The organism is Parasphingorhabdus sp., assembly GCF_039968395.1.
In the GTDB taxonomy this organism is placed as follows: domain Bacteria; phylum Pseudomonadota; class Alphaproteobacteria; order Sphingomonadales; family Sphingomonadaceae; genus Parasphingorhabdus.
Genome location: NZ_JBDVPV010000001.1, coordinates 685663 through 741316 on the forward strand (window position 1 = coordinate 685663; position 55654 = coordinate 741316).

Consider the following 55654-nt stretch of genomic DNA (forward strand, 5'->3'; position numbering starts at 1 on the left):
CCGGTGATACAGCAGCAACCAGTGGCACCACCGCCACCACCGCCTGTTGTCGTGGCACCTCCACCGCCACCACCTCCTCCGCCGCCACAGCGTGCGAATCCGGAGCCGCGCGGTAACCCGGGAAGATGGGCCAATGCCAATGACTATCCGTCACGGGCGTTGCGTGAGGAACGCGAAGGAACAACTCGGTTCCGTCTTACGGTGAATGCCAAAGGACGGGTTGATAACTGCCAGATTACAGGTTCAAGCGGACATGCTGATCTTGATCAGGCTGCGTGCAAAAACCTTACGAGAAGGGCCCGGTTCAGGCCGTCGCTGGATGCGGCAGGCAATCCGACAACCGGTACCTATTCCAATGCGGTTCGCTGGCAGATACCGAAATAACGTTAATCATGGCGGATCGGCCCGGTGGTCGATCCGCTGCCAAACCTAATTATTGAAATAAACTTATCCTGAGGGGAATGTTAAAATGTTGATTGAAATTCTTGCAGCGGTGGAACCACCACAGAACGCATTTGGTTTGATGGAAGCTCTCGAGCAGGGCGGTGCCATTGCTTGGGCTACCTTCCTGATCCTGGTCGCCATGTCTATCTCGTCTTTCTACATCCTGTTTTCGAAACTGTTCGAGCAGAACAAGGTGATGAAACAGGGCAAAGCGATGCGTGCGACTTTCTGGCGTGCCGGCAGCCTTCGTGAAGGTGCCTCGAAGCTCGAAAAGAACAGTGCATATCGTCAGATTGTTGATGACGGCATTCGTGCAGATGATGATCACGCGAAACTGACCGACCCTGTTGAGGCCCATGACTGGCTCCACGGATCGCTCGCTCGTTCGGAAGATCTGATTAACTCGAAGCTGGCAACCGGCCTTCCATGGTTGGCGACCGTTGGTGCGACATCACCGTTTATCGGTCTGTTCGGTACAGTTATCGGTATTTATCGCGCACTGATCAAAATCGGTATCGCTGGACAGGCATCGATTGATGCTGTTGCTGGCCCGGTTGGTGAAGCATTGATCATGACCGCTCTCGGTCTCGCTGTGGCCGTTCCTGCTGTTTTGGCTTATAACTGGCTGCAGGGCCGCAACAAGAAGATCGCAGAAGACCTGAGCTCATTTTCAAATGATGTTCTTGGTTACATGGCTTCGGACGGCGGCGTTAAGCCAGCTGCTCCTGCCGCTGCTGCGAAACCAGCTGCTGCCAAGCCGGCTGCGCCTGCGAAGAAATAAGTCGCTGGCCGGATCTGGTTTCACAGTCTCAGGCTTTGAGCCCGTGATCCGGCCAACCGACTCTCCGAAGATGGCCCAGGCCTCTTCCGGAATAGCTAGTTTTTGAGAGGATAATATTCCATGGCAATGAATGTTGGAGCAGGAGGCGGCACAGATACTCCGCCGCTATCGGACATCAATACTACGCCTTTGGTGGATGTGATGCTTGTTTTGCTGATCATCTTTCTGATTGCTGTCCCGGTTGTGATCCAGACGGTTGAGATGACATTGCCGGTATTGCCGTTTGAAGTGACGACAACAAAACGCGAGAATGTTTTGCTGGCTGTGACGACGACGGACTCTGCAGGCCGTGATCCCGGTGATCCGGAATATGCAGGTGCGAATCCCGGCGGGAATTGCCGCGTTTACTGGAACACAACACCAGTGGATTCGACGGAATTGGTCACCAGGGCTGTCAAACAGCTTGAAGATCAGATCGAAGCTTTTGGCGGTGTTGAGAATATGACTGCCGACGATATGCCCGAAGTGCATATCCGCGGCGACATCAACACACCGTATAAATGCATCGGTGGTGCAATCTATACAATGCAGCGCGCCGGGTTCGCCAAAGTTGGCTTCCTGTCGACACCAATCGCAATCGAATAGACGCGTCAGCGCGATAGTATTTAAAGTTTAAGGAGACGCACTAATGGCAATGAGCGGCGGCAAAGATGATGGCAGCCCGATGATGGAAATGAACACGACGCCTTTGATTGACGTCCTGCTCGTTCTCCTCATCATGTTCATCATTACAATCCCGGTCCAGACTCACGCAGTCAAACTGGACCTTCCCGTGGATGATCCAAATCCACCACCACCACCTGACGTTGATCCGATCAAGAATCGCCTCGGTATCACTGCGACCAATCAGATTGTCTGGAATGACACGGAAGTGTCGCTGAACCAGGTCAAACAGTATCTGGCACAGACCAAATCGATGGTTCCGGAACCGGAATTGCAATTCCAGCCTGACCCGATTGCTGCATATCTGTACGTCGATCGTACACTCGCGGTCATCAAGGATAGCGGTGTGACGAAATTCGGTTTCGTCGGCAACGAACAATATGGCAGTTTCAACAAAGCGGCTCGGATGCCTAACTAGGTGCGATCTGCTTTGCGGAACATAAATTCAAAGGGCGGTGGAAACACCGCCCTTTTTTTGTCTGCTGCTTCGACATGCGCCCCGCGCTGATCAGATAGCCAGCAACCAGACAAACATATTCTAACGGAGCCGCGCCGCGCGCCAGTCACCGTTGAGTCCAAACTCCAACATGTGGAGTACGCTCTTGAATCGTGTTGTTACGCGGTGACGCTGCTCTTTGACAGTTCACCGCTGTTGAACTGGAGCTCCGCCAGACGCGCGTAGAGGCCGTTTTTGGCGATCAGACTGTCATGGTCGCCCTGTTCGACTATTTGCCCTTCATCCATCACTATAATGCGATCCGCAGAGCGGATCGTGGCCAGGCGATGGGCAATCACGATGGTGGTCCGATCCGCCATAAGTTTATCCAGCGCATCCTGCACCAGCTTCTCGCTTTCCGCATCGAGCGCGGAGGTGGCTTCATCCAGCAGCAGGATAGGCGTGTTGCGGAGCAATGCCCGGGCGATCGCAACACGTTGCCGCTGGCCACCTGAAAGCCGCGTTCCCGCTTCTCCCATAAAGCTGTCCAGACCATCCGGCAGCTCGCGCAAGAATTTTTCCGCATTGGCCGCGCGCGCTGCTTCCCAGACTTGTTCGTCGGTTGCGTCCCATTCGCCATAACGCAGATTGTCTCGTGCGCTGGCTGCAAATAATACGGTATCTTGCGGAACCAGAGCCATGCGTTCGCGGATGTCTGCCGGGTCGGCAGAGGGAAGAGCAACGCCGTCAATGCGAACACTGCCATTTTGAGGATCGTAGAAACGCTGTGCCAGTTGGAACAAAGTTGATTTGCCGGCACCGGAAGGGCCGACGACCGCTACTGTTTCGCCAGGCAGAACCTTGAGTGAGAAATTCTGCAATGCGGCCGTCTCGGTCCGGGTTGGATAGGCAAATGTGACATTGTCGAATGATATCTGGCCACGTGGAGGCTCTGGCAAAGCAATCGGCGATGCAGGTGCAGCGATACCGGGTTCTTCGACCAGCAACTCCGCGAGACGCCCGGCTGCACCGGCTCCGCGCAACAAGTCGCCATAAACTTCGGTCAATGCTCCAAACGCACCGGCCACCAGTCCGCCCGTAAGAACGAAGGCGGCGATCGTTCCGCCAGATATACTGCCATCGGCCACACCCATGGCGCCGCGCCACATCAACATTGTAATCCCTGAGAAAATCAGTGCAATGACAACAGCGGTCAGGGCGGCACGCAAGCGGATACGGCGTTTCGCTGTTTCAAATGTGGCTTCAACCGCACCTTCAAAGCGCTGATGCTCGCGAGCTTCCTGTCCAAATGCCTGCACGATCTTCATCGCCCCAAGAGTCTCCGCGACCATTGCACCGACATCTGCAACTCGGTCCTGACTGAAACGTGACACATTGGTCAGTTTTCGTCCGATGAACACAATGGGCAAAATGATGACCGGGATGGCAACCAGCAGACCGGCTGTCAAAGCAGGGGCAAGAGTGAACAGATAAACAATCCCGCCAATGCCGATAACAAGGTTTCTTAGCGCAACCGAAACCGTCGTTCCAACCACCTGTTCGATCACAGCTGTGTCGGACGTCATCCGGGATGCAATTTCCGAAGGCCGGTTTTCTTCAAAAAAGCCTGGCGCGAGGCGCAGCAGATTGCGCTGCACCGCGAGGCGAATGTCGGCAACGACACGTTCCCCAAGCCAGCTGACGAAATAGAATCGGAAGGCCGTCGCTATTGCCAAAACACCGACGATAACGAGCAGCAACTCGAAATAGGGCGCAATATCGCCGCCTCCGGATGCAAACCCCTTGTCAATGATGGTTTTGAATCCTGCCGGAATTGCCAGTGTTGCCATGGCGGCTACAAACAGTGATGTGGCCGCAAGTACAATTTGCTTCGGATATGCAATTGCGCGGCTCCAGACCATCCGCAGGTTACTTATCTTGTTACTGGATGACTGTTCGGGCGGTGTTGATTCCGGGACGGGTTCAGTCACATTTCGCTCTTCGTTCATGGCAATGGCCTCTAGCAGTCAGACATGGGTGTCACAATCCTGTTGACTGAACTTCTGTCCGACAAGCTGAAACATATGATAACAAGATGGTTACTGATCGGAATATGCCAAGGCGTCATTGCCGGATTTCGCCAGATTATTCTCCTTTTTTTGCTCTGCATGCGTCATGGTGAACCCGCTGGTAAATGCGGAGATGATTGCCTACATACGTTGCGAAACAGGGCAAAACAGGCGGAGCGATTCGCAATGGAACCCGAAAAACAGGAAAGCATGAAGTGAATCAGATTGCATCAAAAGGGCAATTGCGCATGTCATTGCTGCGGTGGGTATTGTTCATCGTTCCCGTAATTGTGATCCTGGGTTTTTTGTCCGGTCAGCTTGCGGGTTCTGGTGAGGAAAATCGTTGGTTCAGCGCCTTGATCAAACCTGACGCGCAGCCACCTGGCTGGGTATTTGGAGCTGCCTGGACAATTCTTTATATCATGATCGGCTCGGCTTTTGCGATGATATTGCATGCCAGAGGGGCTCCACTGCGCGGTCTGGCGATCATTTTATTCCTGGCACAATTCGCTCTGAATCTCTTTTGGTCACCCCTGTTTTTCGGTATGCACCAGGTATCTGCTGCTTTCTGGCTGCTTGTGGCGATCTTTGTGCTGTCGGTGATGACGACAGTCGTTTTCGGGCGGATTCGCAAGGCAGCGGCATGGCTGATGGTACCCTATCTTGCCTGGTTGTGTTTCGCCGGCATATTGAACAAGCAGATTGATATTTTGAATCCCGGTGCCGAAACCCTTGTCGTCCCGGCCGCGAGAACCCAGATATAGTCTGGCACCAGATTTCGGATCGGCCAACGGTCTCACTGAACATCAACGGAGTGATATATTATGCAAAGCCAGAACAGATTTTTTGATGATCTTTCCAAGGTCCTAAACGGACTGGCTGGAACCGTTGCAGGCGTAGGACGCGAAGCGGAAGCCGGTGCGCGCGAACGCGCAAAAGAATGGTTCGGCGGAATGGATTTCGTATCACGCGACGAGTTTGAAGCGGTCAAGGAAATGGCGGCCAAGGCCCGGGCTGAAGCCGACGCCTTGAAGAAACGACTGGATGCACTGGAAAAAACATCTCCTGCAGCGAAGCGGCCAGAAACCCGTAAAACGGCAGCCCGCAAAACCGCGACCCGCAAGCCAGCAGCGCGGAAAACTGCGGCAGCCAAGACCGCTGCAAAGCCGGCCACGAAAAAACCCGGCAGTACGAAATAGGCTGATCTACCAGACTATTGGTATGGTTTCGCACCGATGCTATTATCCACAGTCTTCCCACAAACAATATCGGCGCGTACATGCCATTGCCTTGCCCTGCCTGACAGGCTGGGCCACTAAGCCTCCTATGCAATTGATTTGGAATCACCATGCTTGAAGACCAATGGTCCGAACTGGACCAGGAAGAAGCGCCGCCGGTTGATATGCTCGCCGCTTTTTTTGAAGCGCGCGGGTGGTCGGTGGATCATGTCAGCGAAGAAGAGATTTCGGTCGAGATCAAGGGCAACTGGACAAGCTACCAATTGCGCGCTATCTGGCGGAACGAGGACCATGTCCTGCAGTTACTGCTGCTTCCCGATATCCGGGTACCGGAAGACAAGACGCCTGCGGTCTACGAAGCTCTGGGATTGATCAACGAGCAGTTATGGCTGGGTCATTTCGATCTCTGGTCCAACAATAATATCTTGCTGTTCCGCCATGCGATCATGCTGGGTGGCAGCGGTTTGCTCGGCCTGGATCAGGCGCAGTCCATTGTGGATCTTGCGATTGATGAATGGGAGCGCTTTTATCCCGTATTCCAGTTTGTGATGTGGAGTGACAAAAGTCCGAAAGATGCGATTGAGCACGCCATGGTAGACACTCAGGGCGAAGCATGACTGCGACGCCGGAATGGCCGGATAACATCTGGGTCATTGGTTGCGGCAATATGGGCGGCGCGATTCTGCAGGCCTGGCTCGACCTCGGCCTGCCACAAGGAAATCTTTCTGTTGTGACTGCCAGCGGACGGCGTCTCGACAATGGTATCCAGACCCGCGATCATTTGCCCGAGACCGGTTCGCCGGATCTGGTCCTGTTCGCAGTCAAACCTCACATGGTTGATGACGTGGCGCCAGAGCTTGCGCCGCGCCTTGGGCCAGCCAGTTGCCTTGTTTCAATCCTTGCGGGAACCGAACTGGAAATTCTGCGCGATCGTTTTCCTGCTGCGGATACGATTGTGCGTGTCATGCCAAACATGGCGGTAACGCTTGGCAAGTCACCCATGGTCATGATCGCCGAGAATGATGATGCGGCACTGAAGGATCGCATGAACGTGCTTTTCGCGCCACTGGGTCCGCCGGAATGGCTGGAAAATGAAGATCAGATGCATCTGGCAACAGCCTTGTCGGGATCGGGCCCGGCGTTTCTGTTCCGCTTCATCGATGCTCTTGCCAGCGGAGCAAAGCAATTGGGGATGCCGCAGGATCAGGCGGCGCGCCTGGCTATAGCCATGGTTGAGGGCGCTGCCGAACTGGCTGCACGTTCAGATCATGATCCCGGCACTCTCGCCAATCAGGTAGCCAGCCCCAATGGCGTAACCCGCAAAGGTCTGGATGTCATGGACGCGGATGGGCGGGCCAATATCCTCATGCAGGATGTTCTGAAAGCCGCCATGGAACGCAACATTGAAATGGCCGAAGAAGCCCGAAAATAGAAATCTTCAGGCGCTGTCCTTGCGTAGATCGAATACCATCTGCCGATCTGATTCCGGGACCAGCCCTTCCAGAACATGCCAAAAGCCGGTGACAGATTCCTGTCCCGCACTGACATAGGCGTCAGACAATTTCTCTTTTAGCTGCGCGAACAGGTCAGCTTCGAGAGCAGCGCCGCTGTCGGTGAGACGCAACAATTTTTGTCGGCGGTCAATCTGGCCTGGTTTGGTGACAACCATATCGCGCTCGTGAAGTTCCTTGAGCACGCGGCCCAGAGATTGCTTGGTTATGGCGAGCAAGCGCAACAGTTCTCCGACGGTCAGATCGGGTTGCCGGGCGATAAAATAGAGTGCGCGATGATGCGCGCGACCCAGGCCCTGCTTGGCCAATACCTGATCGATGGAATTGGTGAGGCGGGTATAGCCGAAATACAAAAGTTCGACACCGCGCCGGATTTCATCTTCTCGCAGGAAGAGGGGGGACGCACCCGGAGAAACGGAAGGACGAGATATGTCAGCCATGTTGACGTATCTTGACAGGCTGATTAGGGGATTGCAAGATAAACTGTCGATATTGCTCAGGCCTGTTTGATATCGCACACCGGATGGAGCTGTTCATGGCAAATGATGAATATCTGGAATTTCTGATCGAAAAAAGCGACAGTCCGGCAACCGTAACCGACCGGCAGGCAGCGCTTGAAAATCCCGGATTTGGTAGTTTGTTTACCGATCATATGGCGATGATCCGATATACGGAAGGGCGCGGCTGGCATGACGCGCGTATACAAAAGCGCGAAACCATCGCAATGGATCCTGCCTCTTCCGTATTGCATTATGCGCAGGAAATTTTTGAAGGCATGAAAGCCTATCGATTGGCTGATGGTGCAACAGCATTGTTCCGGCCCGACGAAAATGCCCGGCGATTTCAAGCCTCTGCGCGCCGCATGGCGATGCCGGAGCTGCCTGAATCGCTGTTTCTGGAATCGGTTGAAAAGCTGGTGGATATTGATCGCGATTGGTTTCCACCCGTCGAAGGTGGCTCATTATATTTACGGCCCTTCATGTTTGCGAGCGAAGTTTTTCTGGGTGTCCGCCCGGCAAAAGAATATCTCTATTTGGCCATCGCATCTCCCGCTGGCGCCTATTTCAAGAGCGGTGCTTCGGCGGTGACGATCTGGGTATCTTCAGACTATAGCCGCGCTGCACAAGGCGGCACCGGCGCGGCAAAATGCGGCGGAAATTATGCCGCCAGCCTGGTTGCCCAGGCCGAAGCCATAGAGCGCAACTGCGATCAGGTCGTCTTTCTGGATGCAGCAGAACATCGCTGGGTTGAAGAACTGGGCGGGATGAATGTTTTCTTTGTCATGGAGGATGGTCGATTGATTACACCTCCGCTGGGAGGGACGATTTTGCCCGGGATCACGCGGGAATCAATCATGACACTCGCTCGCGAAGAAGGTCTGACCGTCGAAGAAAAGCCCTATGCGATTGATCAGTGGGAGGCAGATGCCAAAAGTGGCAAGCTGCTCGAAACATTTGCTTGCGGGACCGCTGCAGTGGTCACGTCAATTGGAACCGTACGCTCGGAAAACGGCGATTTCACGATCGGTAGCGGCGGGCCGGGACAGCTGACGGAAAAATTGCGCATGCGTTTGGTCGACATCCAGCGCGGGCAGGCGGAAGACACGCATGGCTGGGTTAAACGGCTGTTCTGAAAACAGGGTGAAACTGGACTTGCCCCCCGGGGTCAAGTCGGATAACAGGCCCTCTCGCTCACGAACGGAGCGGTCAACTGGTGGGGTGTCGCCAAGTGGTAAGGCAGCGGCTTTTGATGCCGCCATGCGCAGGTTCGAATCCTGCCACCCCAACCAAACTCCCAAATGACGTCAGGCACAAAAAAGCCGGCAGGTTTCCCTGCCGGCCTGTGCATCGTTGAGGAGATGCGTGACGATTTCGAGCATCTGGATAGCAGAATTTCCCTGACATCGATGTAAAGGGTTGTAACGCAATGTTCATGGGACTCGCCAAATGTAAATAAACAGCGCTAAAACACTGTTTAGCAAACAAGAAGGATTGAGGGCGGGTGTGAACAGGCTCAAAATGAGTCGGTCACAAAGCGCCACGGGGATGAGATATGCGTTTAGCGATTGCAGATGACGATCAGGAGATTGTCGAATTTTTGACCAAGATTGTTGAAGGCCAGGGCCATGTTGTCGTTGGCTTTGCAGATGGTACCGCGCTGACAAGTGCATTGCTTCGCGATACATTTGATCTGGTCATATTGGATTGGAACATGCCCGGCAAAACGGGGATGCAAATTCTGGAATGGATGGAAGAAGCGATCGATGATCGCCCGCCGGTTATCATGATGACGAGTCGAACCGCCAAGCAGGATATCAGCGATGCCCTCAATGCCGGAGCGGATGACTATATCACCAAGCCTGAAGATCCCGGCGTTATCGCAGCCAGAGTAAACGCCATTTTGCGGCGCAACAGCGGCGGCTCGGCGATGGAGACTTCCGTTCAATATGGCGATTATACGCTCGACCGGATCGAGCAGAAGGTCAATCACAATGGCAAGGAGATTGCTCTGACTGCCAAGGAATTTGAATTGACCGATCTGATGTTCCGCAATCGGGACCGAACCTTGTCGCGGCGCTACATAATGGAAACTGTCTGGCGGACCAATGCGCATCTTACCACCAGAACCCTGGACATGCATGTTTCCCGGGTCAGATCGAAACTATCGCTTTCTCCCGAAAACGGATTTCGGATTTTCACGGTTTTCGGTTATGGATATCGACTGGAGACACTTGGCAACGGAGGATAGCTATGGTTGCTGCCGGAAATCACAGGATCACGGCCCCACGCACACGCTATGCTGTATTCCTTCCCCTGGCGCTGTTTGCCAGCGGAGCGATGGCTCAACCCGCAAGCAATGGTGACCGGGTCGAATATGTCTTCAAAAGCGGTGACACGCTTTACGAGCTGGCGGAAAAATATTTTCGCAAGCAAGGAGACTATCTGATCGTGCAGCGGCAAAACCGCATTGCCAATCCGCGCAAGATATCCATTGGCAAGAAAGTCACGATCCCGTTCCGCTTGCTGAAATATCGGGCCACAGAGGCCAGCCTGAGCGCTTTTCGGGGGAAGGTTTCGATCGCGTCTGATGGCCGGCAGCTTACGCCCGCAAAAGGCCTGGATATCGCGGAGGGCAGCCAGATTACCACCGCGGCGGGCAGTTTCGTGACACTCAGCCTCGAAGACGGTTCCCGGATTTCCATGCCATCGAACAGCCGGGTCAGGATCACACGACTTCGGCATATCTTGCTGACTGACAGCGTTGACTATGAATTTTCTGTCAATAACGGACGCGTGCGGTCAAAAGTGGTTCCCTTTGACCGGAAACAGGATCGTTATCGTGTCCGAACACCGGTTGCGGTATCCGCCGTTCGCGGGACCGATTACCGCATCAGGGTGGATGAAAACAGCGGGACGGCATATTCTGAAACCGTGGAAGGAAGCGTTGATGTCGCCGCAGGGCAGGAAGTGGGCGCAGCCAATTCTGTTTCCGTTCCCGCCGGCCAGGGAGCAGCAGCGACTGTGACCGGCGAATTGCTGACTGCAAATTTGCTCGACGAACCGCAACTTGTCGAACCTGCAAAGGTTCAATCCGACCCGGAATTGCGTTTTGAATTCCAGAATGCGGCCAGCCAGACCGGCGAGATCAAGGGCTATCGGATGTTGATTTCATCAGATGCCGGATTTGTCGATATACTTGACGAGAAGAACAGTACTGCGGCTGTAATGCAATTGCCTGCCATTCCCGATGGCCGATATTTCGGCAAGGCCACTTCAGTGGCTGCGAACGGATTTGAAGGCCTGCCGACGACTTTTTCGTTCAAACGGGTCTTGAGTACAATCGGCGGAACAGCCGGGCAGGGCGATTTTGGCTATCGTTTTAAATGGGCCGGCGAGGGCAAGGGCAAGCGTCTCTACCGTTTCCAGCTTGTTCCCGGTGAAAAGACAGCGTTGCCGATGATCGACGAGGCTGGCTTGACGGAAGATGTGCTGACATTGTCAGACCTGCCGGATGGCGACTATTTCTGGCGCATTGGTGTCACGCAATTCTCTGGCGATCCGGAAGACCCGGAGCCGGTAGAGAAATGGACCGAGTTTGAAAAATTGACAGTCGCTGGCTAAGTCAGTGTTCTTGCTGATTTCGGCATTCTGATCCGGAGAATTTGAATTCTGTGAAACTGCGCCGGCGTCTTGGGATAGAATGGGCGGCCGTGGCCGTGATTTCGTCGCTGTTGATGGCCCTTCTGATCTTCTGGAGCAGCCTGTCACGATTTGACAATCTGCTCTATGATCAACTGTCAGGATGGGATCGCCCGACTGCATCCGAAGATATATTGATTATCGGGGTCGACGAAGACAGCCTGGCGAGCTTTGGCAAATGGCCCTGGTCGAGAGATCGTCATGCTGCGCTTTTTGACCGATTGGCAGAGACACGCCCCAAGGCAATCGCATTCGATATCTTGCTGAGCGAACGAGGATTGTCTGAAAATGATCAGATGCTCGCCGACTCCATGGCGCGTAACGAGGCGATTTTTCTGCCGCTTCATTTTGTTTTTCCGGGCAGGGATGGAGCCGAATTTGATGTCAAAGAACCGCTGACCGGATTTTCTCAAACAGCCAAAGCGCTTGGCCATGTCAATCTGGTTTTCGATTCCGATGGAGTGGTTCGTCGAACGGGGCTGTGTTTTGCGGGAACCGGGGAAGGCGCCAAGGGCTGGCCGCATCTGATGGAGCAGGTTTACCGCCATATTCACGGCAATGCATCTCCCGCTTTTCGGCGACTTGATCCCTGCGACACACCGTTGTTGCTGCCCTATTCGGAACGCAGCGCGTTCGCCGCCATTTCCTATGCATCGATCGTGAACGGCGAGGTTCCCGCAGCTTTTCTGGAAGGCAAGACCTTGCTTATCGGCTCCACCGCCAGCGGTCTGGGCGATCGGCACGCCGTTCCGCTGGGCGATGGCGGATCGATGGACGGTGTTGAAATCATGGCAAATCTGCTGGGTGCTCTGGAACGGGACGACTTCATTGTGCCGCTGCCGTTCTGGCAGCAGTTGGCACTTTCGCTTGTCCCCGTCTGGATTTTGCTGATTGGCTTCTGGCGCTGGCGCCCGCGCACGACGATCTTCGTATCGTTGGGCCTGATTGCGCTGATTCTGGGATCGACCGCATTGTTGTTGACATTGCATATCTGGTTTGCGCCAGGAGCGGCACTGGTTGGTCTGGTTCTGGTCTATCCGATCTGGGGTTGGCGACGCTTGCAGGCGACCAGTGATTTTATGGATGAGGAACTGCAGAACTTCCGGGATAGCCGGGTCGATATTCCGGTGGTGCCGTCGCCGCTTGGCCCTGTGGATCTGGTGACCGGCCAGGCCGAAGAACTTACGCATGCCATCGGTCATTTGCGCGATTTGCGCCGGTTTATCTGGGACGCTCTATCGAACTTGCCGGATCCGATGTTTATCACTGATCTTCAGGGGCAGGTAAAATTTGTGAACAAGCTCGCACAGATCGGCCTGGAAGCGGCCCCTGGTAGCGGGGACCAAGATCTGGCTCTGGATGACATGCTGGACCGATTTGTCACGCTTGAAGATCTTGCCGATGTCAGAGCGTATCTGTCGCTGAAAACGGAAGCACAGGAGCAGGATTATGTGGAATTTACATCCCTGAATGATGAGGTGTTTGCGATGCGCCGGGCAAATATCCTTTCCGACGATGGCGAGCTGCGCGGACATATTCATTATCTGGCCGATATCACGCAGGTCGCGCAGGCGGCAGAGGAACGGGAGGAAGTTCTGGAGCTTCTTTCGCATGACATGCGGGCACCCCAGGCCGCAATTCTCGCCTTGCTGGATGGGAAGGCTGATGGCGAAACCGAGCTTCGCATCGAAGGCCATGCACGCCGAACACTGGCTCTGGCCGACAATTTTGTCGGTCTGGCACGGATCAAATCAAGTGAATTCATGGGCGAGGATGTACTGCTGTCGGAAGTGGTGGTCGAAGCAAATGACAGTCTTTGGCCGCTGGCCAATGCGCGCGGGATTAAATGTACGGTCGATAATCAGCTGGACGGTGCATTTGTATTTGGCGAGCCATCCAGCTTGCATCGTTCTTTTGTCAATCTCATCGACAATGCGATAAAATACAGCCCCGACAAGGGCGTGGTGAACATTGTCCTTCGCGCGATTGACATCGATCAGCAACCCCACATTTCCATCGAAATTTCCGATCAGGGCAACGGTATCTCGCAAGATATGCTCGGGCAATTATTCCAGCGATTTACCAGCGATGACCGGATGGCACATGGTCATGTCAAGGGAACGGGACTTGGCCTCAATTTCGTTGAGACGGTCATCAAGCGGCATGGCGGAACGGTGCGAGCAGAGAATGCGAGAGATGGCGGTGCGCGGTTTACGGTGCTGCTCCCGGCTGCTCCTGAAATTGCTGATTAGCTGGTTATTCTACACCGGCTCTGGTGCGTATAAAATTTTCCACATCTGAATTGGGGGCATTCCCGAAATCTGACATCGCCCCCCGGACAAGGTGAGGAAGAGAATCGCTGATCGTCCCCTTGCAATGATATTCTGCCGCCGTACCGGAATAGACCATCTGACCTGTCGCGCGATCCACGATAGAGACGGTCAGTCGATGTTCTTTATCATCGCATGATTGGAGGGGTTTCTTTTCCTTCTGCGCTGCCACAATCGCCGTATCACTGTCTTCTCCCACCGAAACGGAAATCGAAGCCGGACGTTCAGCCAGTCCGATATCGACCAGCATCGGAGCATCGTCAGCCATCTGAAGCCCTTTGCGTTTCAGGGCCGCGCCAACGAGGTTTCGAGCCGTTTCATAATGTTCATTGCTCTGATCGGAAACGTCGCCAAAACCATATTTTTCAGGCTGAGGCAGAGGGGCCACGCTATGCGTCGTTACCCGTGTTTCTATAGGCCCGCTGCAGCCAGAAAGAACGGCCACCGAAATGGCAATCAGAAATGCTGAACGGATCATGGCGCTCCCGGAATCGTTACCGACGATAATCAAAGACTAATATGGCGGCCTGAAAATAGCCAGCGACAATGCGAGCGGGCCGGATATCCGGCGTGCAGCTTACTGCAAATAGATGCGAAACTACCGCGTAAGTGCGTAATAAATCACGTAGAGCCAGGACAAAAATCCATGGATGATTGCCCAGACGATCGATTTATGGGTCGTAAAGCTGATGACAATGGCCAGTGCACTGCCAAACCCGACTCCGTTGCGGACGATTTCCTTGCGTACATAAGTTGCGCCTCTGCTCATCGGTGATTCTCCCGGTGCATAGTCTTCTGGCCGCATGCGTTCAGTTTTGATCTTGTCAGCCATGGTCAGGCAGCCTCCCTTGCGCGGTCTGAAAGTTCTTGATTGAGCATTTCTGCCAGCAAAAAGGCCAGCTCCAGAGATTGTGCTGCATTCAGCCTTGGATCGCAATGGGTGTGATATCGATCGCCCAGCGCCGCGTCCGTTATCGCGACGGCACCACCAGTACATTCAGTAACATTCTGGCCTGTCATTTCGCAGTGGATTCCGCCAGCGAATGTCCCTTCGGCGCGATGAACAGCGAAAAATCCGCGTACTTCTGCCAAAATGCGTTCGAATGGCCGGGTTTTATATCCGCTGTCCGCCTTGATCACATTGCCGTGCATAGGATCGCACGACCAGATGACCGGATGGCCTTCTTTCTTGACTGCACGCACCAGCGGAGCCAGTCCGCTTTCTACCTTGTCATGGCCGAAGCGGGAAATCAGGGTGATTCGGCCTGGTTCCCTTGCAGGGTTGAGCGTATCGAGCATTTTAAGCAGATCATCTGGTTCAAGCGACGGTCCGCATTTCATGCCAATCGGATTCCCGATCCCGCGCAGAAATTCGACATGGGCCGATCCTTCAAAACGCGTGCGATCACCAATCCAGAGGAAATGTGCACTGGTATCAAACCAGTCGCCGGTCAGCGAATCCTGCCGGGTCAGCGCTTCTTCATAGGGAAGCAACAATGCTTCGTGGCTGGTGTAAAAGGACGTCGCCTTGAGCTGGGGAACGGTATCGGGATTGATACCGCAAGCTTCCATGAAGGACAGAGCTTCGCCAATGCGATCCGCCATTTCTTCGAACTTCTTGGCCCATGGGCTGCGCGACATAAAATCGTGAGTCCAGCCATGAACTTGCTGGAGATTCGCATAACCGCCGGTTGAAAAGGCGCGGAGCAGGTTAAGCGTCGCCGCCGCCTGATTATAGGCGCGTACCATCCGGTCCGGATCCGGATCACGCCGGGCGGCGTCAAACTCGATTCCGTTGATAATGTCACCACGATAACTTGGCATTTCCACGCCATCCTGCACTTCGGTCGGTGCGGAACGCGGCTTGGCAAATTGGCCTGCCATACGTCCCAGCTTTACGATGGGCAGTTTGGACGCATAGGTCAGAACCACCGCCATCTGCAAAATGACCCGAAAGGTATCGCGAATATTATTGGGATGAAACTCCGCGAAGCTTTCGGCGCAATCTCCGCCTTGCAGCAGAAAGGCCTTGCCTTCAGCGACTTCGGCCAGATCCTGTTTCAGGCTGCGGGCTTCGCCTGCAAAAACCAGAGGTGGGTATGTGCCCAATAACTGTTCGGTCTCCGCGAGCTTTGCAGCATCGGGATAGTCAGGCATTTGCAGCCCTTCAAAATTTCTCCAGCCGTTTGGCGTCCAGTTCGTCGCCATAGAAGTGCTCCAATAAATCTCTTACAAAATCGGGAGCCTTTAGGCTCGTTTCAAGTCCCATGGCAAGCAAAAGCGCGGTTTGGTTGCGTCTGTAACCAGCCCGTCCGAGCCCGAAAGCGAATCCGGCACTAGCTGCCGGGTTGGGTTTTCCACGTTCCCGACTTGCGATATTCGGGTTTGATCTGGCTGACGTCCGGGAGTTTTTGGCCCGCATATGCCTTGTCTCCGCCTTTCTTCAGCGCTTCTTTGCTGTAATCCGGTGCCCGGTAGGTTCGCGGTCTGCCAACTGGCGTCTGGGGTGGAGATTGTCTGAGCCGTCGGGCGGTATCCGCAGCGACGGCGAAGGCTTGTGCGTCGCGGGCGGCTTCGCGTTCGGCTTTCCGTCGAGCATCCTCATAGGCTTTTTCGAGTGCGATCGGATCAAGCGAGGGGGCGGAGTTCACATTTTGCGCGCGTGGTTTTGGTCCGGGAAGTGGCTCGCGGCCGCGATAATTCTGGCTGAACGCACTGGCTTTGCCGGCGCTGCCTTTCCAGCTGTAAAAGCGATGCGCACCAATGGTGCCCAGAAACCGCAAACTGGGTGCCCAATAGGGATAGATTTCCGTGGTGTGATAATGGGTTGCCGTGCCGACCGGTGAGGCGATTTTGCCTGACAGTGCAGCAGCAGAGACTTTCCCGGCCCTGTTCCAGTGAAAGCGCGAAGGTTTGCGGCTGAGCGATCCGTCGCAAGTATAGGAAAACTGGCAACCTGTCTGCCGTTCGCTTCCTTGAAAGATCACGCCGCAAACGGTCCCCGGATAGCTGGGATGGCGAACCCGGTTAAGAATGACTTGCGCAACCGCTCGCTGTCCGGCGTCCGGTTCCAGACCGGCTTCATAATAAATTGCGGATGTCAGACATTGCTGAGCGCGGTTCGTGTCGATGGCAGACCCTTTGAAAGCAATTGCGCGGATGAAATGGGCAGAAGCGGTTTGATCACGAGCGCTATCGGTCGTTGATCCCGACAGATCATTTTCCCAACCGCCCAGATCATTGGCCAGAGGGTCCACGGCCAGTTCGGCATAGTTTTGCGGAATGGCAAAGCCCGGGTCGATAAAATAGAAAGCTGATCCGGCGAAATTCTCTTCGGGTCGCTCAACCGGCTGGAGGCCAGGATCACTGGGGTGGAATTTATGGGCATCAACGCTGCCCTGCGGCATGGTGACGGGAACGAGTATGATGCCAAGCAGGAGCAATGCCAGCAATATGCGTTCGCGGACGCTTAACTTTAACCCAGAGGGAGCTTTTCGGGAATTTCGGTCTTGCGGGAGTTTTTCGGGCTCTCCCCGTCCTTCATTCATGCAGGCATCAATCGCCGTAGCCGTCTGAGAAGGTTCAGCCATAGCGGGCGCAAAACCAGATGGTCCGGCTGATGCCAGATCATTTTCGCTGAGGCGCGGAACATAAGGCGGAGGAACTTTCATTCGCTGCGAAGCGGCCTTCCCGAGGTTTGCCAGTGAGAGGGAGGCTTATAGCGCTGAACAAGTTAGGATTTTGCCCTGCATTTGAGTTGTTCCAACATGGGACGCAGGACCCAAACGGATTAAATGGTTAACGCAGCAGTTCTGCGGAAAAATTGGGCAAGTGGAAAACACATGGCAAAAAACGTCTTGTGACAGGTTTGGTTTTTGCCCCGAAGGTTCCAGTTATGCGTCCTTCAGGAGTGATTCTGCCGAACGGTATTTTTCTCGTGCATGTTGATCAGATGCCGGATCACACCGTAGCCAATCACACCAAAAATGACTCCGCCAATAGCGGGCGCGATCAATATGCCATGCAACCCGTAGAGTGCATCACCAATCCAAAGAAACGGGATCAATCCGATAGTGTTACGCAGCCAGTTCATGATCATCGACCATGCTGGCCGTTCGAGATTGTTGCAGGCGGCGTTGGAAATAAACAGCACACCATTGAAGAAGAACAGTGGGGTCAATACCAGCGCAAAGACGCGGAATAGCTCGCGGCCCTGGGCTTCAAGATTGAATATGTCGCTGATCGGATTGTTGAAGAGCACCAGGAGCGGCCAGACCAGCAGGGTATACCCCAAAGCAAACAGCATGGACTGCTGAACGGTCAATCGGATCCGGTCGAACTTCAATGCACCAAAATTTTGCCCGATAATCGGACCAACCGCGCCGGAAAGCGAGAATAGCAGGCAGAATACCACCGGAGCGATCCGGCCCATCACGGCGAACCCTGCGACGACATCGTCTGAATATCCAGCGATGAATCGATAGGAAATAAACCCGCCGAGCGGCGTTGCAACGTTGGTCATGATCGCGGGGATCAGAATCGCCATGACCGGCTTCAGATCCAGTTTGAAAAATTCAAATGAAAACCGTTCAAAACCGCCGTAATATTTGATGATCGGGATGATCGCCACAAATGATGAAGCGATTGCAGCACAGGCGGATGCCATTGCAGCACCATTGATTCCCAGACCAAGTCCGAAAATGAAGATCGGGTCGAGTATTGCATTGACGATCCCCATGCTGAGAGTCACGTTCATCGCTCGTCTGGCTGCGCCATGTGCACGCAGAAACCCGGAACTGACCATGGCCGCGACGCCGAACGGCATGAACGGGGCAACTATGCGGATATATCCGGTTGCGGCGTCGCGAGTTGACCCTTTGGCGCCGGCCAAGGACAGTATTTCCGGTGCAAAGACAAAGAAGATGATTGCCAGCGGAATGACGATCATCATGCTGAGAACCAAGATATTGGTCAGATAGCGTCGTGCATATTGGGGGTCACCCCGACCAATGCTGCGCGCCGCCAGCGCGCTGGTCGCGATCATCAAGCCTATGTTGAACGCCGTTCCAAAAAAAAGGATCGTTGCGGCAAATCCCATGGCCGCGGTCAGGGAACTGTCGCCGAGCTGCGCTATGTAGAGCAAATCCACAAAATCAACGATGAACATTGTCAGCAGACCGAAACTGGCTGTCATCGTCATCACTGTAATATGCCGAAGAGGCGGGCCGGTCAGGAAAATGGCTTTTTCTGAAGAAATGACATTGATCCTGACGTTGACGGTTTTGGCTAGGATGAAACCGGACCAAAAAGTTTTGGCCGGAACTGGCAATTTGCGTTTCTGTTTTTTGCCCTATACCGTTTTGCCAACCGGTCAAACCATCTCTAATGTACAGACTCTAATTTCGGGGAGCGTTCCATGCGCCAGCTAGTTGTATTTTTATCTGTTCCGCTCATTCTGTTGGGGGGCTGTGACCAGATTTCAGAGCAGGGCGATGAAAAAGCGAATGACCAGGGCCTTTTTGAGCGCAAAAATATTGCTCCTGATCCTGCGGACAACAGCCAATCTCCGCGTAAACCCGAACATGCATTTGCCCGAATCGCGCTGAATTGCATCAACAAGCAATATCCCAACAAGATCAGCCACGTTATGAACAGTGCGGACGATGTTGCCGAGCCCGCCAAATTGACACCGGTGTTTTTTGGCTGTTTCGACTGGCACAGTTCCGTGCATGGCCACTGGTTGCTCACTCGCTTGTGGGGTCAGGACCTGGTCCCGGAAATGGACGACGAGATTGCCGCTGCACTGAGCGCGAATTTTACGGCGTCAAAAATCGCAGGTGAACTTGCCTATTTCAGTTCCGAATCGCGAGGAGCGTTTGAGCGGCCATATGGACTGGCGTGGTTTCTGCAATTGACGGCCGAACTGCGCGAGACGTCTGCTGGGCAGGGCCCCAAGGCGGAACAGGCGCAGGTGTGGCTGGACGAGCTGTTGCCGCTTGAAGCTGTAATTGTCGGGCAGATCAAGCAATGGGTACCCAAGCTTGCCTACCCGATCCGGCTGGGAACCCACAACCAGTCGGCCTTCGCGTTCGGGCTGTTTCTCGATTGGGCCCAGATCGCCGAAGACGCGGAAATGGAACAGTTGATACGGGATAAATCACTGCTGTTTCATCGCGCTGACCAGAATTGTCCAATCGGCTACGAGCCCTCCGGTGAAGATTTCCTCTCACCTTGTCTGATGGAAGCCGATCTGATGCGGAGGATCATGAGCGAGGGCGAGTTTTCGACGTGGCTGACAAAATTTCTGCCGGATATTCCGACAGATGGCCGGGCGGACTGGCTCGCGATCGGCATTGTGAATGATCCCACTGACGGCAAACTCGTGCATCTTGATGGGGTGAACCTGTCTCGCGCCTGGGCGCTGCGCGGCATTGCTTCTGCTCTGGCGGACGATGATCCGCGCATCGCGGCGCTGCTTGCTGCGGCGCAGGCCCATGGTGAAGCAGGAGAAGCATCTGTCAGCACGCCGCATTATTCCGGCAGTCACTGGCTCGCGAGTTTTGCAACCTATCTGCGTACCGGACGCGGGATATCCCTGCCGGAATCGGCAGTGCAGGCGAATGCAGATTCGCAAGATGCTCCAGAGGATGCAACAGGTGACTGACATATCATGATCTCGGGCCCGTACGATCGTTCGCAGCAACATGCGCAATCTGCCACATCCGGTTTCTGGCAGCGGCTGTTTCCGGTAAATCGGGATATCGCGATGACAAGCATGGTTGTGATCTGGGCAGGTTATTTGCTGTTTGCGGTCATGTTTCTGTTTCTGACGCGATCGGCAATCTCAGCCATGATCTTGTTTGATTACCTGATGTTCATCGGGTTGGCGCTGGTTGCAACTTGGGTCTTGTACCGCGCGATTCTGACTGTAGGTGCGGGCGGCGTTTCGGCCGGAATTGCACTTTTGACCCTGCCTGCAATGGCTCTGGCTCTGCTGATTTCGATTCTGGGTTTTCGAATTGTCGATGACACCGGGATATTTGCCGGAAATTTTCAGTTTTTCGCAAACCTCGCTCCGGCCAGCACTCGTTGGCCGGACTTTCTGGTCGCAACTTTTGTTCACTATCTCGTGCTGGCGGGTTGGGGCGGCATTTATCTGGCCTTTTCGCACGCGCGCGCAACGCAGGCAGAGATGGTTCGCAGCAGGCAACTGGACCAGTCCACCCGGGAAAGCGAATTGCGTGCCTTGCGCTACCAACTCAACCCGCATTTTGTGTTCAACGCGCTTAACTCGGTCAGCAGCCTGATAATCGACCGCAAAAACTCGCAAGCCGAACAGCTGGTCGAAGATCTCGCAGACTTTATGCGCGTTGTTCTGAAGGAAGGCAGCGAACACATGATCGGCCTGGAACAGGAGATTGACCAGCAAGTCCGCTATTTGCAGATTGAACAGGTGCGCTTCCCCGATCGCCTTACATATGATGTTCAGATTGACGAGAATGTCAGAGGCTGGAAAATTCCGGCACTGATTATCCAGCCGCTGATCGAAAACGCGATCAAGCATGGAGTGGCCAGTTCATCCGATCCGGTGCGGATATCCATCAGTGCCCAGCGAGACGGGCCACGGCTCAGGCTGACAGTCATGAATGATGGTCAGATAAAGCGGGATCTGACCATGGATCGCGAGACCGGAACCGGCCTTACCAATATTCGCGAACGGCTGAGCGCGGTTTACGGGCATGAAGCAGCGCTGACGACCGGGAACAGCATTGACGGGATGGCTGTGGCAAGTGTGATTGTGCCAGACGATTCTCGTGCATTACAGCTGTCATGATGTCGAACGCAGTCCCTTCGGATCGCTCCCGGTCAATTCATGTATTGATCGTCGACGATGAACCGCTGGCCAGAAAGCGCCTGAGCGCTCTTTGTGAACGCACCCCGGAAATCGGTCAGATAGATACGGCAGATGGTGGTCAGGATGCCTGGGATCAGATCACCGGCAATTGTCCGGACCTGCTGTTGCTCGATGTTGACATGCCGGGCTTGTCGGGACTGGAACTGGCGGACCGTTGCCGGTCGGAAGCACATAAGCTCACCGCCGTTCCCGAGATAGTTTTTACAACCGCCCACAGCACATATGCGGCACAATCCTATCGTCTCGATGCTGCGGACTATTTGCTGAAGCCGGTGAAGCAAAGTCTGCTGGTCGAAGCGGTGCAAAAGGTTGAGATCCGGCGCAATGCGGTCGGTGCCGGGATCAATGTGCAATCGCAAACCGAGTCACCGGATTCCTATTTGTGGGTGCAAGATAGTGAAGGGACCATCCGCATTCGATGCTGCGACATTCAGTATGTTCGGGCTGAACGGGACTATATGCGGCTATGCTTGCAAGATCATAGCTATCTGGTTCACGAGCCAATGCATGTCATGCAATCGCGGTTGCCGTCCGACATTTTCTTGCGGATACACCGGTCCGCCGTCGTCCGGAAAGACTTTGTGAAAGATATCCGGCGGGACAAAAGGCGCATCTATGCCCTATTGCAGGATGGCACCGAATTGCCCGTGGGTCCCAGCTATATATCAGTGCTGGGCAAAAATATCCGAACCTGCCGGCATGATGTTCAAGCAGGCGGTACGGGCTTGTCCGACACGGTTCGCGAATAGCGGGGAGCCGGCGCAGGCTGCATAAATCCGCCGACATCGACAAAGGTTTCCCGTTCGACATTATGCGGATGCTGTTTGGCTTCCGTTAGTGACAGGACAGGGGCAAAGCAAATGTCCGTACCTTCCATCAGCGCGCACCATTCGTCTCTGGTCTTGGTAAGAAAAAGCGCCGTCAGCTTTTCCTTGAGCGGGCCCCAGGCGGCCGGATTCATCTGCGCATCAAAATCGCTGTCCTGGGACAGGCCTGCCACTGCGCGCAGTTCGGCGTAAAATTGCGGTTCGATCGATCCTATCGAGATATATTTGCCGTCAGATGTCTCGTAACTGTCGTAGAAATGGGCGCCGGTATCCAGCAGATTGACTCCCCGTTCATCGCGCCATTGGCCGATATTCTGAAAATCGAATATCATGGCCATCAGCGCCGCTGAGCCATCGGTCATGGCGCAGTCAACAACCTGACCTTCACCACCGGTTTTCGCGTGGAGCAGGGCGGATACCATGCCCAGCGCCAACATCATCCCGCCACCACCGAAGTCGCCAACCATGTTGATCGGCGGTGTCGGTTTTTCGTTGGCCCGGCCAAATGCATGCAAGGCACCCGAAACAGAGATATAGTTGATATCATGACCGGCGGCATGTGCGAGCGGGCCATATTGACCCCATCCGGTCATGCGCCCGAAAACCAGCTTGGGATTGTCTTTCAGCAAAACTTCTGGGCCCAGACCCAAGCGTTCCATGACGCCCGGACGAAAACCTTCGATCAGACCATCGGCTTCTTTGACGATATCACGCGCTTGCTGGATGCCGGCTTCCGACTTCAGGTCGACTTTCACCAGATTCCGCGACCGGGAAAGGGCCAGTCTTGCATCAGGCGGCCGGCCGGGGCGGTGCAGCACGGTGACAGTTGCGCCCTGATCCGCGAGCATCATCCCGCAAAAAGGTCCGGGGCCAATACCCGCAAATTCAACGATATGGATTCCTGAGAGTGGTCCGGCCATGAGATGCTCCGCTTAATCAAGTGATTAAACGACCTAAGCGGGCGGCGGACTTTAAATCAAGTGTCTAAATAGACGAAGTGCCGGAGAGTTTAGCGTGGACGCTGCCCATGGGCGAGCGGCACGCGTTTGCTGGCCTGTTGTTTCAAATAGCGGGGCAATTCCAGTTTGGACTGACCAACTGGCTTGCGGGCCAGCTTGGGATCAATCGCATAGTCAAATGCCACGCCGAAACGGCCTTGGGCGACCCATGCGACATAGCCGGTGACGCGGCCAATATTTCGCAATTCCAGTTCAACTTTATCACCGCGTTTTGCGCGGACGGCAGCTTCCGCCATCAGTCCGCCTGCAGATAGATTCCGAATACGGACATCGCCGCAATTGTCGCCATCGACAAATCGCAAATTGGCCTGAAGGAAAAGACTGTCCCGGTCCACTTCGCGCTTGGGCAAGCCGCTGGTGTGATTGTTCGGTCCAAGATTATCGTCGTGTGGCTCGTTCATGTGCAATCCGGAAATTAGAAATTGGAACTCTTTGCTTCCTCTTAATTAACTCTCAAATGATGGAAAATTGGTTAACCTGCCCGCAGATTTCTGTGCAGTGTCTGGATGGCGGGTTTGCAGTGCGTGCAAACAAGCTGGGGACAACCAGGACAAATCGTCTGCGAAAGGGTGAAATTTGACGGGCCGGCTGGCTGCAGCGCAGGCGATGCTTAGTTAGAACATATCATCAATAAGTCTTTTAAACTATTGATCTCGCGATATTTTTTCATTTCGCTCATGAGCTTCCTGAGCTTCCACAGTCATCGTCGCAATTGGACGCGCTTTTAGCCGTTCCAGTGAAATCGGTTCGCCCGTCACCTGACAATAGCCATATTCGCCTTCTTCGATTCGGCGCAGAGCGGAATCGATCTTGGAAGTCAGTTTGCGCTGGCGGTCGCGTGTGCGCAATTCCAGGCCCCAGTCGGTTTCGCTGGATGCACGATCATTCAGATCTGCTTCCTGAATTGGTCCGTCCTGCAAGTGAGCCAGGGTTTCCTTCGACTCATCAATTATCTCTTGTTTCCAACGTTCTAGCTGACGTTTGAAATAGGCCTGCTGAAGTTCATTCATAAATTCTTCGTCATCGCTTGGATCATAAGCGTCGTCGAGAACAATCTCTTTTTTTGCGGCGCGTTTCGACGGGGATTTCTTCTTCGCTGAGGATGCCAATTTACTCTCCAACATCTGCCCCCAAATCCGTTGCGGATTGGTGAGGGAAAGGACATGGAACGGGCCTATAAACACGGGTCGAACGAGAGACAAGGCGCAAATTGAAACCACAGGATAATTTCTCTTTACTTCCAAAACAATGGTGTGGCGCGGAACGCGGGCGATGGAAAATATGAGCTGTATCGACGGAAGGCCGCGCAGGTTGCCGGCGCGGTAAATGTTCTTGTTTTTGATGGTTTTGATAACGGTTGACCGGAAATCGGTATCAAATCGGGACATTAACTTCACCTGATCACAGATTGGCAGGGAATTGTTGGATTAATTTTCAGAAATCAGGGTTAACGCAATTGTTATTAACTTTTTCTTCTGCGCTTCTGATCCATGTCGGAGCAGCAAAGTCGGCCTCAGCGTCAGTTGAGAGTTCCTTTGTCTCCAAAGCGGAAGAGAGAATATATTATGTCGGTACGGATGGCTTTAGCAAAATTATGCGCATGCACTTGCGGCGGCGCATTAATTGGTGGCGGTGCGGTGCACGTCACCGAGGCGCCTGCAGCCCCTTATGTCAAAAAGGCTGACAGCAAGAAAAAATATCGCAAACGTGTTTTGCGCAAGGGACAGTCTGCACGCAAAGTGAAGCGTATCCGGCGGACCGTAACGACCAAGACCGTCACTGCCTGTGCACCAAGTGTCGTGAAAATCACGCAGGCTGCGGCACCTCTTCCACCTCCACCTTATATCCCGGCTCCTTTGCCTCCGATTCCTGTACTGGAAAGCGGTGGCGGTTCGGTCCCGGTCGTAATTGGCGGTAGCGGCGGATTTGGCGGCGGCGGTTTCTTTGGCGGCTTCTTCGGCGGCGGTGGCGGAAGCGGCGGCGGAAGCGTTGTAATTTCGTCGACCAGCACCGGCGGCTCCACCAGCACATCCTCGGGTGGCAGCTCGACCAGCGGTGGTTCGACGAGCACATCAGGCGGCTCAACGAGCACTTCTGGTGGTTCAACCAGTACATCATCCGGCGGCAGCAGCTCGTCTTCATCCTCATCCTCATCTTCCAGCAGCTCCAGTTCATCGAGCAGTTCGTCCAGTGGTGGTTCGAACGGCGGATCAAATGGCGGCAAGCCGCATCCTGGTGGTAGCAACGGCTCGTCGGGCGGTTCCGGTGGATCGAGCGGTTCTTCAGGAAGTTCGGGTAGCTCGGGCTCGTCAGGTTCATCGGGATCATCAGGAAGTTCCGGATCATCCGGATCATCCGGATCATCCGGTTCGTCGGGTGGATCTTCCGGTTCTTCAGGATCGTCCGGCGGTTCAAGCAGTTCAAGTAGTTCAGGTTCTTCCAGTAGCTCCAGCTCTTCCAGTGGCGGTTCGTCGAGCAGCAGCTCTGGGGGTTCGAGCGGAAGTTCCGGTTCCTCGAGCAGTAGCGGTGGTTCGTCCAGCAGCAGCTCTTCTAGCGGATCCAGCTCCAGCAGTTCGACATCTTCGGGTGCGACCGGCGGATCATCCAGCTTTGGCGGAACGACCAGTTCTTCCGGCAGCTCGGGTTCTTCCAGCAGCAGCTCCTCAAGCTCGAGTTCAAGCTCGTCGAGCAGCAGCTCGTCTTCCGGTGGTTCGACTGGCGGTTCGACGGGCGGAACCCCGGTTCCTGCACCACCAGTTGTATTGCTCTTTGGTGCAGCCGCGGCAGCATTGTTCGCGCGGCGTCGGATGACGAAAAAAGCTGTCGACGCTTAAAACAGGATTTTGAAACTCCATTTGGGGCGGCAGGAGCGATCCTGTCGCCTCTTTTTTTGCCCAAACTTCTGGCGATTGACCCTTGATAGATAAGCGTGCGCTGGGCATAGGCTTCTGCCATGCACGATCTAAAATATATCCGAGAAAATCCCGCCGATTTTGACGCTGCGCTCGCACGGCGTGGAGCAGGCCCGGTGGCAACAGAGCTGCTCGCGCTGGATGAAGAAAACCGGCGTATCGCGACCGAATTGCAAATGGGACAGGCCCGCCGGAACGAGGCGTCAAAAGCCATAGGTCAGGCAAAAGGGAAGGGCGACGAGGAAACTGCACAGGCGCTGATGACAGAAGTCGGAGAGCTCAAGGCATCGTTGCCCTTGCTGGAGGAAAAAGAGCGCGAGGTGTCGGGCCGACTGAAGGATATGCTGGCCGCACTTCCCAACCTGCCCGACAGCGATGTTCCAATCGGCGAAAATGAAGATGACAATGTCGAAATCACCCGCTGGGGTGATCCGCGCAAATTTGATTTTGAACCGGTAGAGCATAGCGATCTGGGTCCCCCGCTGGGGCTCGACTTTGAAACCGGTGTAAAAATGTCAGGCGCACGTTTTACTTTTTTACGTGGTCAAATGGCGCGGCTGCAACGGGCGATTGCGCAATTCATGCTCGACAAGCAAACCGTTGAAAATGGCCATACCGAATGCGCGCCACCGCTTTTGGTGCGTGACGATGCTGCCTTTGGTACTGGCCAGTTACCCAAATTCGCGGAGGATTTTTTCCGGACAACGGATGGCCGCTGGTTAATCTCGACTTCCGAGATCAGCCTTACAAACAGTGTTCGGGAACAGATATTGGAAGAGGCAGACCTGCCGATCCGTCTGACCGCACTCACGCCCTGCTTTCGCAGCGAGGCCGGTTCTGCGGGCAAAGATACAAAAGGCTATATCCGGCAACATCAGTTTGAGAAAGTTGAGCTGGTAGCCATTGTCCATCCTGATCTTTCTGAATCGGAACATGAACGGATGACAAAAGCCGCGGAGTCGGTTTTGCTTGCATTGGAACTGCCGTATCGAAAGGTGCTTCTATGCACAGGCGACATGGGTGCAACCGCGCGCAAGACCTATGACCTGGAAGTCTGGTTGCCAGGTCAGGACACCTATCGCGAGATTTCAAGCATTTCCAATTGCGGTCCCTATCAAGGGCGCCGGATGAATACCCGTTTCCGGCCAGAAGGCGAGAAAAAGGGAACGGAATTTGTTCATACGCTCAATGGTTCGGGCCTTGCAGTCGGCCGGACGCTGGTCGCGGTGCTTGAAAATTACCAGCAAGAAGATGGATCTGTTACCGTTCCGGAAGCATTAAAGCCTTATATGGGCGGGATCGAGAAGCTGGAGCCCTTGTCCTGATGCGTATTCTGCTCACAAATGACGATGGTTTTGATGCACCTGGAATGAAGGTGCTGCTGGATATTGCGCAGACCTTGTCCAACGATCTGTGGATCGTCGCCCCGTCAGACGAGCAGTCAGGTGCGGGCCATTCGCTCACGTTGACGCGCCCGCTGCGCGTCCGCCAGCGCGGCGATCAGCAATATTCCGTTGATGGCACTCCGACAGATAGCGTTATGATGGCAGTTGCCAAGATCATGAAAGACGGACCGCCCGACCTGATACTGTCCGGTGTCAATCGCGGTGCCAATCTGGGCGAAGACGTGACTTATTCGGGGACGGTTTCCGCCGCCATGGAGGGCGCACTGGCGGGTATTCCGTCGATTGCACTTAGCCAGTCCTATGCACGTGGTGACATGGGCAACGACGTTCCGTTTGATGCCGCATCCACTTGGGGAGAACGCGTTCTGCGCCCACTCGTCAAGCAAAGCATGGATCACCGGACACTGGTCAATATCAATTTTCCGGCCGTGCCTGCCGGAGATGTCAAAGGCGTCCGCGTCGTGTCTCAGGGCATAAGAGACTATGGCCGATTGCAGATTGTCAGCAATCGCGACCCGCGTGGTTTCGAATATCACTGGTTCGGACTGGGACCAATGGTGGAAACGCCTGCGCACAGCACAGATCTTGAGGCGATTGAGGACGGATTTGTTTCGGTGACCCCGCTACACCTTGATTTGACCCATTATGACTCAATTGAAACGCTTAAAAACGTTTATAATCAATAGATTGAAAATTGGAAAAATGAAATTTGCCAATGTTCGGTCCAACTTGGGCTGGCAACCGGTGCAATAGCTGCTAGGAAGACGTCAAGTTGTTGGGAAGTCTTTTTCATGGGGGCATCCATGCGTAAAATTCTAGCGTTAATTCTTGTGTTCGCCATTTCGGCGTGCATTCCTCCGGGCCGCGATTACAGCTGGCCGCAAAATGAGCCTGCACCTGTCCGTGCCCCGATGCTCGAAACTGATGAAGCTGCATTGGGAGGCCTCGTTCCCCAGTCCGCTCCGGCTCCCTGGCAGGCGCGTTCCGTAGTGCCTGCCGCAGAAACCGTTGCCGATGTGAGCTATGTCGTGCAGCCGGGAGATACATTGCGCGGCATTGCCAATAAAACCGGTGCCGGTTCCCATGTGATCGCTCGCGACAACGGACTCGTTGAACCCTATATCATTCAGCCGGGACAGCGGCTCACGATCACCGGCGGTCGTTATCACAGCGTCAGTTCGGGAGAAACCGGAATCGCGATTGCCCGAGCCTACGGTGCACCGTGGCGAGATGTGGTTGCGCTAAATGGTCTGGAAGAACCATTCGTCCTGCGCGTAGGGCAAAAACTTTTGCTGCCTGCAACCATTCCTGATGACCCGATTAACATGAGCCTGGAACAGCGCGCGGCGGCATTCCGGCTTGATATTGATGATATTGTTACCGGCGGGCAGCCCGCTCTGGCAGCTTCCGCAACCGGCAGCGCTGCGACGCCAGAGCCCTCCGATTGGCGCAAGGCAGTGATGCCCGACAGGCCTGTCTCACCAGCGAGCGGATTTGCCGGTCGTTTCAATTGGCCTGTCGACGGGAAGCTGCTATCCGGCTTTGGAAGCAAAGGCGGTGGCGTTGTGAATGACGGATTGAATATTGCAGTAGCCGAAGGCACGCCCATTCGCGCCGCAGCCGATGGCGTGGTGGCTTATAGCGGCGACGAGATCGATGTTTTTGGCGGATTGATTTTGATCAATCACGGCGAAGGATGGGTCACTGCTTATGGTCATGCCAATCGGTTAAACGTCACGCGCGGTCAGAAAGTTAAAGCCGGCGACATGATCGGTCTGGCAGGCGACAGCGGCTATGTGCAGGAGCCGCAATTGCATTTCGAAATCCGCAAAAATCGTAAACCGGTTGATCCACGGTCCTATTTGCCGAAACGGACCTGATCCGCCTATGGCCCGACGTTCCAATCACAATCTGTCCGACTATCTGACACTCCGCCGCCGGTCTAGCCTGCCGATCTGGCTGGATATTGCGTGGCGGGTAATGTTTGTTCTGGGACTGATCGCGATGGCGGTTGCGGTCCACTGGTTCGATCGCAACGGCCTGCAGGACAGCTATGATGGCGATGTCAGTTTCCTCGATGTCGTCTATTTTACGATGATTTCGATCACGACAACCGGCTATGGTGATATCGTTCCGGTAACGGAACGCGCGCGCCTGTTCGATGCGCTGGTTGTGACTCCTATTCGCATCTTTGTCGTGCTAATCTTTGTTGGCACGGCCTATAATTTTGTTTTCAAAAGAACCTGGGATAATTGGCGCATGAAACTCATCCAAAGCAATTTGCACGATCATATCGTGATCGCCGGTTTCGGAACAAGCGGCAAGGAAGCCGTGCAGGAATTGCTTGCGCGCGGGACCAATCCTGAAGAAATCGTTGTTATCGATCCTTCCGACGATGCGCTCTCCGAGGCTGAAAAACTGGGCTGTGCCGTAATTAACGGAGATGCCACTCGCGATTTCGTTCTGCTGGATGTGAAAATATCCCGCGCCCGTTCGATGATTGTATCGGCGGGTCGTGACGACACCAGCATATTGATCGTGCTGACCGCGCGCCATCTCGCCTATCATTTGCCGATCAGTGTCGCCGTCAAAGCGGCAGATAACGAATTGCTTGCCCGTCAGGCCGGAGCAACAACCGTCATCAATCCCGTCAGCTTCGCGGGACTGTTGCTGGCCGGGAGCTGTGAAGGCCCGAAAATTTCTGACTATCTCAGCGATCTTGCCTCAGCCAACGGACGGGTAAAACTGATCCAGCGCGTAATCACGGAAGATGAAGTCGGTCTGGCGATGAACGAAGTGGTCAAGGACGGGCTGGGTGTTCGTATCTATCGCGGCAATGAGGTCTATGGGTTCTGGCAGCCGCAGGCGAAAAAACTGGAAGCGGAAGACATTATCGTGGAGATCGTTCCGGGCAACGGGGCTCCTGACGAGGAGATTGAGACGGAGCAGGCCTGATGGCTGAACCTGTCCCGATGCCAACCGGTCTCCGGCCGCCAAGCCGGTTTGCGCAGGCTGCAGAGCTGGCTTTCCCGCTCGACATGATGCGCTTTGGCTTGCAATGGCCGCGGCTGGTCACAGCGCCGCGGGGAGATGGCCGGCCGGTTTTTCTGTTGCCCGGCTATGGTGCAAGTGAAGTTTCGATGCAGCCGCTTGAAGCGTTTCTGCGGCGGTTAAACTATGATGTTTCCGACTGGCAACTCGGCAGGAACGGCGGCTCTGTCAATCGCGATGTTGCGCGATTCCGGGAAATTGCCGAAGCAGAATTTGCAGAAAATGACGGCGAACCCTTTACTTTGATCGGATGGTCGCTGGGCGGAGTTATTGCGCGTGAGACAGCGCGGCTCTCGCCACATATGGTTCGCGAAGTCATTACCATGGGCACGCCAATTATCGGGGGGCCCAAATACACGTCCGTAGGGCAGCGCTATGCACAGGCCGATGATATCCGGCTCGATGAATTTGAACGCAAGGTGCACGAACGCAACAGCATCGGTTTCGACCAGCCCTTGACCGTCATTTATACAAAACGGGATGGCGTTGTGGGACCAGACATCGCCAAAGACATTTATAATCCGCAGGCGCGCAATATCCAGGTGGATGGCGGTCATTTGGGCCTGGGCTTCAATCCCCGGGTATGGCGTATCATTGCCGATACGCTGGCAGGACGTGTCTGACTTTCGCTGACTTGAGCTAAATTGTTTTTCCGCTTACTCTCTCGAAAAGGAGAGAGATAATGACGGTATTACAGCGGCTTTCCGCTAACGATAATCCTGAAGAACTGGCACAGATACTGCGCGATGAAGGGGCCGTGATTGTCGAGCATGTCCTTGATGCATCTGCCCTCGAAAAGCTGAAATCGGAAATCATGCCCTATGTCGAGGCGACCGAAACCGGGCGGGATGATTTTACCGGACGCAAGACCACGCGGACGGGTGCTCTGGTGGCCCGGTCAGAATCCTGTCGCGATCTGGTCATGGATGAACTGATACTGGGCGGTGCCAATGCCTTTCTGAAACCTTTTTGCGAGCGGATACAGCTCCATCTCACGCAACTGATCCGGATCCAGCCGGGACAAGTCAAACAACCGCTTCACCGCGATCGGCTGGCCTGGGGCGGCTTCCTGCAGGATAGTATAGAACCGCAATTCAATACGATCTGGGCAGTCACGGATTTTACCGAAGAAAACGGCGCGACACAGGTCGTGCCCGGTTCCAACAAATGGGAGAGCGGGCGTGAGGCCCGTCCGGAGGAAGTTCAATATGCCGAGATGAAGGCGGGTTCCGTGCTGGTCTATTCGGGATCGGTCATTCATGGCGGCGGCGCCAATCAGGCTGATCATGACCGGATGGGACTGAACATTACCTATGCTCTGGGCTGGTTGCGGCAGGAGGAAAATCAATATCTGTCCTGTCCGCCGCATATCGCGAAGGATTTCGATTCGGCCCTGCGGGAACTACTGGGATATTGCATGGGCAGCTACGCGCTTGGCTATTACACACCGCCCACCGCACCGGGTGAAGGCCCGGAAGTGGTTCCGCCAGAATTTCTGTTTTCCGGAAAGGTAACCGACTGGAGTGACGGTGAAGACCTTTATGAAAAAGTGACTGAGCGTTCGATTACCGGAGCGGTTTGAAGCAGGTTGGCGAAGTCTGCTTTGGGCGCCAGAGCGGACGTCAGGATTTGATTTGAGGCAAAAAGGTTTTGAAAAAATCGAGAAGCGCGGCATCGCGCGGTTTATCGCTTACTTTGTCCTGTAGGGGAACGAACATCCCTGAAAGCCGCATGTCCAGATAGCCATGCATCATGGACCAAAAGGCAATCGCCACCGTATCTCGATCAAATTCAACCTTGGGCATAGACAGTTCAATTTCATTGCAAAGTTGATCATAGATTTGGTCCATAACCGTCAAAAGTCCGGGATCCTGCAGATCGATCAAATCACCTCGCCATAGAAGCTTGTAGCGATGTGGAAATTTGAATCCGAAATTAAACATCGCGTTGCCGAATGCGTCAATCCATACGCCGGAACCCTCCGTTGATTTAGAGAGGCCTGCATCTACAGAGCGCAAGATGGTTTCAAACTGCCGCCTGGCAAGCGCAGTCAATAAAGCCTTGCGATCCCGGTAGTGGTTAACTGGGGCACCGTGCGAAACGCCGGCTTCTCTAGCAACCGCTCTAATCGTCACGCCATCGACGCCATCCCTGTCGAGAAGCTTAAGGGCTACATCGAATAACACCCGTTTCAGATCGCCGTGATGGAATGATTTTTCTTTGATCATAACTCATATTGACACCGTCTACTTAATAGTCAATATAGACAGTGTCTATTTAATGTTAGAAAAGAACCCAGCAAATGCCAAAGATCACGATATTGTCCGTCGCACTATGTGTGTTTATATTATTAGTCCTGATACCTTTTATGGAAATCAGCGACACGCACCTGACTAATCCTGAATGGCCTGGTCACGCGCGTCTCCATGAGGCCTGGCAGCTACTGGAGAATGCCGCATTTTCCCTTCTCGCATTCATCTTGGTTTGGAAGGGCATTGCACCAAGGATCGGCATTGTGATTGGCTTGATTTTGAGCAGCTCATTCCTGGTCGCATGGTTGACTGGCCCACTTTACGGCGGATCGATGGCGCATTCAGATGGTACGGAATTCGCAATTGGCGGAATCAGTGTGGTGGTGGTTGTGGTCGCGATAATCGCCGGACTTCTGCTCCTTGGATGGCGCGCTCACTCTCAGCATATCGAGGTGTCAGCATGAGCGTTATTCTTCATGGGTCACCGCTGTCTCCTTTCACCCGCAAGGTAACACTAGTCGCGATGGAAAAATCGATCGCGATTGAAGGTAAAGACATCAACCCCTATCAGCCTCCAGAATATTTCGCAGAGATCAGCCCGCTGCGGCATATTCCAGTTTTGGAGGACGGAGATTTTATACTCAACGACAGCTCTGCGATCAGTGCATATATCGATAGGGCATATACCAGTTTGAAAGAACCCCTGTTGCCGATCGAATCTAAGGCGCACGGCTACGTAATTTGGATTGAGGAATACGCAGATACTGCCCTGTTTAGCGATATTAGCGAGGGAGTATTCCATCCAATTTTTATCAACCAGCTGCTTGGTAAGCCCATAGACTCTGAAAAAGTCCAAGAAACAGTTACAAACATATTGCCAGAGCGGCTTAAATATCTTGAGAATGAAATTTCCGGCAAAGCCTTTTTTTCCGAAGATCGCATCACGCTCGCAGATGTTTCAGTTTATGCACAACTGGCCAATCTCGATATTGCCGGACACTTGCCACAACAAGATACCTATCCAGGTTTGATGCAGCATTATTTTTCCATGAAGGAGCGAAAAACATCAAAAGTGCTGCAAGCACAAGAAGCCCAGTATTTGGACTTCATGATGAGCCAGTTAAAGCCCTCGTGATGACAGTGACGTCAACGCAGTTTTCCGCAAATAGGAATATCACATGCCACCAACAGCTTCTGCAATACCCAGTCGATGGACAGCCCTCCCAGATCTTGTGCTTGTCATCGGAGCACTTCTGATAAGCAAATATCTTCTGCTCCAAGTCGAATCGATATGGACTTTCGCCGGTCCCATGTCTCTTCTTCTTGCCTTATGTGTCGCAACAGTCTGTTTGCGCCGACGTCAAATAAGCTGGGCCAGCGTTGGATTGATACGGCCCACGAGCATGAAGCAACTTGCGCTTTGGACCGTTGTGGCGCTGATCGCGACCTTGGGTGTCGATATATTGATTCAATCGCTCGGAGCTGACCTAATCGGTCCACCCGATGAAGCCACACAGGCTATAGATGCACGCTTTCAGGGGCGGTTCGATAATCTTCCGGGCAATTTCCCGGTGTTTCTTTTCTGGTTGGCGATAGGTTGGATTATCGGTGGGTTCACAGAAGAAGTCCTCTTCCGCGGGGTATTGTTCTCGCGGTTCGAGCACTTGTTCACGGGCGTACCCTTCGCGGCCTTTCTGGCGATCGCATGCCAAGCTTTCTTGTTTGGGCAAGGTCACCATTACTATCAAGGCATGGCTGGATGGGTGGCGAACGGCGCGGTAGGTGTAATGTCGGGCGTTCTATACTTGAAATTTGGACGGAATCTCTGGCCGCTCATGTTGTCACATGGCTTGACCAATACGATTGGCCTGACGTTACTTTACTTGGGTCTGACAGGATGAACCGCCCTTACATTTTTTGACGATAGGTTTGACAGTTCATATTGTGGAAAACAAGCATAGCTAGAGTCCGCTTTTGGGATTTAGCGGACGCCAAAGCTTATCATATATATCTTGGATCAAGACGAGAGGAAGCAAACGGTGCTGGACCGTCCAGAACGTCCGGAATCTGAAATCTGTCCGTGGCGGGAATTATCCCAGCCAGGCGTGCACGCAACCCATGGCCGTATAAAAAAGCAGCCAGTATCCGGCGTCGATAAAGAACAGTGCCTTACCCTTTTGCGAGAACAGATAGTTGGTGCCAATCGCTGGTACGATGAAACCCAGTGCGACTCCGAATGCAGTGAGCACTTTCACCGTGAATGAGAAATCAGTGCCATAGCTCGCGAAAGTATGCGCAAGGGTCCAGGATGCGACCAGGCTGAACGCAAAGGCGCCGCCATAAATCATTCCCATGTTTCCGCCCTTGATTTCTTCTTCAGTCAGGCCAACGGCGCCCATCCATTTCTTGCCCATGACCGGTCCGTACCAGATTCCCCCAACAAGAAAGCCGGCAAGAGCAGCAACAACAACCGCGATCCAGTTTACATCGAATAAGTTCATTCCATCCTCCCAAATTTTTGAACAGATTGTTTTTACACGAAATTCACTCAAAAAACCACTCTCGGTCACGATGCGTGCTGAAGACTCGGCACAGTTGGGGTGACTCGCCCGGAAATAGCGGGTAAGGGCGCAGCCATTATGGCAACTACAATACCCTCCTCCCCGAAAGTGGGCATGGTCTCCCTTGGCTGTCCCAAGGCACTGGTCGACAGCGAGCGCATTCTCACTCAGCTTCGTTCTGACGGATATGACCTGTCGCCCGATTATGCCGGGGCAGATGTTGTTCTGGTCAATACCTGCGGTTTTCTGGACAGTGCCAAGGAAGAAAGCCTGGATGCGATCGGCGAGGCCATGGCCGAGAATGGCCGCGTGATTGTCACGGGTTGCATGGGCAATGAAGCGGAAGCGATCCGCGCTCGATTTCCCGACGTTCTCGCCGTAACCGGTGCGCATCAATATGAAGATGTCGTAACCGCGGTCCATGCTGCTGCGCCAGCCGCGCGCGGAGCGTTTGTTGATCTGGTACCGGAGGCAGGTCTGAAGCTGACTCCGCGTCATTACAGCTATTTGAAAATCTCCGAAGGCTGCAACCATCGTTGCTCCTTTTGCATCATACCTTCGTTGCGCGGTGATCTGGTGTCGCGCCGTCCGGATGCAATTTTGCGCGAGGCTGAAAAACTGGTCGCAGCCGGGACCAAGGAACTGCTGGTTATTTCACAGGATACATCGGCTTATGGCGTTGATATCCGTCATCAGTCGCGGCAATGGAATGGCCCGATCGGACAGGGACGGGAGGTGCGCGCGCACATGACCGACCTTGCCGAGGCGCTTGGTGAACTTGGTGTCTGGACCCGGCTTCACTATGTCTATCCCTATCCGCATGTCGACAAGGTCATCCCGCTCATGGCGGACGGCAAGATCACGCCCTATCTCGACATTCCGTTCCAGCATGCCGCTCCAAATGTGCTCAAACGCATGAAGCGTCCGGCCAATGAGGCCAAGGTTCTCGAGCGTGTCAAAAGCTGGCGCGATATCTGCCCTGATCTGACCATCCGTTCGACTTTTGTGGTTGGCTTCCCCGGCGAGACTGAAGAAGATTTTCAGTATCTGCTCGACTGGCTGGAAGAAGCCCAGCTGGACCGAGTTGGCGGGTTCCGGTTTGAGCCGGTCGAGGGCGCTGCAGCCAATGCGCTGGACGACCCTGTACCAGAGGAGGTCAAGGAAGAGCGTTACCAGCGTCTGATGGAAAAGACCGCCGCGATCAGTGCGGCGCGATTGCGGGCCAAGGTTGGACGTACCCTGCCGGTGATCATCGATGAAATCGGCGAACCGGATGAAGACGGTGACATTGGGGCTACCGCACGGTCACAGGCCGACGCGCCGGAAATAGATGGCAATGTCTTCCTGCGCAATGTCGATGCGGCCCTGGCTGTTGGTGATATCATCGATGCCGTGATCGAAGACGCGGACGAGCATGATCTGTTTGGCGTGCGTGTTTAGTTTTACGGACACTGTACGATTCAGCAATACGCACTCAAAAATCAGTAATATCACCCGCCTATCTCTTGAAACTTTCCTTATTCATCCTATATTCATGTAGAGAGAAGGGGAATATATGATCGAATTTTGGCTGGCTGAGGAAAACTTATTTTTCAGCGCTGCGATTCTTCTTATGTTTGCTATCGGATTACTTCAATTGGTTGGCCTCAGTGACTTTGGCCCGGATTTCGGCACGAACATCGATACGGATATTGATGCCGGCGCCGACCTCGATTCATCAGGTGAAGGTCTGCTGTCTTTTCTCGGTATTGGCCGTCTGCCGATGCTCATTTTACTCGTGCTGTTTCTGTCTCTGTTCGGACTTGTCGGACTGGTAGGGCAGCAAATTTACTCCGGAGTTTTTGACCAGCTTTTGACCCCGTGGCTGGCCGTTCCCGGGTCAGCCGCAATTGCGATACCCCTTACAGGGTTGTTGTCGCGACCATTGTCGAAAATTATTCCCCGGGATGAAACAACCGCGATCCACATTGATATGCTGGTCGGGCGCAGGGGGGTAATCGAGATTGGCAAGGCGGAGACTGATTCTCCGGCCCGCGCAAAAATTACCGACAGCCACGGACATCATCATTACGTCATGGTTGAACCGGGAAACGAGGGTGAGATTTTGAACCAGGCAGAGGAAATTCTGCTGGTCAGACGGGAAGGGGAGATCTTCAAGGCGATCTCTCCTGATACCGCAAAATTCCTGAGTTAAACCCTAAACCAGAAACAGTGTGATGACTTCCCCGGATTTGCATCGTCACACCCGAAAACAGAAAGAAACATATGACTGAGAATCTTATTTCCATCGCCATCTATGTTGGCATCGTCTTTGGCGCATTGCTGATCTTTGGATTGATTATAACCCGGCTCTATCGGCGAGCTACCAAGGAAATTGCGTTTGTTCGTACCGGCTTTGGCGGCGAGAAAGTTGTGATGAACGGCGGTGCAATGGTGCTGCCCGTTCTCCATGAAACCATGCCGGTCAATATGAACACCGTCCGGCTGGCCGTTGAACGGAACAATGTCGACGCGCTGATTACACTCGACCGATTGCGGATCGATGTGAAGGCGGAATTTTATGTCCGTGTCAAACCGGACTCCGGCTCGCTGGCAATGGCGGCACAGACTCTTGGTCTGCGTACAATGCAGCCGGAATCTCTGAAAGATCTGGTGGAAGGCAAGTTTGTTGACGCCCTGCGATCTGTGGCTGCGGGAATGACGATGAACGAGTTGCATGAACAGAGGGCAGATTTTGTCCAGAAGGTGCAGCAGGCCAGTTCCGCCGATCTTGCGATGAACGGGCTGGAACTGGAGTCGGTCTCACTCACCGGGCTGGATCAGACAAGCATTGAGCATTTTAACGCGAACAATGCGTTTGATGCTGAGGGTTTGACCAAGCTGACCGAGCAAATTGAACTGCGCAAGAAAGCACGGAACGACATCGAGCAGGATACGCGGGTTCAGATGGAAACCAAGGATCTGGAGGCGGATGAGCGGTCGTTCACCATCGGTCGGGACAAGGAATTTGCCCGACTGGAGCAAGAACGGGAAGTTGAAATGCGTCGCGCGGAACAGGCCTCTGAGGTTGCCAGTGAACAGGCTTTGCGCAATCGGGAAGCCGAAGAAGCCAGAATCACGGCGAAACAGAAGATCGACTCTACCCAGATTGAAGCGGACCGGACGGTGAAGGAAGCGTCGATTGCCCAGCAACAGGCAATTGAAATTGCCCGTCAGGAACAGCAGATCGCGATTCAAAACAAGAGCCGCGAGGAGAGTCAGGCGAAAGCTGAAGCCGATGAGGCGCGTGCCAAAGCTGTTGCTGCCGAAGAGCAGGTTACGACATCTCGGGAAACCGAAGTCGCGGATCGCGACAAGCGCATCGAGCTGATCGAAGCATCCAAGCAGGCAGAGCGTCAGGCCATTGGTGTCAAAGTTGAAGCCGAAGCCGAGAAAGAAGCGGCGTCCAACCGCGCGGCGGCAATTCGACTGGATGCCGAAGGTGAAGCCGAAGCTGAAAAATTGCGCGCTGAGGCCGCACGTGTTCGATTTGAAGTGGAAGCATCGGGTCAACGCGCGATAAATGAAGCAGCGAACATCCTCTCTTCCGATCAGATTTCGCTGCAAACCAAGCTGGCTTTGCTGAACGTTCTTCCCGAGGTGGTGAAGGAATCTGCCAAGCCTATGGAAGCCATTGATTCCATCAAGATTGTGCAAGTTGACGGGATTACCCAAAATGGCAGTGGTGGATCGGGTGTACCGGCTAATGGCAACGGAGGCGGCAGTGGCAACCTTGCAACGGATGCAGTTTCCGCTGCCTTGTCCTATCGGGCACAGGCGCCAGTTATTGATGGCCTGATGAAGGAACTTGGGCTGGACGGTTCCTCGCTCGATTCATTGATTAGCGGGGCAACCGACAAAATGGCTACTATTGCCAATGATGGTTCGCAACACGAGGCTGATTTGGTCATCGAAACCGACAAGAATGTCGCCGGGAAGTCTGCTGCGAGGAAAACGCGATCGGCCGCGACTAACTCAGAGGCAGGAAAAACTGTTGGTGCCAAGCCTGCCGTAGAGACACAGTCCGATACTCTGCCATCGGAATGATGGCGCGCCAGCCGGCAGGCTTGTCTGTTGGTAGTCAGCCGGAATGGTGTTGGTCACCGTTCCGGCTGTTTTATTCTAATGCTCAAAGCCCGGGTTCGTCCGGGTCAATTTGCGCATCAGGCCAGGCCAAACGAGATTGTCACCCAGTCCCGGCATAAAGGCGGGTGCGGTTTGTTGGTGTACGCGGTTGCCCATTTCCTCGGGTTCTTCGTGCAAATGTTCCGAGCCACCGACGGCTTGTGCCAGAATCTGGGTTTTGCAGGCATTTTCCAGGAAGTACATGCGCAGGAACGCGAGAGCACAATTTTTGCCGATGGTCAGCGTACCGTGATTGCGCAGGATCAGCAGATTTTTCTCACCGACATCGCCAATCAGACGCTCGCGCTCATCGAGATCCAGCGCGATTCCTTCATAGTCATGATAGGCGAGATCATCATGTACCTGCATCGAGAATTGCGTGTAGCGGCGCAGACCCTCTTTTTGCACGGAAACGGCAATGCCATAAGGCGTGTGTACGTGAATGACGCAACCAGCATCTTCGCGGGCACTGTGAACCGCGCTGTGGATGGTGAAGCCCGCCGGATTGATGAAATAGGGTGTGTCTTGCTTGATATTGCCTTCAAGGTCGATCTTGACCAGCGAAGATGCCGTCATCTCGTCAAACATTACACCATAAGGATTGATCAGAAACCGCTCTTCGCCATCTTCGTCCGGCAGGCGTGCGGAAATATGCGTGAATACCAAATCGGTCCAGGCGTGCATGGCGCAAAGCCGATAAGTAGCAGCCAGTTCACAGCGCAATTTCCACTCTTCTGCAGAGACTTTGCCTTCCAGACGCTCGATGGTTGTCGGATCGGGAATATTGAATCCACTATCGATTGGCATCGCACTGGCGGTATCTTTTGCGGCTGTGGCCATGGGTTTGTCTCCTCAAAGAATCAGTTCGGCTGGAACAGTTATGACATGCCTTTTGGCATAATTAGGGTCGCAAGGCACAGCGTTTTTTGATGCTTCGCCCGCCGTTCATCCATTCGCTGTCTACCCGGCAACCGGTGCTATCCATCAGGATATGGGCTGGCGTTGCTCATGATCCGGGTTGCGTTTGAAATACCGCCGGGACCGTCGGCACCAGTCGTTGCGCCGCCCCTGTCTGGCTATTTGCGGTAATCAAGCGGCGGTTTGCGGTCTCCGAGCAAAGACTTGTATTTGTAATCCGGCCCCCGCGCCTTGTCGAACGCAGCTTTTGCTTCCTGACGCAATTCCGGGTTGGAGTAGAGTTCGATCGCCGCCAGCGACATCGCCTTGGCAGCTACCTGAGTGCCTTTAAAACCGATGGACATTCCGCTCGCCGCCGAAGATTGCCAGCTATGCGCAGAAGTGCCCGGTACCCATGTCGCTGTGCGCACACCAACCGTCGGCGTGGCATAGGACACATCTCCGACATCGGTTGAGCCATAGCCAAGCGTCACGTCATAGGGCTGAATCACTGCTTCGCTGCCCAAGGCATTTTTGGGTTTGTCGAAGCTTGCATGTATCTGACGTGCGAACTCCTCCTCAGTCGCATTATATTGCACTCCGCCGATCTGGCGCAATTTGCTGTCCATCATCCGGGCCAGCGGTTCATTGACAAGCAGTGGATTATTGCCGTGGATAACCTCCCAATCGACGCTCGTCCCCGTGCCCATTGCGGCACCTTTGGCCGCCTCTTCAACACGCGACCAGATTGCATCGACACCATCGGGATCGGGGTGGCGGACATAGTAAAACACCTCCGCAAAATCAGGCACGACGTTGGGCGCAATACCGCCTTTCGTGATGACATAGTGGATGCGGGATTCCTGCGGTACGTGTTCGCGCATCATATTGACCATCAGATTAAACGCTTCGACTCCATCGAGCGCAGAACGTGCTCTTTCCGGAGCACCGGCGGCGTGCGCAGAAACGCCGCGGAACCGAAATTTTGCAGACCGGTTGGCCAATGTGGTGCGGGCAGCCGCGGAATTCTCGTCACTCGCGTGCCAGTGAATTGCAAAGTCAACATCATCGAACAGGCCTTCACGGACCATGTACACTTTGCCGCTGCCGCCTTCTTCTGCGGGTGTCCCGTACAAGCGCACGCGGCCAGGTGTTCCGGTTTTCTTCAGCCATTTGCTAACCGCGATCGCCGCTTCTACGGATCCTGCGCCAAACAGATTATGTCCGCAGGCATGGGCGGCGGATTTTCCGGATAGCGGTGATCGTGTTGCGACTGCATCCTGATTTATACCGGGCAGGGCGTCATATTCTGCAAGGATCGCAATTACGGGGCCTTCAGTGCCATATTCCGCCACAAATGCGGTGGGAATCCCGGCAACACCAGATTTTAGTTCAAAGCCTTGCGCGCGCAAGGACTGTTTGAGCAGCCCGCTGGACTTTTCTTCCTGATAGCCGACTTCAGCCCATTCCCAGATTTTGCGAGCGGTATCTGCGGTCTGCTCATAGCGTTCATCAATTCCTGCCAGGATTTCCGACCGGGCGTCCGAATCTTCAGCATGTGCGGCAGTCGGCGCTGCGAGCAACGCCAGAACGAGTGTCAAACGATTCACGGTAATCCCCTTGCAAACGAAACAAGCCATAATAACTGCCTGATATTGCCCGTGGTGGCAACCAGCGGTTTTGCCGCTCGCCAGCGACCTGCCTACGTCCGGTTGCAAAAATGCAACTCGCAGGTGCAACATTTCACATTGCAACTTAAAACTGGTCAGTCATAATCGAAGCTCTCTCCCAAACAGGACTGGAAAAACCATGACCAAATTCAATTCGATAATGATCAGTGTCGTTGCGCTTGCGATGACCGCGCCTGCCGCTTTTGCTGCAGATGTTTCCCGCAATGACCGTCTGTATGATTCCAGTGGCGCCAGCGTGGCCAAAGTGAGCCGGGTCGCGGATGATGGCGATGTCGTCATTATCTACAAAGGCAAGGTTATCCGGGTCCAGGCCGAAACCCTGTCCAATACCGACGGAAAACTGATGACGAGCCTGTCCAAAAAGGAATTGCGCCGGTTGAAATAACTGCGTTTCCGATATTCGCCTCTGGCGATCAGAATAGCCGGTGGACATTCCCCCTGTCCGCCGGCTTTTTTTTGATCATCGCTTCGGCATCGGCCAGGTCTTCCGGGGTATTGATATTCATGAAACCTGCTTCCTGGGGCCAGGAGACTACCTGCGCGCCGCATTGCCGGGTCATCCAGTGGAGCGATGGCGGATCACCTGAAAGATCATGGGTAGATTGAACCGCGTTGACGATATCACAGTTCCAGTAGGCAAATGTCGGATGCAATCGATTGGGGCCTTCTGCGACTGCGCAGCCGTCATTTTTTGATAGTTTTTCAATCAGGTCTGTTGGCGAAAACGGTGCGTCTACCGGAACAGTTACGAAGCCCGTACATGCAGGTCGCGACGCGGAGATTTGCGAAGCTATGCTAAAAATCGCTCCGGCCGGGCCGCGCGGTGCCTGTTCATCGTCTGCAATATGGTCAAGTCCTGTGTCGAAATCATGCGGACCAGAAATCAGGATGGTTTCGACTTTTTCACGATATCGTTCGATCACGCGGTCAATCAAGCGTTCGCCGCCGAGCGTAATTGTTGCCTTCTGCCGGCCCATACGACGAGATTCGCCACCGGCCAGAATAACGAGGCATGGATCAGATGGTCGATAAAGTGATTCAGGTGAGGGCGGCGAGGACATCTCATTGTTCTGAAGTCACAAGCGCTGCCTGTCCAGCAAATCCGGGATTGCCCAGCCAGCCAGGCCCGTCTCACGACAATTGCATGTTCCCGGTTGGCTCGTAGATCAGGCCAACACCGGAAACACGATGGCCTGTAGCGCCAGCAATAGAGGCACAATTGCGTTTCCGATTGTCTTCGGGTCGAGAGATGTGAAGATCTGCATGCAACCAAAGTTTAGCGGCGTAGGGCAAACGCACTGCTAATTTTCGTTATGAACAACCGGTAAACCCAGTTAAGTCATTCAATCATTGGGCCTGAACCACACCATTTACCACCCGAAAACGTTGCGCATTTGAAGGCGCACCATCGAACAGTGCAGATTCGGTTCCCGTCAGCCAGACTTGTCCGCCTTTGGCTGCCAGTCGTTCGAACAAAATGGCCCGACGTCCGGGATCGAGATGTGCCGCCACTTCATCCAGCAGCAGGATCGGCCGCATATCGCGCTGTTCCGCGATGAGATCTGCATGCGCGATGACTATGGACAATAGCAGGGCTTTCTGTTCACCGGTCGAACATTTGACTGCCTGCTGCTTTTTCGTTTTGTGCAACACGGTCAGATCAGCGCGATGCGGCCCGCGCAATGTCCTTCCGGCCGCGCGATCGGCTTGCCGGCTTGCGGAGAGCGCATCACAGATGGAATTTTCGTCGCAAAGACCGCCATCATCGAGCAGCAGCTCTGCCGCCGCGAACAAGCCTCCATCCGCTTTCGCGAGAACATTGTTTAGCGCGAGCGCAATTCGGGCCCGGGCTTCTGCTACCGCACTGCCAAACTGGACAAGCTGGCCATCCAGTGCGTCCAGCCACTCGGCCTCGGGTGCACGTTCCTCCGCGAGAAGGCGATTGCGCTCTCTGCGGGTTGCGTCATATCGCGCGGAATTGCGGGCATGAGACGGCTCCAGTGCGGTCACCAGCCGATCGAGGAAATTTCGTCGACCCGATGCGCCTTCGATAAACAACCGATCCATGGCAGGTGTCAGCCACAAAATGGAGAGCCATTCTGCCAGATCATTGGTGGGCGCAGATGCCCCGTTTATGCGGGTTCTTCGGCGATCTGGCTGCTCTTTGCTGATTCCTGTTCCCAATTGTGTGTCATTGAGTTCAGCTGCGACGGCGAAATCACCGGCGCCGCTCTGACGTGCCATGTCCCTGAGTGCAGCCCGGCGCATGCCGCGCCCGGGTGCCAGCAGAGATACCGCTTCCAGAATATTGGTTTTCCCTGCGCCGTTTTCCCCGCTCAATATGATCAGTCCATCACCGACATCCAGGCGCATTTGCGCATAGTTTCTGAAGTTGACGAGGGAGAGCCGGGATATGGTCATGACGCGAGGGCATCTCTAGCCAGACCCTGGGGAGATGAGAAGCAAATTCGCCGACATGGTGGTGCTCCGTTCATCCGGCATTCACAAAAAACTAACAGTTAGTAAAAAATCCCAACAGTCAGCATTTGACGATGGTCTGCAATCCGCAATAAACCCATAAGTCACTGATATATAATATATAATACAAACTGGCACGGCTCATGCAATGTATTGGACATCTTCGTAAAACAGTTTGCGAAGCCCAGATTTAACACAAAGGAAATCAAAATGTTCACGAACGTATCAAATAATATCACCGCCGCTTTTGCAGCTTTCGTTTCCGCCGCTGTTGTAATCAGCTCAAGCGTAGCACCTGCCTTCAACAACGCTAGCTCGCTGGTAATCTGATGTCAGACACGCGCAAAAAGACAAGCTCGACGCCAAGCAGTTGGCCCACCGCAACCACTTCAAGCAAAGGAAAGAATAACCCGATGAAAACCAAACTCCGCCTCGACCGTGCCAATGGCAAGCTGATGGGCGTCTGTTCCGGCCTCGCTAATTGGAGCGGAATTGATGTCAGCATCCTGCGGATTATCTTCGTTCTTGCCACCATATTCGGTGTCGGTGCTCCCGTATTGATCTATCTTGCCTTGGGTCTGATTGTTGATTGAATAGGGATGAACCCAGTTGTTCATGATATAACATACGGAAAATATGGAATAAAAATAATAGACCGCTCCGATAAACCTGTGTATTTGAAGATGATAATGTTCATCAGATAATTTATCGGAGCGTAGATGTCCGGCCATCATCATCACGGACATTCCAGTCACAGCCATCACGACCGGCACGGTCCCCATGGCCATATGCCCACCGATTTCAGCCGAGCCTTTGCTTTCGGAATCGCGCTCAACATTATCTACATCATTGTCGAAGTGACCTACGGAATCCTTGCGGGTTCGATGGCGCTTCTGGCAGATGCCGGACATAATTTGTCCGACGTCCTTGGACTGGCCGTTGCCTGGGCCGGAGCCGAGCTATCCAAGCGGCCGCCCAGCAAACAGTTTACGTACGGGTTTGGTGGCTCATCGATATTGGCTGCGCTTCTAAACGGACTCCTTCTTCTCGTCGCCTGCGGTGCAATCGCCTGGGAAGCCATTGGCCGATTCAGCACGCAAAGTGATGTCGCGTCCACAACCGTGATCATTGTTGCATCGATTGGCATTGTCATAAATTTTGCCACGGCCATGCTTTTCATCCGCGGACAGAAGGAAGACATTAACGTCCGCGGCGCCTTTTTACACATGATGGCGGATGCAGGGGTTTCAGCCGGTGTCGTCATTGGCGGGGTCGCCATATATTTCACCGGCTTCAACTGGATCGATCCGCTGGTGAGTCTCGCTATTGTGGCGCTGATATTCTGGAGTACGTGGGGATTGTTGTCTGAGGCCGTGCGCATGTCTCTTGCAGGCGTTCCGCGCAATGTCGATGCAGAAGCCGTACTTTCGGCACTGTCCGCGCTCGAAGGAGTTGAAACGGTGCATGACCTGCATATCTGGCCGATGAGTACGAGTGAAAATGCGATGACCGCGCATCTGGTGATACCCGGAGGTCATCCCGGCAAGGGTTTTCTGGCGGATGTACAGGATCGCATGAAGGAGCAATTTGCCATCCATCACATTACAATTCAGATTGAACTGGAGGATGAGGAAGCGGAAATCTGCCAGAATGATTGCTCGCCATGACGTCGTGATCTCTGCCGTTAACCAATGAAAACACGTACCCTGTTAACTTTTGGATAAACAACTTTTGCTAGGTAAGTGGTCTGAAGCAGAGGGAAAAAGTTCAAAATGAACGCACGGCCAGACCAACGTCAAATGGATAAACAGATGAAGCGGGGCGATCATCGGGTTTCTTCGCGCACTGGTGTTGAAATCAGAGCGGAAGTCAGGGAACCTGGCCTTGGCCGTGTCGAAGCACATATACTGGACTTGTCGCTCACCGGGTTTCGGATGCGGTGTATGACGCGCTTGACCGGCGAAAAACATATTTTCATGACCCTGCCATCATTTACTGCACTTGAGAGCAGGATCTGCTGGATCGAGGGTGATTATTATGGATGTGAGTTTGTCAAAAGCCTCTACCCGGCGGTGTTTGATCACATCGTGACAAGCTTCCCGTCTCTGAAGCAGTAATTCCATCAGGTTGCCACTGACGGTGAAAGCAGGCTAGTTGCCCAATGCGACATGGCCCGGAAAAAATCAGCGATTTTCAAAAATGCGTTTCTGATCATTTTGATCATTGGCGGATCATGGGCAGTGCAAAACTGGATGGCATCCGAAGAAATTGTCGAGATCAACGGCAAACGGGCCACGATCATCGACGGCGACAGCTTCAAAGCGGCAGATGAAGAATTTCGAATTTATGGAATAGACGCCCCTGAATATCGCCAGACCTGTTCAGATAGCAATGGTACTGCCTGGACGTGCGGGAAGTTCGCGCGGACCGGACTGGAGGAAATGTTGAGAACGGGTGCCTGGGCATGCACGGTCCGCGCAAGAGACAGGTTCGGACGCAATATCGTGATTTGTGCCGATGAAAACCGTCGGGATCTGGGTTCCACCTTGGTTCGACAGGGCTTTGCAGTTTCCGGTTTGAACTTCGATGAAGCGATATACGCGTCTGAGGAAGACCAAGCGAAAAACGTAAGAAAGGGTATCTGGCGCGGAGCATTTGTTCGGCCCGAGGTCTGGCGCAAACAACACCCGAGAGGATCATGATGGGGTTAGCCCGTTATAATCACGAGCGAAAGTTCATCGATGACCATGTCCTTACAGACATCTTTCATTGCGCTGGCATAAAATCCACCTATGTTCCGTTGAAGCGCGACCGCATGTTCGCGACGGGGAGGGTAAGTGCACAGCGAGATTAAACCCAATTGGCTTTCGGAAATCGTTCGCCGATTTTCTGTCTTTGTCTACAAAGTCAATGGCTGGACGGCCATTCAGGAAAACCCGCCTCCACGCAAATGCGTGATCATTGCTGCACCGCATACAAGCAACTGGGACTTTCTCTATTTTTTCGGACTGACCAATCAGTTGGGTATCAAGTCCTACTGGATCGGCAAGAATACGTTATTCAAATGGCCATTCGGGGACATGATGCGCCGGCTGGGCGGCATTCCGGTAGACCGGTCCAAATCCCAGAACATGGTCGATGCCATGGTTGCGGAATTTGAGAAACGGGATGACTTCATCCTGACGATCCCGCCCGAAGGGACCCGGGGCAGCGTGCGGCAATGGCGAACCGGATTCTATTATATCGCGCACAAGGCGAAGGTTCCCTTGATCATTGGTATGATGGATTATGCCAAAAAGTCCGGAGGTCTGGGTTCTCAGATCGAAGTGACCGGCGACTATGAAGCCGACATGGAAAAAGTCAGCGAATTTTATCACAGCGTAACACCCCGATATCCTGAAAAGGCGATGGACAAAATTGTCCTGGCCTCATCGGATTCGGATAAGCAATAGATGGATTGGAAGAGAATATGACCAGTATTATCCCGGCATTGGGACTTAATCTTGCCGTTTTGGTGGGTGTTGTGCTGTTGCTCTGGCTGATCTCCGTGAAAATCCGGGATGTGTCTTTTATCGATGCATTTTGGGCCTATGGCATGGCAATCATGGCCAGCGTGTCGATCATGCAGGTCGCGGAGCCGGGGATGCTGGCCTGGGCAATCTGGGGATTGACGGCACTTTGGGGGTTGCGACTGGGTACACATCTGTTCCTGCGCTGGCGCCGGGAAGGAGAGGATCCACGCTACGCGAGAATTATGGGCAAGGCGATGAACAAGCAAGGCATGAGCTTTGCGACCGCAGCACTGATAAAAGTCTGGGGACTGCAGCTGGTTCTGCTTTTCGTCGTTTGCCTGCCGGCACAGCTGGGGATTTTGCTGGCAGATGGTGCAGCTATTGGCCAGATCGCATGGGTTGGCATCATTCTCGCCATTGTCGGAATTGGTTTTGAAACCATTGGTGATGCGCAGCTAAAAGCATTCCGGTCCAATCCGGCCAATAAAGGCAAGGTGCTGGATACGGGGTTGTGGCGCTATACCCGGCATCCGAATTATTTCGGCGATTTTTGTGCCTGGTGGGGCATCTGGCTGGTTGCAGCTCAGACCGGCTGGCCGGTCTGGGTCGCCATTGTTGGCCCGATCTTTCTGAGCTTCACACTCATGAAATGGAGCGGTGCTCCATTGCTCGAGCAGTCGCTAACAAAGAACAAGCCAAAATACGCGGACTATATCGAAAGGACGTCCGCCTTTTTCCCGGCACCACCAAAAAAGTGAACGTGAATTGTTGGGGATAGAAAAGAAGAGAGCCGGTGATTAAGGGCGTTCACCATATCGCGATCGGTGTTCCTGATCTCGGGCAGGCGTTACGATTCTATCGTGATGTACTGGGTTTTTCGGTCGAGCAGGAGACCGAAATAACCGAAGATCATGCGAAAGCGGGGGCCGCGGTCGGCATTCCCGGTTTCGCTGCGCGGATGGCGATGCTGCAGACCGGAAATATCCGAATTGAACTATGGCAATATTCCAAACCAGAACAAAGAGATCGTCGTTCGGATCCTGCAGATCTGGGATATCCCCACTTCGCACTCGAAGTTGAAGACATTGAAGCGGAATGCCAGCGACTGTCGTCAGCCGGAATGACGTTCGTTGGTCCGCCCGTGGATTTCGATCCTCTGAAAGCGGTTTACGGCCGCGATCCGTTCGGCAATCTCATCGAACTGCTGGAAGTTAAATAGCCGATCACAAAGCCGGTTTGCTCAGGCTGCCTTCGCCAGAATCTTGCTTTCAATGATCTGTGCAAACACATCACTGTCCTGTGCGCCGGGGACCATGAATTTCTTGTTGAAGATAAACGCTGGAACCCCGGTGATGAAGCGCTCCTGCCATTCAGCTTCGACCGCACGAACTTCTGCGGCTAACATGTCGGTTGCAAGGATATTGGCGGCCCGGTCCTTGCTCAGACCCACCGATTGCGCGATTTCGACGAGGATATTGTGATCGCTGACATCTTTCCCGTCGGTAAAATGGGCGGTAAACAACGCCAGTTTCAGAGCTGTTTGATGTCCGGTTTCGCCGGCCCAATGGAGTAACCGGTGAGCGTCAAACGTGTTCACCATCCGCATATTTTCTTTGTAGCTGAACTCAAAGTCCAGATCACTGCCCGCATTTCGCAGGCGTTCCCGGTTTGCTTTGCTCTGTTCAGCCGTGGCCCCGTATTTCTGGGCCATATGTTCGTTTATGTCCTGTCCTTCAGGAGGCATGCCGGGGTTAAGTTCAAACGCATGCCATGCCAGTTCAAACCTGGCCCGACCGTCAAAGCCCTGCATCGCTTTTTCCAGCTTCTTGAAGCCGATTATGCACCAAGGGCAAACGACGTCAGAGACGATATCTACGGTTATGACCGGGGTCTCGGACATTGTAATTCCTTTGTTTAAAGATCAGGCTTTTTCCAGTGTGCATTGCAGCGGATGCTGGTTCTTGCGGGCAAAATCCATGACTTGGGTCACTTTGGTTTCAGCAACTTCATAGCTGAATGTGCCGCAAACCCCGACGCCTTTTTGATGGACATGCAGCATCACCCGAGTGGCTTCGTCTATGTCCATTTTGAAAAACCGTTTGAGCACCAGCACGACAAACTCCATGGGAGTATAATCGTCGTTGAGCAGCAGCACCTTATAGGGGTTTGGCTTCTTGGTTTTGGCGCGCGTTTTGGTCGCTACGCCAAGATCGGCATCGTCTTGTCCACCTTTGTCTCCGTCATCGGGCGTTTCCGGTGTTTCATCATCGCCAGCGGTCACAATTGACAGCCGGGCACCTTCTGCGTCGGAAAAGAGAATCTGTGGGTCGTTCATGCTTTGGTGAATATGGTATTTTTGCATTGAAGGGCAAGTGGTCGTTTGATCAGCTATGGTCGATTTTACGACAAATTGTCGAACTGTGACATAAAAAAAGGCCGCCCCCGAGGGGACGGCCGATTTTTTATCTGCGAAAAGCTTAGGCAGCTTTTTTCAGTTCCTTGCGGATTTCGCTGACGCGATCAGCGATCGGCTGATAGGCTTTGCCGGCAATTTTTGTGACAGCGTCGGCGTTGTTTGAAGTCTGATCCATTACGCGGTCCAGATTGCTGCGCATGTAGTCAGCCTGCTTTTCGAAGAAATCGCGCGGTGTGGCAGCGCTGAAAACTTCTTTCAGAACGCGGCTGGCTTCGGTCAGATTTTCACGACCGTATTTTACGTTGGTCTTGCCAAGTTCCTGAGCGCCTTTGGCAGCGATCTTGCCGCTTTCTACCAGAGCTTCAACGTTCTCGCGGTTGAATTCAACAGCGGTCTTTGAAACTTCCGTGGCACGTTCAGCAGCATCTTTGGCGCGTTCTTGTGCGGTAGCAGCCAGTTCTTCGATGCGAGCGCGGATTTTTGCGGTCACGTCCTGGTTAGCTTTCTTGGCGGTAGTTGCCTTTTTCGGTGCGGTTTTCTTCGCAGTAGCTTTTTTTGCTTTAGCCATTTTCGTGGTTCCTTTTTTTAATTTTGATTTACCGGCAGCTTTTGCTGGAGCCTTTTTGGCTGCAGCGCGTTTTTTGGGTGCCGCTTTCTTTGCTGCAGGCTTCTTTGCAGCGGATTTAGAAGCCGTTTTAACTGGAGCAGCAGCCGTGGCAGTCTTCGTTGCCGGGGCTGTTTCCTTTTTGGCGACAACCGATTCTGTATCGGTTGACGTAACCGGTTCGGCCGACGCAGCTGCGGCATAGGCAGCTTCAGCAGACAGACTGCCTGTCCGTTTTACGGCAGGCTTGGTCGTGGATACTGTGTTTTTCGTGTCGGCCATTTCTACTTCCATTTGTTTGTTGCAGTGCACAAATAGGGTAAGGAATGGCCAATGTCAAGAAAAAATGTTGCAGTGCACAATAAACGGTATATTGATATTAAATCGCATAATAACAACTACATAAAGAAAAATTGTGATCCGTGAATTTCATATTATATGCAAATGCAAGATTTTGTGCTGTGCAACTTGAGGCAAATAGATGCTCTGATGCGTTAAATTGACAATCCACTGTCCAGTATGTCCAGATATCCTCAAATCCACTGCACGGTTGTCGCAAGAGCAAGAGAGGCAAATGCCGCGATGGATATATTGGATGCGGCCCGGACGTTCATGCGGATCGGCTTGGCGATGGCATTGAAACGCTGTTCATATTCCGGGTGCTCGGTACCCATCATCCGATCCCACCAGGTGAAGTATAAACCGAAATTGCTGTTGCCCTGGCTGTGGTGCAGGTCATGATGTGTCGTGGTCGTGATCCAGCCGAGAGGACCACGTGTCCAGCCAGCCGGGAACAGTTCTATGCCAGCATGACCCATGACGTTGCGAATAATCATGTGGGCCAGGAACAGGAAGATGGCGAACGGATACATGCCACCAAACGCGATCGAGAAGGCGAACAGATAGATAGGGACAAAGGCGGCTTCAGCCATCGCCTCGAAGGAAGAGAAGCTATAGGCTGCCCAGGGCGTCGGTGTCCGTGACTTATGATGATGCAGATGTGAAAAGCGGAACATGGTCTTGTTGTGCAACCAGCGATGCATCCAGTAGAAATACGCATCATGCGCCACAATCATCGCAGCGAGCTGGATAGCGAACAGGGGCCAGACAATTTCGGTCGTCATGACAGAAATCCAGCCCGCAGCCTCCAGCAACACGGTCGTGATGGTCGTCAATCCAAAAACCAGCACCGTCCGCATCGAAGACAGGAATTCCCGCTTATAGTCGGCGATGCCAGCTCGGCGCGACTGGATGCGCCGGGCGTCACTCCATTTCCCGAAAAACCACAACAGCAAAGAGAGCGCGCCCGCTGCGATCAGATATCGGCCAAGGTCAAAGGTAAAGGCACCTATCATGTGATCGACTATGTCATTAACAAGTTCCGGGGCACTATTCAGATCGGGCATTTCATTCTCCATCAACGGCATGTGTTCGTTCGATGAAGCCAATGTGGCAGGATCGGTCAGGCCATTCTCGCCAATGCTGAAAAATGATGGGCAATTTTGAAACTGATCATGGTTTTTCAGTTTTGATCAATTGCATTTTTGCGAAAATCGCTAGGAGTAATGCCCGTTTCGGAGCGAAAAGCACGATTGAACGGGGCGAGTGACCCGTAACCCAAATCCATCGCAATTGTCAGGATCGGCAGGTCGACAAGATCGCGATCGGCGAGCATGGCCTTGGCTTCGTTGACTCGATATCCGTTGAGGAATGACGAAAAGTTGCGATGACCCAGCTGCCTGTTGATCAACGCTCGCAGTCGATGCTCCGGTGTATCCAGATGATCGGCAAGCATCGTAATGGTCAGCGAGGAAGTTCGATATACGCCTTCATCCATGGCTTGCATCAGCTTGTCGTGCAGCACTGATTCCGATGGTGAGAGATTTGATTTTGGATTGGGTGTCTGTTCTTCAACGTTCGCACGGGAAAAAATATCCTGTTCGGCCACGAACAGGGCCATTCCCGCGCCGAGTACCAGGAACATGATAAACATCGCATTCATCGCCGAAATGCCGGGCTGATACTCCGCAGTTCCAAAGATTATTTCGTAAGTCAGGACACCGCCAACCTGCAAGCCAACGAAAATCGGAAGGATTGTTCGTATTCTTCGCCGCCGTTCAATCAGATCATCGGCCCGCCCGTTTACAGCAATGAAGATCAAGTGCGCGACGAGCGCCAGGGAAAGCAGGTGAATGGCATAATAGGTAAACCACCGCGTGTCCGGCATGGCATTCCCGACAGCCCAGAAAATCGCGAGCATCAAGGGTGCAACAATCAATAGAGGTCTGCGAATCGACCGCTCAAACAACTGATGTGCAAATATCCAGGCCCAGATTGTTGTGGATACTGACGTGAAATCGACAAGCATTCGCCAAGGTTGGGGGGGAGATAGTGCGATCGAGGAATTGACCAGATACGCGCTCGCACCGACCAGCACCCCGAAGAGCGAGATTTTCAAATCAGTGCGGGTTCGGCTGATCAGCAAAATGGCAATCATCATCATCTGCCCGCCGATCGTGAGCAGACGAATGGTTGTGTCGATCGATACAAGTTCTGACGCGCTGATGATGTTGACCTTCCCCGTTACAGCTATGCTAACCCATCTTTCCATCGACGCAACGGGATTATTCTGTGGTTTCTGATTTGGCTATGTGTAACAGCCGGGTCATGCCGTGCGAACATATACCATGTCCCAGTTGAAATCGATCTCCACCGCCGTTCCCGACCATTGCATAAGTCAGGAAGGGGTGCTCGCAATTCTTGCCAAAGCCCGCGGTGCGGCCTTACCGGCGCGGCTGGAGAACATCCTGGGAAATTCTGGCATCGATCAACGTTATCTTGCCTGCGAACCAGATTATTATCTGAAGCAGCGCAGTTGGCCTGAACGAGCCCGGATCTATGATCAGGTCGGGCAGGAGCTCGTCCAACGCACTGCGGCACAAGCCATGGAACGTGCCGGACTTGCTGCGCCTGATATTGATGTGATTGTGATGGTTTCGACCACGGGAACGATGACTCCTTCCATTCCAAGTCGGCTCATCCAGGAGATGGGATTTGATCCGGACACACAAACCGTCCCGGTTTTCGGATATGGCTGCGCCGGCGGTGTCCTCGGCCTGCGACTGGCGAACAGTCTGGCGGAGGCAGGTGAGGGCCAGAATGTTCTGATGATCTCGCTCGAATTGTGCAGCCTGTCTTATGACTACAGCCAGTTTGACAAGAAGAATATGATCGCGACCGCTCTATTTGCTGATGGATGTGCGACAGCAGTAATTACACCGGATTCCGGTGACACGCGCGCTCCGTCCTTCCGGGCGTTTAATCAGAAAACCTGGCCGGACACACGCGACATGATGGGTTGGGAAATTGGGCAAACAGGTTTCGACCTCGTGCTTGCCCGCGACATTCCCACTTTTGTAAAACGAGACTTCGCCCCGTTTTGTGATGCGTTTCTGGACTCTCAGGGCCTGAAAAAAAACGATCTTTCCGAACCCGCTTGTCATCCCGGCGGGGGGAGGGTGGTGGAGGCGATGGAAGATTATTTCGCACCGGATATTGACGGGATTCCGGCCACGCGCAGCATGTTGGCTCAATTCGGCAACATGTCATCACCGACCGTCCTGTTTGTACTGGAGCAACTCTTGCTGTCGAAATCCGAAAAACCCATTTTGCTCACCGCCCTTGGTCCAGGATTCACTGCGGCTTTGGGCATTTTGGACCCGACGGAGAAATGACGATGGATCAGCTTGGCAGTATTTTCACCACCGCACCAACGCCGGTGACCTGGATATTGATCTATATCGTGGCACAGCGCCTCGGCGAACTGGTTTATGCCAATCGCAATACCCGGCGACTGCTGTCGGAAGGCGGCGAGGAATTTGGTGCGGATCACTATCAATATTTCATTTTTCTCCACAGTGCCTGGTTGGCGGTGATCTTCCTGATGGTTGATCCGCTGCACGTGCTTAATCCGTTTCTGCTGTCGCTGTTTGTCGGTACCCAGATTCTGCGCGTGTGGACTCTAGCCAGCATCGGGCGCTGGTGGACAACGCGAATTATCAGTGCACCTCATTTTGATCTCGCCAAGCGCGGGCCATACAGGTTCCTGAACCATCCCAACTATCTGATCGTGGTGCTGGAAATCGCGATCGTCCCTCTCTTGATGGGACTGCCATGGGTTGCGCTGCTTTTCTCCATCCTCAACGCGATATTGCTGCG

At 53.8% G+C, this 55654-nt stretch carries 59 protein-coding genes and 1 tRNA gene (2 of these 60 running past the window's edge); 39 read left to right on the forward strand and 21 right to left on the reverse strand.

What is annotated here, in order from left to right; translation table 11 throughout:
• From ABJI30_RS03295 to ABJI30_RS03310, 4 genes are all read left to right on the forward strand, one after another.
• A protein-coding gene (locus ABJI30_RS03295) for an energy transducer TonB (protein ID WP_348015482.1) crosses the window boundary here: on the forward strand, positions 1-384 show its 3' portion. The gene continues 273 nt to the left of window position 1, outside the view; only the last 384 of its 657 coding nucleotides appear in the window; its start codon lies beyond the left edge, outside the window; the stop codon is at positions 382-384.
• An 85-nt stretch (positions 385-469) separates the two neighbouring features.
• The gene (locus ABJI30_RS03300; protein ID WP_348015483.1) at positions 470-1225 is read left to right on the forward strand and encodes a MotA/TolQ/ExbB proton channel family protein; all 756 of its coding nucleotides are present in this window, start codon (positions 470-472) and stop codon (positions 1223-1225) included.
• 120 nt (positions 1226-1345) lie between these two features.
• Positions 1346-1870, forward strand: coding sequence for a biopolymer transporter ExbD (locus ABJI30_RS03305; RefSeq protein WP_348015484.1), 525 nt, complete (start codon positions 1346-1348; stop codon positions 1868-1870).
• Between the two features lie 43 nt (positions 1871-1913).
• Positions 1914-2366: a biopolymer transporter ExbD gene (locus ABJI30_RS03310; RefSeq protein ID WP_348015485.1), complete on the forward strand. Its 453-nt coding sequence runs from the start codon at positions 1914-1916 to the stop codon at positions 2364-2366.
• A 197-nt stretch (positions 2367-2563) separates the two neighbouring features.
• On the opposite strand, the gene ABJI30_RS03315 is transcribed toward ABJI30_RS03310, so the two are convergent.
• Positions 2564-4306: an ABC transporter transmembrane domain-containing protein gene (locus ABJI30_RS03315; RefSeq protein WP_348015643.1), complete on the reverse strand. Its 1743-nt coding sequence runs from the start codon at positions 4304-4306 to the stop codon at positions 2564-2566.
• A 362-nt stretch (positions 4307-4668) separates the two neighbouring features.
• On the opposite strand from ABJI30_RS03315, the gene ABJI30_RS03320 reads away from it, so the two are divergent.
• The 4 genes from ABJI30_RS03320 to proC all read left to right on the forward strand — a co-directional run bounded on the left by ABJI30_RS03320 (position 4669) and on the right by proC (position 7123).
• Positions 4669-5217 (forward strand): TspO/MBR family protein, encoded by a 549-nt coding sequence (locus ABJI30_RS03320; RefSeq protein WP_348015486.1) that lies wholly within the window; start codon positions 4669-4671, stop codon positions 5215-5217.
• A gap of 60 nt (positions 5218-5277) precedes the next feature.
• Positions 5278-5652: an accessory factor UbiK family protein gene (locus ABJI30_RS03325; RefSeq protein WP_348015487.1), complete on the forward strand. Its 375-nt coding sequence runs from the start codon at positions 5278-5280 to the stop codon at positions 5650-5652.
• Between the two features lie 149 nt (positions 5653-5801).
• A complete protein-coding gene (locus ABJI30_RS03330; protein ID WP_348015488.1) occupies positions 5802-6308 on the forward strand; it encodes a YbjN domain-containing protein in 507 nt (168 codons plus the stop codon).
• Positions 6305-7123: a pyrroline-5-carboxylate reductase gene (proC, locus tag ABJI30_RS03335; RefSeq protein WP_348015489.1), complete on the forward strand. Its 819-nt coding sequence runs from the start codon at positions 6305-6307 to the stop codon at positions 7121-7123. The genes ABJI30_RS03330 and proC overlap by 4 nt, the downstream gene beginning before the upstream one ends.
• Before the next feature lie 6 nt (positions 7124-7129).
• Here the strand turns inward: proC and ABJI30_RS03340 are convergent, their stop codons facing one another.
• Positions 7130-7642: a MarR family transcriptional regulator gene (locus ABJI30_RS03340; protein WP_348015490.1), complete on the reverse strand. Its 513-nt coding sequence runs from the start codon at positions 7640-7642 to the stop codon at positions 7130-7132.
• A gap of 95 nt (positions 7643-7737) precedes the next feature.
• On the opposite strand from ABJI30_RS03340, the gene ABJI30_RS03345 reads away from it, so the two are divergent.
• From ABJI30_RS03345 to ABJI30_RS03365, 5 genes are all read left to right on the forward strand, one after another.
• Positions 7738-8835, forward strand: a complete 1098-nt coding sequence (locus tag ABJI30_RS03345; RefSeq protein ID WP_348015491.1) for a branched-chain amino acid aminotransferase — start codon at positions 7738-7740, stop codon at positions 8833-8835.
• 81 nt (positions 8836-8916) lie between these two features.
• A tRNA-Gln gene (locus ABJI30_RS03350) sits at positions 8917-8991 on the forward strand.
• A gap of 263 nt (positions 8992-9254) precedes the next feature.
• A complete protein-coding gene (locus ABJI30_RS03355; protein WP_348015492.1) occupies positions 9255-9950 on the forward strand; it encodes a response regulator transcription factor in 696 nt (231 codons plus the stop codon).
• A 2-nt stretch (positions 9951-9952) separates the two neighbouring features.
• Positions 9953-11323 (forward strand): FecR domain-containing protein, encoded by a 1371-nt coding sequence (locus tag ABJI30_RS03360; RefSeq protein WP_348015493.1) that lies wholly within the window; start codon positions 9953-9955, stop codon positions 11321-11323.
• Between the two features lie 50 nt (positions 11324-11373).
• The gene (locus ABJI30_RS03365; RefSeq protein WP_348015494.1) at positions 11374-13653 is read left to right on the forward strand and encodes a CHASE2 domain-containing protein; all 2280 of its coding nucleotides are present in this window, start codon (positions 11374-11376) and stop codon (positions 13651-13653) included.
• Positions 13654-13657: 4 nt separating this feature from the next.
• On the opposite strand, the gene ABJI30_RS03370 is transcribed toward ABJI30_RS03365, so the two are convergent.
• From ABJI30_RS03370 to ABJI30_RS03390, 5 genes are all read right to left on the reverse strand, one after another.
• Positions 13658-14209, reverse strand: a complete 552-nt coding sequence (locus ABJI30_RS03370; RefSeq protein WP_348015495.1) for a DUF4136 domain-containing protein — start codon at positions 14207-14209, stop codon at positions 13658-13660.
• 120 nt (positions 14210-14329) lie between these two features.
• The gene (locus tag ABJI30_RS03375) at positions 14330-14563 is read right to left on the reverse strand and encodes a hypothetical protein (protein ID WP_348015647.1); all 234 of its coding nucleotides are present in this window, start codon (positions 14561-14563) and stop codon (positions 14330-14332) included.
• 2 nt (positions 14564-14565) lie between these two features.
• Entirely contained in the window at positions 14566-15939 is a 1374-nt protein-coding gene (locus tag ABJI30_RS03380) for a 3-deoxy-7-phosphoheptulonate synthase class II (protein WP_348015496.1), read from the reverse strand.
• A 128-nt stretch (positions 15940-16067) separates the two neighbouring features.
• Complete coding sequence (locus tag ABJI30_RS03385; protein WP_348025369.1) at positions 16068-17402, reverse strand: cell wall hydrolase; 1335 nt, start codon at positions 17400-17402, stop codon at positions 16068-16070.
• A 233-nt stretch (positions 17403-17635) separates the two neighbouring features.
• Positions 17636-18931, reverse strand: coding sequence for an MATE family efflux transporter (locus ABJI30_RS03390; protein WP_348015644.1), 1296 nt, complete (start codon positions 18929-18931; stop codon positions 17636-17638).
• Positions 18932-19147: 216 nt separating this feature from the next.
• On the opposite strand from ABJI30_RS03390, the gene ABJI30_RS03395 reads away from it, so the two are divergent.
• From ABJI30_RS03395 to ABJI30_RS03405, 3 genes are read left to right on the forward strand one after another with little or no spacing between them, the layout of a single operon-like run.
• Positions 19148-20395, forward strand: coding sequence for a DUF2891 domain-containing protein (locus ABJI30_RS03395; protein WP_348015498.1), 1248 nt, complete (start codon positions 19148-19150; stop codon positions 20393-20395).
• Positions 20396-20401: 6 nt separating this feature from the next.
• Positions 20402-21565 carry a histidine kinase gene (locus ABJI30_RS03400; protein WP_348015499.1) on the forward strand — a complete coding sequence of 388 codons (1164 nt, stop codon included), beginning with the start codon at positions 20402-20404 and terminating at the stop codon, positions 21563-21565.
• Positions 21562-22395, forward strand: a complete 834-nt coding sequence (locus ABJI30_RS03405; RefSeq protein ID WP_348015500.1) for a LytTR family DNA-binding domain-containing protein — start codon at positions 21562-21564, stop codon at positions 22393-22395. The genes ABJI30_RS03400 and ABJI30_RS03405 overlap by 4 nt, the downstream gene beginning before the upstream one ends.
• Here the strand turns inward: ABJI30_RS03405 and ABJI30_RS03410 are convergent.
• From ABJI30_RS03410 to dksA, 3 genes are all read right to left on the reverse strand, one after another.
• On the reverse strand, positions 22353-23393 hold the full coding sequence (locus ABJI30_RS03410) for a CaiB/BaiF CoA-transferase family protein (protein ID WP_348015501.1): 1041 nt from the start codon (positions 23391-23393) through the stop codon (positions 22353-22355). The genes ABJI30_RS03405 and ABJI30_RS03410 overlap by 43 nt on opposite strands.
• A gap of 89 nt (positions 23394-23482) precedes the next feature.
• Complete coding sequence (locus ABJI30_RS03415) at positions 23483-23893, reverse strand: PilZ domain-containing protein (RefSeq protein WP_348015502.1); 411 nt, start codon at positions 23891-23893, stop codon at positions 23483-23485.
• Between the two features lie 243 nt (positions 23894-24136).
• A complete protein-coding gene (gene dksA, locus ABJI30_RS03420; RefSeq protein WP_348015645.1) occupies positions 24137-24616 on the reverse strand; it encodes an RNA polymerase-binding protein DksA in 480 nt (159 codons plus the stop codon).
• A 441-nt stretch (positions 24617-25057) separates the two neighbouring features.
• Between dksA and ABJI30_RS03425 the strand changes: the two genes are divergently transcribed.
• The 7 genes from ABJI30_RS03425 (at position 25058) to ABJI30_RS03455 (ending at position 32443) form a co-directional block, all read left to right on the forward strand.
• Positions 25058-26326 (forward strand): PEP-CTERM sorting domain-containing protein, encoded by a 1269-nt coding sequence (locus ABJI30_RS03425; RefSeq protein WP_348025370.1) that lies wholly within the window; start codon positions 25058-25060, stop codon positions 26324-26326.
• 119 nt (positions 26327-26445) lie between these two features.
• Positions 26446-27729 (forward strand): serine--tRNA ligase, encoded by a 1284-nt coding sequence (gene serS / locus ABJI30_RS03430; RefSeq protein ID WP_348015504.1) that lies wholly within the window; start codon positions 26446-26448, stop codon positions 27727-27729.
• Entirely contained in the window at positions 27729-28496 is a 768-nt protein-coding gene (surE, locus tag ABJI30_RS03435; RefSeq protein WP_348015505.1) for a 5'/3'-nucleotidase SurE, read from the forward strand. The genes serS and surE overlap by 1 nt, the downstream gene beginning before the upstream one ends.
• 117 nt (positions 28497-28613) lie before the next feature.
• Complete coding sequence (locus ABJI30_RS03440) at positions 28614-29690, forward strand: M23 family metallopeptidase (protein ID WP_348015506.1); 1077 nt, start codon at positions 28614-28616, stop codon at positions 29688-29690.
• A 7-nt stretch (positions 29691-29697) separates the two neighbouring features.
• Entirely contained in the window at positions 29698-30765 is a 1068-nt protein-coding gene (locus ABJI30_RS03445; RefSeq protein ID WP_348015507.1) for a potassium channel family protein, read from the forward strand.
• Complete coding sequence (locus tag ABJI30_RS03450; protein ID WP_348015508.1) at positions 30765-31484, forward strand: alpha/beta hydrolase; 720 nt, start codon at positions 30765-30767, stop codon at positions 31482-31484. The genes ABJI30_RS03445 and ABJI30_RS03450 overlap by 1 nt, the downstream gene beginning before the upstream one ends.
• Before the next feature lie 59 nt (positions 31485-31543).
• Positions 31544-32443 (forward strand): phytanoyl-CoA dioxygenase family protein, encoded by a 900-nt coding sequence (locus tag ABJI30_RS03455; protein WP_348015509.1) that lies wholly within the window; start codon positions 31544-31546, stop codon positions 32441-32443.
• 40 nt (positions 32444-32483) lie between these two features.
• Here the strand turns inward: ABJI30_RS03455 and ABJI30_RS03460 are convergent, their stop codons facing one another.
• The gene (locus ABJI30_RS03460) at positions 32484-33089 is read right to left on the reverse strand and encodes a TetR/AcrR family transcriptional regulator (RefSeq protein ID WP_348015510.1); all 606 of its coding nucleotides are present in this window, start codon (positions 33087-33089) and stop codon (positions 32484-32486) included.
• 74 nt (positions 33090-33163) lie between these two features.
• Between ABJI30_RS03460 and ABJI30_RS03465 the strand changes: the two genes are divergently transcribed.
• From ABJI30_RS03465 to ABJI30_RS03475, 3 genes are all read left to right on the forward strand, one after another.
• Positions 33164-33577 (forward strand): hypothetical protein, encoded by a 414-nt coding sequence (locus ABJI30_RS03465; RefSeq protein WP_348033352.1) that lies wholly within the window; start codon positions 33164-33166, stop codon positions 33575-33577.
• Complete coding sequence (locus ABJI30_RS03470) at positions 33574-34248, forward strand: glutathione S-transferase family protein (RefSeq protein ID WP_348015512.1); 675 nt, start codon at positions 33574-33576, stop codon at positions 34246-34248. The genes ABJI30_RS03465 and ABJI30_RS03470 overlap by 4 nt, the downstream gene beginning before the upstream one ends.
• A gap of 268 nt (positions 34249-34516) precedes the next feature.
• A complete protein-coding gene (locus ABJI30_RS03475) occupies positions 34517-35014 on the forward strand; it encodes a CPBP family intramembrane glutamic endopeptidase (RefSeq protein ID WP_348015513.1) in 498 nt (165 codons plus the stop codon).
• Positions 35015-35203: 189 nt separating this feature from the next.
• Here ABJI30_RS03475 and ABJI30_RS03480 read toward each other — a convergent pair whose 3' ends face one another.
• Entirely contained in the window at positions 35204-35614 is a 411-nt protein-coding gene (locus ABJI30_RS03480) for a DUF1761 domain-containing protein (RefSeq protein WP_348015514.1), read from the reverse strand.
• A 138-nt stretch (positions 35615-35752) separates the two neighbouring features.
• Between ABJI30_RS03480 and rimO the strand changes: the two genes are divergently transcribed.
• From rimO to ABJI30_RS03495, 3 genes are all read left to right on the forward strand, one after another.
• On the forward strand, positions 35753-37114 hold the full coding sequence (gene rimO, locus ABJI30_RS03485; protein WP_348015515.1) for a 30S ribosomal protein S12 methylthiotransferase RimO: 1362 nt from the start codon (positions 35753-35755) through the stop codon (positions 37112-37114).
• 115 nt (positions 37115-37229) lie between these two features.
• Entirely contained in the window at positions 37230-37868 is a 639-nt protein-coding gene (locus ABJI30_RS03490) for a YqiJ family protein (protein WP_348015516.1), read from the forward strand.
• A 71-nt stretch (positions 37869-37939) separates the two neighbouring features.
• The gene (locus ABJI30_RS03495; RefSeq protein ID WP_348015517.1) at positions 37940-39760 is read left to right on the forward strand and encodes a flotillin domain-containing protein; all 1821 of its coding nucleotides are present in this window, start codon (positions 37940-37942) and stop codon (positions 39758-39760) included.
• A 75-nt stretch (positions 39761-39835) separates the two neighbouring features.
• Here ABJI30_RS03495 and ABJI30_RS03500 read toward each other — a convergent pair whose 3' ends face one another.
• Positions 39836-40678, reverse strand: coding sequence for a class II aldolase/adducin family protein (locus tag ABJI30_RS03500; protein ID WP_348015518.1), 843 nt, complete (start codon positions 40676-40678; stop codon positions 39836-39838).
• A 236-nt stretch (positions 40679-40914) separates the two neighbouring features.
• The gene (locus ABJI30_RS03505) at positions 40915-42345 is read right to left on the reverse strand and encodes an amidohydrolase (RefSeq protein ID WP_348015519.1); all 1431 of its coding nucleotides are present in this window, start codon (positions 42343-42345) and stop codon (positions 40915-40917) included.
• Positions 42346-42544: 199 nt separating this feature from the next.
• Between ABJI30_RS03505 and ABJI30_RS03510 the strand changes: the two genes are divergently transcribed.
• Positions 42545-42811 carry a hypothetical protein gene (locus ABJI30_RS03510; protein ID WP_348015520.1) on the forward strand — a complete coding sequence of 89 codons (267 nt, stop codon included), beginning with the start codon at positions 42545-42547 and terminating at the stop codon, positions 42809-42811.
• Positions 42812-42839: 28 nt separating this feature from the next.
• On the opposite strand, the gene ABJI30_RS03515 is transcribed toward ABJI30_RS03510, so the two are convergent.
• Entirely contained in the window at positions 42840-43487 is a 648-nt protein-coding gene (locus ABJI30_RS03515; protein ID WP_348015521.1) for a molybdenum cofactor guanylyltransferase, read from the reverse strand.
• 286 nt (positions 43488-43773) lie between these two features.
• Positions 43774-44847: a DNA replication/repair protein RecF gene (gene recF / locus ABJI30_RS03520; protein ID WP_348015522.1), complete on the reverse strand. Its 1074-nt coding sequence runs from the start codon at positions 44845-44847 to the stop codon at positions 43774-43776.
• Positions 44848-45317: 470 nt separating this feature from the next.
• On the opposite strand from recF, the gene ABJI30_RS03525 reads away from it, so the two are divergent.
• From ABJI30_RS03525 to ABJI30_RS03555, 7 genes are all read left to right on the forward strand, one after another.
• Complete coding sequence (locus ABJI30_RS03525) at positions 45318-45497, forward strand: PspC domain-containing protein (protein WP_348015523.1); 180 nt, start codon at positions 45318-45320, stop codon at positions 45495-45497.
• 126 nt (positions 45498-45623) lie between these two features.
• Positions 45624-46571, forward strand: a complete 948-nt coding sequence (locus tag ABJI30_RS03530; RefSeq protein WP_348015524.1) for a cation diffusion facilitator family transporter — start codon at positions 45624-45626, stop codon at positions 46569-46571.
• A 105-nt stretch (positions 46572-46676) separates the two neighbouring features.
• A complete protein-coding gene (locus tag ABJI30_RS03535) occupies positions 46677-47021 on the forward strand; it encodes a PilZ domain-containing protein (RefSeq protein WP_348015525.1) in 345 nt (114 codons plus the stop codon).
• Positions 47022-47072: 51 nt separating this feature from the next.
• Complete coding sequence (locus ABJI30_RS03540; protein WP_348015526.1) at positions 47073-47606, forward strand: thermonuclease family protein; 534 nt, start codon at positions 47073-47075, stop codon at positions 47604-47606.
• Positions 47607-47741: 135 nt separating this feature from the next.
• The gene (locus tag ABJI30_RS03545; RefSeq protein ID WP_348015527.1) at positions 47742-48356 is read left to right on the forward strand and encodes a lysophospholipid acyltransferase family protein; all 615 of its coding nucleotides are present in this window, start codon (positions 47742-47744) and stop codon (positions 48354-48356) included.
• A 17-nt stretch (positions 48357-48373) separates the two neighbouring features.
• Complete coding sequence (locus ABJI30_RS03550; RefSeq protein WP_348015528.1) at positions 48374-49174, forward strand: DUF1295 domain-containing protein; 801 nt, start codon at positions 48374-48376, stop codon at positions 49172-49174.
• Between the two features lie 35 nt (positions 49175-49209).
• On the forward strand, positions 49210-49635 hold the full coding sequence (locus ABJI30_RS03555; RefSeq protein WP_348015529.1) for a VOC family protein: 426 nt from the start codon (positions 49210-49212) through the stop codon (positions 49633-49635).
• A 21-nt stretch (positions 49636-49656) separates the two neighbouring features.
• Here the strand turns inward: ABJI30_RS03555 and ABJI30_RS03560 are convergent, their stop codons facing one another.
• The 5 genes from ABJI30_RS03560 to ABJI30_RS03580 form a co-directional block, all read right to left on the reverse strand.
• Entirely contained in the window at positions 49657-50316 is a 660-nt protein-coding gene (locus ABJI30_RS03560) for a DsbA family oxidoreductase (protein ID WP_348015530.1), read from the reverse strand.
• Positions 50317-50337: 21 nt separating this feature from the next.
• A complete protein-coding gene (clpS, locus tag ABJI30_RS03565; RefSeq protein ID WP_348015531.1) occupies positions 50338-50751 on the reverse strand; it encodes an ATP-dependent Clp protease adapter ClpS in 414 nt (137 codons plus the stop codon).
• 142 nt (positions 50752-50893) lie between these two features.
• A complete protein-coding gene (locus tag ABJI30_RS03570) occupies positions 50894-51718 on the reverse strand; it encodes a phasin family protein (protein WP_348015532.1) in 825 nt (274 codons plus the stop codon).
• A gap of 251 nt (positions 51719-51969) precedes the next feature.
• On the reverse strand, positions 51970-52842 hold the full coding sequence (locus ABJI30_RS03575; protein WP_348015533.1) for a sterol desaturase family protein: 873 nt from the start codon (positions 52840-52842) through the stop codon (positions 51970-51972).
• Between the two features lie 116 nt (positions 52843-52958).
• A complete protein-coding gene (locus ABJI30_RS03580) occupies positions 52959-54047 on the reverse strand; it encodes a helix-turn-helix domain-containing protein (RefSeq protein WP_348015534.1) in 1089 nt (362 codons plus the stop codon).
• A 76-nt stretch (positions 54048-54123) separates the two neighbouring features.
• On the opposite strand from ABJI30_RS03580, the gene ABJI30_RS03585 reads away from it, so the two are divergent.
• Together ABJI30_RS03585 and ABJI30_RS03590 are read left to right on the forward strand one after the other, a co-directional pair.
• Positions 54124-55170, forward strand: coding sequence for a type III polyketide synthase (locus tag ABJI30_RS03585; protein ID WP_348015535.1), 1047 nt, complete (start codon positions 54124-54126; stop codon positions 55168-55170).
• On the forward strand, positions 55167-55654 hold the 5' portion of the coding sequence (locus tag ABJI30_RS03590) for an isoprenylcysteine carboxylmethyltransferase family protein (RefSeq protein WP_348015536.1). It continues 49 nt past the right edge of the window; 488 of the gene's 537 nt are visible here — the first part of the coding sequence; the start codon lies at positions 55167-55169; its stop codon lies off the right edge, out of view. Before ABJI30_RS03585 ends, ABJI30_RS03590 begins: the two co-directional genes overlap by 4 nt.

Excerpts from the sequence above, each read along its gene's own strand:
- ABJI30_RS03415 (WP_348015502.1), bottom strand. The coding sequence starts at position 23,893 with ATGAACGAGCCACACGACGATAATCTTGGACCGAACAATCACACCAGC.
- ABJI30_RS03305 (WP_348015484.1), top strand. The coding sequence starts at position 1,346 with ATGGCAATGAATGTTGGAGCAGGAGGCGGCACAGATACTCCGCCGCTA.
- ABJI30_RS03440 (WP_348015506.1), top strand. The coding sequence starts at position 28,614 with ATGCGTAAAATTCTAGCGTTAATTCTTGTGTTCGCCATTTCGGCGTGC.
- ABJI30_RS03575 (WP_348015533.1), bottom strand. The coding sequence starts at position 52,842 with ATGCCCGATCTGAATAGTGCCCCGGAACTTGTTAATGACATAGTCGAT.
- ABJI30_RS03400 (WP_348015499.1), top strand. The coding sequence starts at position 20,402 with ATGATCTCGGGCCCGTACGATCGTTCGCAGCAACATGCGCAATCTGCC.
- ABJI30_RS03475 (WP_348015513.1), top strand. The coding sequence starts at position 34,517 with ATGAAGCAACTTGCGCTTTGGACCGTTGTGGCGCTGATCGCGACCTTG.
- ABJI30_RS03550 (WP_348015528.1), top strand. The coding sequence starts at position 48,374 with ATGACCAGTATTATCCCGGCATTGGGACTTAATCTTGCCGTTTTGGTG.
- ABJI30_RS03530 (WP_348015524.1), top strand. The coding sequence starts at position 45,624 with ATGTCCGGCCATCATCATCACGGACATTCCAGTCACAGCCATCACGAC.
- dksA (WP_348015645.1), bottom strand. The coding sequence starts at position 24,616 with ATGTTGGAGAGTAAATTGGCATCCTCAGCGAAGAAGAAATCCCCGTCG.
- ABJI30_RS03345 (WP_348015491.1), top strand. The coding sequence starts at position 7,738 with ATGGCAAATGATGAATATCTGGAATTTCTGATCGAAAAAAGCGACAGT.
- ABJI30_RS03455 (WP_348015509.1), top strand. The coding sequence starts at position 31,544 with ATGACGGTATTACAGCGGCTTTCCGCTAACGATAATCCTGAAGAACTG.
- ABJI30_RS03340 (WP_348015490.1), bottom strand. The coding sequence starts at position 7,642 with ATGGCTGACATATCTCGTCCTTCCGTTTCTCCGGGTGCGTCCCCCCTC.
- ABJI30_RS03540 (WP_348015526.1), top strand. The coding sequence starts at position 47,073 with ATGGCCCGGAAAAAATCAGCGATTTTCAAAAATGCGTTTCTGATCATT.
- ABJI30_RS03515 (WP_348015521.1), bottom strand. The coding sequence starts at position 43,487 with ATGTCCTCGCCGCCCTCACCTGAATCACTTTATCGACCATCTGATCCA.
- ABJI30_RS03570 (WP_348015532.1), bottom strand. The coding sequence starts at position 51,718 with ATGGCCGACACGAAAAACACAGTATCCACGACCAAGCCTGCCGTAAAA.
- recF (WP_348015522.1), bottom strand. The coding sequence starts at position 44,847 with ATGACCATATCCCGGCTCTCCCTCGTCAACTTCAGAAACTATGCGCAA.
- ABJI30_RS03535 (WP_348015525.1), top strand. The coding sequence starts at position 46,677 with ATGAACGCACGGCCAGACCAACGTCAAATGGATAAACAGATGAAGCGG.
- surE (WP_348015505.1), top strand. The coding sequence starts at position 27,729 with ATGCGTATTCTGCTCACAAATGACGATGGTTTTGATGCACCTGGAATG.
- ABJI30_RS03300 (WP_348015483.1), top strand. The coding sequence starts at position 470 with ATGTTGATTGAAATTCTTGCAGCGGTGGAACCACCACAGAACGCATTT.
- proC (WP_348015489.1), top strand. The coding sequence starts at position 6,305 with ATGACTGCGACGCCGGAATGGCCGGATAACATCTGGGTCATTGGTTGC.
- ABJI30_RS03330 (WP_348015488.1), top strand. The coding sequence starts at position 5,802 with ATGCTTGAAGACCAATGGTCCGAACTGGACCAGGAAGAAGCGCCGCCG.
- ABJI30_RS03310 (WP_348015485.1), top strand. The coding sequence starts at position 1,914 with ATGGCAATGAGCGGCGGCAAAGATGATGGCAGCCCGATGATGGAAATG.
- ABJI30_RS03490 (WP_348015516.1), top strand. The coding sequence starts at position 37,230 with ATGATCGAATTTTGGCTGGCTGAGGAAAACTTATTTTTCAGCGCTGCG.
- clpS (WP_348015531.1), bottom strand. The coding sequence starts at position 50,751 with ATGAACGACCCACAGATTCTCTTTTCCGACGCAGAAGGTGCCCGGCTG.
- ABJI30_RS03560 (WP_348015530.1), bottom strand. The coding sequence starts at position 50,316 with ATGTCCGAGACCCCGGTCATAACCGTAGATATCGTCTCTGACGTCGTT.
- ABJI30_RS03465 (WP_348033352.1), top strand. The coding sequence starts at position 33,164 with ATGCCAAAGATCACGATATTGTCCGTCGCACTATGTGTGTTTATATTA.
- ABJI30_RS03580 (WP_348015534.1), bottom strand. The coding sequence starts at position 54,047 with ATGGAAAGATGGGTTAGCATAGCTGTAACGGGGAAGGTCAACATCATC.
- ABJI30_RS03460 (WP_348015510.1), bottom strand. The coding sequence starts at position 33,089 with ATGATCAAAGAAAAATCATTCCATCACGGCGATCTGAAACGGGTGTTA.
- ABJI30_RS03385 (WP_348025369.1), bottom strand. The coding sequence starts at position 17,402 with ATGAAAGTTCCTCCGCCTTATGTTCCGCGCCTCAGCGAAAATGATCTG.
- ABJI30_RS03395 (WP_348015498.1), top strand. The coding sequence starts at position 19,148 with ATGCGCCAGCTAGTTGTATTTTTATCTGTTCCGCTCATTCTGTTGGGG.
- ABJI30_RS03480 (WP_348015514.1), bottom strand. The coding sequence starts at position 35,614 with ATGAACTTATTCGATGTAAACTGGATCGCGGTTGTTGTTGCTGCTCTT.
- ABJI30_RS03370 (WP_348015495.1), bottom strand. The coding sequence starts at position 14,209 with ATGATCCGTTCAGCATTTCTGATTGCCATTTCGGTGGCCGTTCTTTCT.
- ABJI30_RS03375 (WP_348015647.1), bottom strand. The coding sequence starts at position 14,563 with ATGGCTGACAAGATCAAAACTGAACGCATGCGGCCAGAAGACTATGCA.
- ABJI30_RS03405 (WP_348015500.1), top strand. The coding sequence starts at position 21,562 with ATGATGTCGAACGCAGTCCCTTCGGATCGCTCCCGGTCAATTCATGTA.
- serS (WP_348015504.1), top strand. The coding sequence starts at position 26,446 with ATGCACGATCTAAAATATATCCGAGAAAATCCCGCCGATTTTGACGCT.
- rimO (WP_348015515.1), top strand. The coding sequence starts at position 35,753 with ATGGCAACTACAATACCCTCCTCCCCGAAAGTGGGCATGGTCTCCCTT.
- ABJI30_RS03380 (WP_348015496.1), bottom strand. The coding sequence starts at position 15,939 with ATGGCGACGAACTGGACGCCAAACGGCTGGAGAAATTTTGAAGGGCTG.
- ABJI30_RS03510 (WP_348015520.1), top strand. The coding sequence starts at position 42,545 with ATGACCAAATTCAATTCGATAATGATCAGTGTCGTTGCGCTTGCGATG.
- ABJI30_RS03425 (WP_348025370.1), top strand. The coding sequence starts at position 25,058 with ATGTCGGTACGGATGGCTTTAGCAAAATTATGCGCATGCACTTGCGGC.
- ABJI30_RS03470 (WP_348015512.1), top strand. The coding sequence starts at position 33,574 with ATGAGCGTTATTCTTCATGGGTCACCGCTGTCTCCTTTCACCCGCAAG.
- ABJI30_RS03495 (WP_348015517.1), top strand. The coding sequence starts at position 37,940 with ATGACTGAGAATCTTATTTCCATCGCCATCTATGTTGGCATCGTCTTT.
- ABJI30_RS03525 (WP_348015523.1), top strand. The coding sequence starts at position 45,318 with ATGAAAACCAAACTCCGCCTCGACCGTGCCAATGGCAAGCTGATGGGC.
- ABJI30_RS03325 (WP_348015487.1), top strand. The coding sequence starts at position 5,278 with ATGCAAAGCCAGAACAGATTTTTTGATGATCTTTCCAAGGTCCTAAAC.
- ABJI30_RS03360 (WP_348015493.1), top strand. The coding sequence starts at position 9,953 with ATGGTTGCTGCCGGAAATCACAGGATCACGGCCCCACGCACACGCTAT.
- ABJI30_RS03390 (WP_348015644.1), bottom strand. The coding sequence starts at position 18,931 with ATGACGATGACAGCCAGTTTCGGTCTGCTGACAATGTTCATCGTTGAT.
- ABJI30_RS03355 (WP_348015492.1), top strand. The coding sequence starts at position 9,255 with ATGCGTTTAGCGATTGCAGATGACGATCAGGAGATTGTCGAATTTTTG.
- ABJI30_RS03445 (WP_348015507.1), top strand. The coding sequence starts at position 29,698 with ATGGCCCGACGTTCCAATCACAATCTGTCCGACTATCTGACACTCCGC.
- ABJI30_RS03585 (WP_348015535.1), top strand. The coding sequence starts at position 54,124 with ATGTCCCAGTTGAAATCGATCTCCACCGCCGTTCCCGACCATTGCATA.
- ABJI30_RS03500 (WP_348015518.1), bottom strand. The coding sequence starts at position 40,678 with ATGGCCACAGCCGCAAAAGATACCGCCAGTGCGATGCCAATCGATAGT.
- ABJI30_RS03315 (WP_348015643.1), bottom strand. The coding sequence starts at position 4,306 with ATGGTCTGGAGCCGCGCAATTGCATATCCGAAGCAAATTGTACTTGCG.
- ABJI30_RS03410 (WP_348015501.1), bottom strand. The coding sequence starts at position 23,393 with ATGGCCGGACCACTCTCAGGAATCCATATCGTTGAATTTGCGGGTATT.
- ABJI30_RS03450 (WP_348015508.1), top strand. The coding sequence starts at position 30,765 with ATGGCTGAACCTGTCCCGATGCCAACCGGTCTCCGGCCGCCAAGCCGG.